The 54989-nt window shown below is 65.0% G+C and carries 60 protein-coding genes (2 of these 60 only partly in view); 32 read left to right on the top strand and 28 right to left on the bottom strand.

All coding sequences use genetic code 11. The features are described 5' to 3' along the window. On the bottom strand, positions 1-481 hold the 5' portion of the coding sequence (locus CO675_RS16235) for a DsbA family protein (RefSeq protein ID WP_092124558.1). It extends 176 nt beyond the left edge of the window; 481 of the gene's 657 nt are visible here — the first part of the coding sequence; it begins with the start codon at positions 479-481; its stop codon lies beyond the left edge, outside the window. 122 nt (positions 482-603) lie between these two features. Continuing rightward, positions 604-1083, bottom strand: a complete 480-nt coding sequence (locus CO675_RS16230) for a DUF721 domain-containing protein (protein ID WP_097672894.1) — start codon at positions 1081-1083, stop codon at positions 604-606. 141 nt (positions 1084-1224) lie between these two features. Between CO675_RS16230 and mutY the strand changes: the two genes are divergently transcribed. Together mutY and CO675_RS16220 are read left to right on the top strand one after the other, a co-directional pair. Continuing rightward, complete coding sequence (mutY, locus tag CO675_RS16225) at positions 1225-2337, top strand: A/G-specific adenine glycosylase (RefSeq protein ID WP_097672893.1); 1113 nt, start codon at positions 1225-1227, stop codon at positions 2335-2337. Positions 2338-2351: 14 nt separating this feature from the next. Continuing rightward, positions 2352-2819: a PaaI family thioesterase gene (locus CO675_RS16220; RefSeq protein WP_349644024.1), complete on the top strand. Its 468-nt coding sequence runs from the start codon at positions 2352-2354 to the stop codon at positions 2817-2819. 161 nt (positions 2820-2980) lie between these two features. Here CO675_RS16220 and CO675_RS16215 read toward each other — a convergent pair whose 3' ends face one another. Next, positions 2981-4249, bottom strand: a complete 1269-nt coding sequence (locus CO675_RS16215) for a flavin-dependent oxidoreductase (protein ID WP_097672891.1) — start codon at positions 4247-4249, stop codon at positions 2981-2983. A 172-nt stretch (positions 4250-4421) separates the two neighbouring features. Between CO675_RS16215 and CO675_RS16210 the strand changes: the two genes are divergently transcribed. Further along, positions 4422-5042 (top strand): glutathione S-transferase family protein, encoded by a 621-nt coding sequence (locus CO675_RS16210; protein WP_097672890.1) that lies wholly within the window; start codon positions 4422-4424, stop codon positions 5040-5042. Between the two features lie 167 nt (positions 5043-5209). Here CO675_RS16210 and CO675_RS16205 read toward each other — a convergent pair whose 3' ends face one another. Next, a complete protein-coding gene (locus tag CO675_RS16205) occupies positions 5210-6124 on the bottom strand; it encodes a LysR family transcriptional regulator (RefSeq protein ID WP_097672889.1) in 915 nt (304 codons plus the stop codon). 151 nt (positions 6125-6275) lie between these two features. On the opposite strand from CO675_RS16205, the gene CO675_RS16200 reads away from it, so the two are divergent. Next, positions 6276-6719 (top strand): nuclear transport factor 2 family protein, encoded by a 444-nt coding sequence (locus CO675_RS16200; RefSeq protein WP_097672888.1) that lies wholly within the window; start codon positions 6276-6278, stop codon positions 6717-6719. Positions 6720-6738: 19 nt separating this feature from the next. Continuing rightward, positions 6739-6900 carry a DUF1127 domain-containing protein gene (locus CO675_RS41745; protein ID WP_143279023.1) on the top strand — a complete coding sequence of 54 codons (162 nt, stop codon included), beginning with the start codon at positions 6739-6741 and terminating at the stop codon, positions 6898-6900. Positions 6901-6970: 70 nt separating this feature from the next. On the opposite strand, the gene CO675_RS16190 is transcribed toward CO675_RS41745, so the two are convergent. From CO675_RS16190 to CO675_RS16180, 3 genes are all read right to left on the bottom strand, one after another. Next, positions 6971-7657, bottom strand: coding sequence for a glutathione S-transferase family protein (locus CO675_RS16190; protein WP_097672886.1), 687 nt, complete (start codon positions 7655-7657; stop codon positions 6971-6973). Positions 7658-7791: 134 nt separating this feature from the next. After that, positions 7792-8115, bottom strand: coding sequence for a hypothetical protein (locus tag CO675_RS16185; RefSeq protein WP_097672885.1), 324 nt, complete (start codon positions 8113-8115; stop codon positions 7792-7794). A gap of 173 nt (positions 8116-8288) precedes the next feature. Continuing rightward, on the bottom strand, positions 8289-9422 hold the full coding sequence (locus tag CO675_RS16180) for a site-specific DNA-methyltransferase (RefSeq protein WP_097672884.1): 1134 nt from the start codon (positions 9420-9422) through the stop codon (positions 8289-8291). Between the two features lie 381 nt (positions 9423-9803). Here CO675_RS16180 and ypfJ point away from each other — a divergent pair, with 381 nt between their 5' ends. Both ypfJ and moaB read left to right on the top strand, forming a co-directional pair. After that, on the top strand, positions 9804-10739 hold the full coding sequence (gene ypfJ / locus CO675_RS16175) for a KPN_02809 family neutral zinc metallopeptidase (RefSeq protein WP_097672883.1): 936 nt from the start codon (positions 9804-9806) through the stop codon (positions 10737-10739). Positions 10740-10910: 171 nt separating this feature from the next. Then, positions 10911-11474 (top strand): molybdenum cofactor biosynthesis protein B, encoded by a 564-nt coding sequence (moaB, locus tag CO675_RS16170; protein ID WP_097672882.1) that lies wholly within the window; start codon positions 10911-10913, stop codon positions 11472-11474. Positions 11475-11504: 30 nt separating this feature from the next. Here the strand turns inward: moaB and CO675_RS16165 are convergent, their stop codons facing one another. Beyond that, positions 11505-12446, bottom strand: a complete 942-nt coding sequence (locus tag CO675_RS16165) for a bifunctional helix-turn-helix transcriptional regulator/GNAT family N-acetyltransferase (protein WP_097672881.1) — start codon at positions 12444-12446, stop codon at positions 11505-11507. A 94-nt stretch (positions 12447-12540) separates the two neighbouring features. Beyond that, positions 12541-13110: a glycosyltransferase gene (locus CO675_RS16160; protein ID WP_097672880.1), complete on the bottom strand. Its 570-nt coding sequence runs from the start codon at positions 13108-13110 to the stop codon at positions 12541-12543. A 165-nt stretch (positions 13111-13275) separates the two neighbouring features. On the opposite strand from CO675_RS16160, the gene CO675_RS16155 reads away from it, so the two are divergent. From CO675_RS16155 to CO675_RS16135, 5 genes are all read left to right on the top strand, one after another. Then, the gene (locus CO675_RS16155; protein ID WP_097672879.1) at positions 13276-14454 is read left to right on the top strand and encodes a PA0069 family radical SAM protein; all 1179 of its coding nucleotides are present in this window, start codon (positions 13276-13278) and stop codon (positions 14452-14454) included. Positions 14455-14578: 124 nt separating this feature from the next. Continuing rightward, positions 14579-15025, top strand: coding sequence for a VOC family protein (locus tag CO675_RS16150; RefSeq protein WP_097672878.1), 447 nt, complete (start codon positions 14579-14581; stop codon positions 15023-15025). A gap of 78 nt (positions 15026-15103) precedes the next feature. Next, the gene (gene rnhB, locus CO675_RS16145; protein WP_097672877.1) at positions 15104-15880 is read left to right on the top strand and encodes a ribonuclease HII; all 777 of its coding nucleotides are present in this window, start codon (positions 15104-15106) and stop codon (positions 15878-15880) included. Between the two features lie 290 nt (positions 15881-16170). After that, positions 16171-17676 (top strand): glycosyltransferase family 39 protein, encoded by a 1506-nt coding sequence (locus CO675_RS16140; RefSeq protein ID WP_097672876.1) that lies wholly within the window; start codon positions 16171-16173, stop codon positions 17674-17676. Positions 17677-17706: 30 nt separating this feature from the next. After that, the gene (locus CO675_RS16135; RefSeq protein ID WP_097672875.1) at positions 17707-18309 is read left to right on the top strand and encodes a hypothetical protein; all 603 of its coding nucleotides are present in this window, start codon (positions 17707-17709) and stop codon (positions 18307-18309) included. Positions 18310-18329: 20 nt separating this feature from the next. Here CO675_RS16135 and CO675_RS16130 read toward each other — a convergent pair whose 3' ends face one another. Next, positions 18330-19148 carry a uracil-DNA glycosylase gene (locus CO675_RS16130; protein ID WP_097673005.1) on the bottom strand — a complete coding sequence of 273 codons (819 nt, stop codon included), beginning with the start codon at positions 19146-19148 and terminating at the stop codon, positions 18330-18332. A gap of 190 nt (positions 19149-19338) precedes the next feature. On the opposite strand from CO675_RS16130, the gene CO675_RS16125 reads away from it, so the two are divergent. The 6 genes from CO675_RS16125 (at position 19339) to CO675_RS16100 (ending at position 28367) form a co-directional block, all read left to right on the top strand. Next, positions 19339-20997, top strand: a complete 1659-nt coding sequence (locus CO675_RS16125; protein ID WP_097672874.1) for an electron transfer flavoprotein-ubiquinone oxidoreductase — start codon at positions 19339-19341, stop codon at positions 20995-20997. 450 nt (positions 20998-21447) lie between these two features. Then, positions 21448-23235: a tetratricopeptide repeat protein gene (locus CO675_RS16120; protein WP_097672873.1), complete on the top strand. Its 1788-nt coding sequence runs from the start codon at positions 21448-21450 to the stop codon at positions 23233-23235. Positions 23236-23512: 277 nt separating this feature from the next. After that, positions 23513-24400 (top strand): 4-(cytidine 5'-diphospho)-2-C-methyl-D-erythritol kinase, encoded by an 888-nt coding sequence (locus CO675_RS16115; protein WP_097672872.1) that lies wholly within the window; start codon positions 23513-23515, stop codon positions 24398-24400. Positions 24401-25031: 631 nt separating this feature from the next. Then, positions 25032-25958, top strand: coding sequence for an SMP-30/gluconolactonase/LRE family protein (locus CO675_RS16110; protein WP_097673004.1), 927 nt, complete (start codon positions 25032-25034; stop codon positions 25956-25958). Positions 25959-26101: 143 nt separating this feature from the next. Then, positions 26102-26695: a GNAT family N-acetyltransferase gene (locus CO675_RS16105; RefSeq protein WP_097672871.1), complete on the top strand. Its 594-nt coding sequence runs from the start codon at positions 26102-26104 to the stop codon at positions 26693-26695. A gap of 28 nt (positions 26696-26723) precedes the next feature. After that, positions 26724-28367, top strand: coding sequence for a GMC family oxidoreductase (locus CO675_RS16100; protein WP_097673003.1), 1644 nt, complete (start codon positions 26724-26726; stop codon positions 28365-28367). Positions 28368-28575: 208 nt separating this feature from the next. On the opposite strand, the gene CO675_RS16095 is transcribed toward CO675_RS16100, so the two are convergent. The 4 genes from CO675_RS16095 to CO675_RS16080 form a co-directional block, all read right to left on the bottom strand. After that, on the bottom strand, positions 28576-30078 hold the full coding sequence (locus CO675_RS16095) for a flavin-containing monooxygenase (protein ID WP_097672870.1): 1503 nt from the start codon (positions 30076-30078) through the stop codon (positions 28576-28578). A 72-nt stretch (positions 30079-30150) separates the two neighbouring features. Further along, complete coding sequence (locus CO675_RS16090; RefSeq protein WP_021076064.1) at positions 30151-30993, bottom strand: AAA family ATPase; 843 nt, start codon at positions 30991-30993, stop codon at positions 30151-30153. A gap of 105 nt (positions 30994-31098) precedes the next feature. Beyond that, positions 31099-31344 (bottom strand): GlsB/YeaQ/YmgE family stress response membrane protein, encoded by a 246-nt coding sequence (locus CO675_RS16085; RefSeq protein WP_097672869.1) that lies wholly within the window; start codon positions 31342-31344, stop codon positions 31099-31101. 133 nt (positions 31345-31477) lie between these two features. After that, positions 31478-33376: a diguanylate cyclase gene (locus tag CO675_RS16080; RefSeq protein ID WP_245452776.1), complete on the bottom strand. Its 1899-nt coding sequence runs from the start codon at positions 33374-33376 to the stop codon at positions 31478-31480. A 182-nt stretch (positions 33377-33558) separates the two neighbouring features. Between CO675_RS16080 and CO675_RS16075 the strand changes: the two genes are divergently transcribed. The 3 genes from CO675_RS16075 (at position 33559) to sseA (ending at position 36161) form a co-directional block, all read left to right on the top strand. Further along, positions 33559-34734: a vWA domain-containing protein gene (locus CO675_RS16075; protein WP_097672867.1), complete on the top strand. Its 1176-nt coding sequence runs from the start codon at positions 33559-33561 to the stop codon at positions 34732-34734. A 56-nt stretch (positions 34735-34790) separates the two neighbouring features. Further along, positions 34791-35204 (top strand): rhodanese-like domain-containing protein, encoded by a 414-nt coding sequence (locus CO675_RS16070; RefSeq protein WP_097672866.1) that lies wholly within the window; start codon positions 34791-34793, stop codon positions 35202-35204. Positions 35205-35303: 99 nt separating this feature from the next. Beyond that, on the top strand, positions 35304-36161 hold the full coding sequence (gene sseA / locus CO675_RS16065; protein ID WP_097673002.1) for a 3-mercaptopyruvate sulfurtransferase: 858 nt from the start codon (positions 35304-35306) through the stop codon (positions 36159-36161). Positions 36162-36170: 9 nt separating this feature from the next. On the opposite strand, the gene CO675_RS16060 is transcribed toward sseA, so the two are convergent. Continuing rightward, positions 36171-37007, bottom strand: coding sequence for a hypothetical protein (locus tag CO675_RS16060; protein ID WP_097672865.1), 837 nt, complete (start codon positions 37005-37007; stop codon positions 36171-36173). A gap of 328 nt (positions 37008-37335) precedes the next feature. Between CO675_RS16060 and CO675_RS16055 the strand changes: the two genes are divergently transcribed. Both CO675_RS16055 and CO675_RS16050 read left to right on the top strand, forming a co-directional pair. Continuing rightward, the gene (locus CO675_RS16055; protein WP_097672864.1) at positions 37336-38571 is read left to right on the top strand and encodes a L,D-transpeptidase family protein; all 1236 of its coding nucleotides are present in this window, start codon (positions 37336-37338) and stop codon (positions 38569-38571) included. Positions 38572-38671: 100 nt separating this feature from the next. Beyond that, entirely contained in the window at positions 38672-39415 is a 744-nt protein-coding gene (locus tag CO675_RS16050; RefSeq protein WP_097672863.1) for a DUF4336 domain-containing protein, read from the top strand. A gap of 38 nt (positions 39416-39453) precedes the next feature. On the opposite strand, the gene CO675_RS16045 is transcribed toward CO675_RS16050, so the two are convergent. Both CO675_RS16045 and CO675_RS16040 read right to left on the bottom strand, forming a co-directional pair. After that, complete coding sequence (locus CO675_RS16045; RefSeq protein WP_097672862.1) at positions 39454-40416, bottom strand: D-2-hydroxyacid dehydrogenase family protein; 963 nt, start codon at positions 40414-40416, stop codon at positions 39454-39456. A gap of 125 nt (positions 40417-40541) precedes the next feature. Beyond that, positions 40542-40784, bottom strand: coding sequence for a hypothetical protein (locus CO675_RS16040; protein WP_097672861.1), 243 nt, complete (start codon positions 40782-40784; stop codon positions 40542-40544). Positions 40785-41057: 273 nt separating this feature from the next. On the opposite strand from CO675_RS16040, the gene ettA reads away from it, so the two are divergent. Together ettA and CO675_RS16030 are read left to right on the top strand one after the other, a co-directional pair. Further along, complete coding sequence (ettA, locus tag CO675_RS16035; RefSeq protein WP_097673001.1) at positions 41058-42707, top strand: energy-dependent translational throttle protein EttA; 1650 nt, start codon at positions 41058-41060, stop codon at positions 42705-42707. Positions 42708-42872: 165 nt separating this feature from the next. Continuing rightward, on the top strand, positions 42873-43457 hold the full coding sequence (locus CO675_RS16030; RefSeq protein ID WP_097672860.1) for a TIGR00645 family protein: 585 nt from the start codon (positions 42873-42875) through the stop codon (positions 43455-43457). A 30-nt stretch (positions 43458-43487) separates the two neighbouring features. Here the strand turns inward: CO675_RS16030 and CO675_RS16025 are convergent, their stop codons facing one another. Then, positions 43488-44579: a toll/interleukin-1 receptor domain-containing protein gene (locus tag CO675_RS16025; protein WP_097672859.1), complete on the bottom strand. Its 1092-nt coding sequence runs from the start codon at positions 44577-44579 to the stop codon at positions 43488-43490. 82 nt (positions 44580-44661) lie between these two features. Here CO675_RS16025 and CO675_RS16020 point away from each other — a divergent pair, with 82 nt between their 5' ends. Further along, positions 44662-45894: a lytic murein transglycosylase gene (locus CO675_RS16020; protein WP_097672858.1), complete on the top strand. Its 1233-nt coding sequence runs from the start codon at positions 44662-44664 to the stop codon at positions 45892-45894. Between the two features lie 85 nt (positions 45895-45979). Here the strand turns inward: CO675_RS16020 and CO675_RS16015 are convergent, their stop codons facing one another. Then, positions 45980-46264, bottom strand: coding sequence for a hypothetical protein (locus CO675_RS16015; protein ID WP_021076076.1), 285 nt, complete (start codon positions 46262-46264; stop codon positions 45980-45982). Positions 46265-46501: 237 nt separating this feature from the next. Continuing rightward, positions 46502-46807 (bottom strand): hypothetical protein, encoded by a 306-nt coding sequence (locus CO675_RS16010; protein WP_050422015.1) that lies wholly within the window; start codon positions 46805-46807, stop codon positions 46502-46504. Positions 46808-47180: 373 nt separating this feature from the next. Between CO675_RS16010 and CO675_RS16005 the strand changes: the two genes are divergently transcribed. Together CO675_RS16005 and bfr are read left to right on the top strand one after the other, a co-directional pair. Further along, complete coding sequence (locus CO675_RS16005; RefSeq protein WP_016843730.1) at positions 47181-47453, top strand: (2Fe-2S)-binding protein; 273 nt, start codon at positions 47181-47183, stop codon at positions 47451-47453. 228 nt (positions 47454-47681) lie between these two features. Further along, entirely contained in the window at positions 47682-48170 is a 489-nt protein-coding gene (gene bfr / locus CO675_RS16000) for a bacterioferritin (protein WP_029084046.1), read from the top strand. Positions 48171-48267: 97 nt separating this feature from the next. Here the strand turns inward: bfr and CO675_RS15995 are convergent, their stop codons facing one another. From CO675_RS15995 to CO675_RS15975, 5 genes are all read right to left on the bottom strand, one after another. Then, positions 48268-48693, bottom strand: coding sequence for a hypothetical protein (locus CO675_RS15995; RefSeq protein WP_097672857.1), 426 nt, complete (start codon positions 48691-48693; stop codon positions 48268-48270). Between the two features lie 167 nt (positions 48694-48860). Then, positions 48861-49214 (bottom strand): hypothetical protein, encoded by a 354-nt coding sequence (locus tag CO675_RS15990; RefSeq protein WP_097672856.1) that lies wholly within the window; start codon positions 49212-49214, stop codon positions 48861-48863. A 157-nt stretch (positions 49215-49371) separates the two neighbouring features. Continuing rightward, positions 49372-49719, bottom strand: coding sequence for an MmcQ/YjbR family DNA-binding protein (locus CO675_RS15985; RefSeq protein WP_097672855.1), 348 nt, complete (start codon positions 49717-49719; stop codon positions 49372-49374). A gap of 17 nt (positions 49720-49736) precedes the next feature. After that, complete coding sequence (locus tag CO675_RS15980) at positions 49737-50798, bottom strand: alpha/beta fold hydrolase (protein WP_097672854.1); 1062 nt, start codon at positions 50796-50798, stop codon at positions 49737-49739. A gap of 108 nt (positions 50799-50906) precedes the next feature. Then, positions 50907-51308 carry a nuclear transport factor 2 family protein gene (locus CO675_RS15975; protein ID WP_245452775.1) on the bottom strand — a complete coding sequence of 134 codons (402 nt, stop codon included), beginning with the start codon at positions 51306-51308 and terminating at the stop codon, positions 50907-50909. Positions 51309-51446: 138 nt separating this feature from the next. Between CO675_RS15975 and CO675_RS15970 the strand changes: the two genes are divergently transcribed. Beyond that, positions 51447-52136 (top strand): ArsR/SmtB family transcription factor, encoded by a 690-nt coding sequence (locus CO675_RS15970; protein WP_245452774.1) that lies wholly within the window; start codon positions 51447-51449, stop codon positions 52134-52136. 116 nt (positions 52137-52252) lie between these two features. Here the strand turns inward: CO675_RS15970 and CO675_RS15965 are convergent, their stop codons facing one another. Continuing rightward, entirely contained in the window at positions 52253-52498 is a 246-nt protein-coding gene (locus CO675_RS15965; RefSeq protein WP_097672852.1) for a DUF2188 domain-containing protein, read from the bottom strand. A gap of 119 nt (positions 52499-52617) precedes the next feature. Here CO675_RS15965 and CO675_RS15960 point away from each other — a divergent pair, with 119 nt between their 5' ends. Together CO675_RS15960 and CO675_RS15955 are read left to right on the top strand one after the other, a co-directional pair. Further along, on the top strand, positions 52618-52884 hold the full coding sequence (locus CO675_RS15960; RefSeq protein ID WP_097673000.1) for a DUF2277 domain-containing protein: 267 nt from the start codon (positions 52618-52620) through the stop codon (positions 52882-52884). 88 nt (positions 52885-52972) lie between these two features. Next, entirely contained in the window at positions 52973-53200 is a 228-nt protein-coding gene (locus CO675_RS15955; RefSeq protein WP_097672851.1) for a hypothetical protein, read from the top strand. Positions 53201-53256: 56 nt separating this feature from the next. Here the strand turns inward: CO675_RS15955 and CO675_RS15950 are convergent, their stop codons facing one another. Beyond that, the gene (locus CO675_RS15950; RefSeq protein ID WP_097672850.1) at positions 53257-53775 is read right to left on the bottom strand and encodes a collagen-like protein; all 519 of its coding nucleotides are present in this window, start codon (positions 53773-53775) and stop codon (positions 53257-53259) included. 129 nt (positions 53776-53904) lie between these two features. Between CO675_RS15950 and CO675_RS15945 the strand changes: the two genes are divergently transcribed. Beyond that, positions 53905-54876, top strand: a complete 972-nt coding sequence (locus tag CO675_RS15945) for a hypothetical protein (RefSeq protein ID WP_245452773.1) — start codon at positions 53905-53907, stop codon at positions 54874-54876. A 7-nt stretch (positions 54877-54883) separates the two neighbouring features. Here the strand turns inward: CO675_RS15945 and CO675_RS15940 are convergent, their stop codons facing one another. Then, positions 54884-54989, bottom strand: partial view of a helix-turn-helix domain-containing protein gene (locus CO675_RS15940; RefSeq protein ID WP_097672849.1) — the final stretch only. It continues 155 nt past the right edge of the window; the window shows 106 of its 261 coding nt (coding positions 156-261); its start codon lies beyond the right edge, outside the window; it ends in the stop codon at positions 54884-54886.

The following is a 54989-nucleotide window of genomic DNA, read 5'->3' as shown; positions in this document are numbered from 1 at the left end:
CGACCTGCTGCTGGCTGAGGCCGGCCTGCTTGCCGATCCGCGTCAGCGTCTCGGTGGTGTTCTTGACCACCCAGTCGTTCTGCTGGCGGAACAGCAGGTCGATCACGGCAAAGAACTTCGGCGCGTCGTCCTTGGCGATGCAGCGCGCCAGCATCGAACCGGCGGCGGCCTTGATGTCGAGCGGGAATTCGCGGAACACGTAGCGGACCTTGCCCGAGTCGATGTAGGTCGACTTGATCTTCGGGAACACGGTCTCGTTGAAATTGGCGCAGTGCGGGCAGGTCATCGAGGCGTATTCGATGATCGTCACCTTGGCGTCCGCCGGACCGAGGCCCATGTCCGGCAGCGACTGCGGCTTGGCGACCTCGGCGGCGGTCTGCGCGAACGCGTCCGTGATCAGGCGCAGCGGCGACAGCCCGGCGAGGGCGGCAAGCCCGGTCAGCGAGAGAGCGGTGGTGAAGGCGCGGCGCGTGATGATCAAGGTCAGCTCCCGGATTGGCGCATTCACGCCAGAATGAAGGGGGTCCCGAAAAGAAGCCTTCGCTAGCTTGAAACGACCATTGTGGCAATGCCGGGGTCTTGCGGCCGTGCCTGCGAAAAGCGTCAATTTCGCTTGATCGAGGCACCCAGCCGGGCCAGCGCCGCGCGCAGATCGTCGTCCTCGACGGCCGCAAGATTTGCCGCCTCCCGGGCCACGGCTTTGGCGTCGGGCTGGCGCGGCCGGGTCCGGGGCGCGCGGCGCGAAAGTGGCGCCTGCCGGATCGTCAGGCGGCCGACCGCGTGCCAGCCGAAGAAACGGTTCACCCGTTCCAGGATGACGTCGGAGGAATGCTGGATCTCCAGCGCCATCGGCCCCTCGACCCGCAGCACCAGCGTGGCCGGCTCCTGCGGCTGCCCCTCCACCGGCCGGGGCCACTGGATCTTCATCGGCTCGCAATAGGCCGCGATCCGCTCGCCGGCGATCTCGGTCCAGCGCGTCACCAGTTCGCGCGCGGCAAAGCCCTGCTTGGCATAGGCGTCGGTGAAGACGTCGCTGAGCAGGATCGACAAGGGCTTTGCGCTGATCGGGCCGGGTCTGGGCATGGGAGGATTATAGCAGCGGTCGCGATGGGGCCGAAACCGTGTTCATCAATGTGGCTGCGCTTGCACCACAGGATAAGAAAGGCGTGGATGCCCGGGTCAAGCCCGGGCATGACGGGGCGAGATTTGCCTTAAGATACGTCCATGAGCTCTCGCGCGGCCGCTAAGACCAAATCGACCGACCAGCAAACCGACCGCCCGGCGCGGCTGCTGGCCTGGTATGACCGGCATCGCCGGCGGCTGCCGTGGCGTGCGGAGGCGGGGGAGCGGGCCGATCCGTACCGCGTGTGGCTGTCGGAGATCATGCTGCAGCAGACCACGGTCAGGGCGGTCGGCCCCTATTTCGAGAAATTCCTGGCGCGCTGGCCCGACGTGTCCGCGCTTGGCCGCGCCTCGCTCGACGATGTCCTCAGGATGTGGGCCGGGCTCGGCTATTATTCGCGTGCGCGCAACCTGCATGCCTGCGCGGTTGCGGTGCTGAGCGAGCATGGCGGGGCCTTTCCGGACACCGAGGAGGAGCTGCGCGCGCTGCCGGGCGTCGGGCCGTACACCGCGGCGGCGATCGCCGCGATCGCGTTCGACCGCCGCACCATGCCGGTCGACGGCAATATCGAGCGCGTGGTCAGCCGGCTCTACGCCATCGAAGCGGCGTTGCCGCAGGCCAAGCCGCTGATCAAGGAGATGGCCGCGACATTGCTCGGCTCGTCCCGCGCCGGCAACGAGAACTCTCGCGCCGGGGACAGTGCCCAAGCCCTGATGGACCTCGGCGCCACCATCTGCACGCCGAAGAAACCGGCCTGCGCATTGTGTCCGCTGAATGACGATTGCGCAGGCCGCATCCGCGGCGATCAGGAGACCTTCCCGCGGAAGGCGCCGAAGAAGACCGGCACGTTGCGACGCGGCGCCGCCTTCGTGGTGACGCGGGGCGGCGAGCTCCTGGTGCGCTCGCGCCCGGAAAAGGGCCTGCTCGGCGGCATGACCGAGGTGCCGGGATCGCAGTGGCTTGCCGGGCAGGCGGATGCCGCCGCTTTGGCGCAGGCGCCGGAGCTCAAGGGCGTCACGCGCTGGCACCGCAGGACCGGCGTGGTCACCCATGTGTTCACGCACTTTCCGCTCGAGCTTGTGGTCTATACGGCCAGCGTGCCGCCGCGGACCCGCGCGCCGGACGGCATGCGCTGGGTGCCGGTAGCGACGCTGGACGGCGAGGCGTTTCCCAACGTGATGCGCAAGGCCATCGCGCACGGGCTGGATCTTTAGGGGGAGACGACCTGCTGACACCATGCTGGCAGCAGGTCCCGGCTACGACTTCCAAAACGGAGGCCGCCATGATCGCAACCGCACTCGACCGCATCCCGATGCCGCCCGTCGCAAGGCTGCTGGGTTGGCGCGTGGCTGATGCACGTCCGCAGGACGGCTGGATCAGGATCGTGTTCGAGGAGGATTTCTGCAATCCGGCCGGCTTCATCCAGGGCGGCATGCTGTCGTCGATGCTCGACGACACGATGGGGCCGGCGGTGTTCATCATGACCGAGGGCAGGCTGTTCACCACGACGATCACGATGACCGTCAACTTCCTCGCGCCCGCGAAACCCGGACCGATCACCGGTGAAGCGACCGTGACGCAGCTCGGCAAGACCATCGCCTTCGTCGAGGGCCGGCTGACCGCCGCGGACGGCACATTGCTCGCCACGGCGAGCAGCAGCATCCGCCTGGTGGAAGCGGCGCGGGCGCTGCGGTAGGACCGCGCGCTTTAGCAGTTCCGTCACCCTGAGGTGCGAGCCTTGCGGTGCACTCGCACCGCTGGGCGAGCCTCGAAGGGTCGACGGCCACCGGCCGGGCCGTGCATCCTTCGAGACGCCGCTTCGCGGCTCCTCAGCGACTGCTTCAAGTCACGCAGCGCTTACGCTCCCGCCCGCTGCACGATCGGCGGTTTGGCGTTCAGCCCGTCGACCTGGAAGCCGGCGACGCGCTTGTAGTTGGCGGCGATGTCTTCCAGTTCCTGCTGCGACAGCACCTCGGTGACGACGCCAAAGCCATTGGGCGCGCGCTCCTCGACCAGCTGCATCACCTGCTCCGGGCCGTTGCGGCGGTTCAGCATCACGAGGTCGGTCGTCGCCGGGCGCCGTTCGGCCTCATAGGCCAACAGCGCCGCCTGCGTTGCACCGTGCGCCAAAATCTCGCGCGTCAGCGTGCGCGCATCCAAAATCGCCTGCGAGGCGCCGTTGGAGCCGATCGGGTACATCGGGTGCGCCGCGTCGCCCATCAGCGTGACGCGGCCGAAGGTCCATTGCGGGATCGGATCGCGATCGACCAGCGGATATTCGTAAGCGTGCGGACAGTTGCGGATCAGGCCGGGCACGTCGAGCCAGTCGAAATTCCAGCTCTCGAACCACGGCAGGAACTCGTCGAGCTTTGCGGTGCGGTTATAGTCCTCGCGGCGCCACTGATAGGTCGGCGGCATATGCCGCTCGGCGACCCAGTTGATGTCGAACTTGCCGTCGGCGCCGGCCTCTTTCGAGATCGGATAGCAGACGAATTTCAGGGTCTCGTGGCCGGCCATGATCATGGTGCGGCCGGTCAGGAAGGCATTGCCGCGGGTGATGCCGCGCCACAGGATGCGGCCGTTCCAGATCGGTGGCCCTTCCTGCGGATAGAGTTTTTCGCGCACCGCCGAATGGATTCCGTCGGCGGCGATCAGCACCGCGCCGTCATAGCTGCCGGCGGGCTTGGCAGTCGCCTTGTCGATGAATTCGGCGCGAACGCCGTCGGCCGTCTCGGTCCAGCCGGTGAGATGATGGCTGGTCAGGATGTTCGCGGCTCCCAGCCGTTCGGTCGCGGCGTCGAGCAGCAGCTGCTGCAACCGGCCGCGATGGATCGAGAACTGAGGCCATTTATAGCCGGCCTCGAGCCCGCGCGGCTCGCTCCAGATCGGCTTGCCGTGCTTGGAGAAATAGGCGAGCTCGCGGGTGCGCACCGCCGATGCGTCGAGCACATCGTGCAGCCCGAGCTCGATCAATTCGCGCACCGCATGCGGCAGCACGTTGATGCCGACGCCGAGCGGCCGCAATTCGGGCACGCTCTCGAAGATGCGGCAGGGCACGCCGATCTGGTGCAGGCTGAGCGCCAGTGTCAGCCCGCCAATTCCGCCACCTGCAATCAGCACAGTCATGAAAAGCCCTCTCGGTTGGCCATCGTCATCGCATGGCGGCCCCGCTGCGGGCAAGGTCCGCGGCACCGCGCGGGGTGGACGGCAAGGGGTGCTGCAGCTAACGTCCGCCGCATCTCATAACAAGCCAGGCCGGGTTCGCAACGAACCGACAAGGCCCGCAGAGGACAACGACATGCTCAAGCTCTATACCGCCCCTGGCACCTGCGCGCTCGCGTCCCACATCGCACTGGCCGAAGCCGGTGCGTCCTATTCGGTCGAGCGGCTCGATTTCAAGGTCAACCAGCAGAACAGCCCGGAGTACCTGAAGATTAACCCGAAGGGCCGGGTGCCGTCGCTGGTGACCGACCACGGCGTGCTGACCGAGACGCCGGCGATGCTGGCCTACATCGCACAGACCTATCCGCAGGCGAAGCTCGCGCCGCTCGACGACGCCTTCGCATTCGCGAAGCTGCAGGCCTTCAATTCCTACCTGTGCTCGACGGTGCATGTCTGCCACGCTCACAAGATGCGCGGCGCGCGCTGGGCGACGCAGGAGACCTCGTTCGCCGACATGAAGTCGATGGTCCCGAAGACCATGGGCGCCTGCTTCAACCTGATCGAGCGCGACATGCTGAAGGGCCCGTGGGTGATGGGCGACAGTTACACGGTCGGCGATGCCTATCTCTACACGCTGACCCTCTGGCTCGACGGCGACGGCGTCGACATCGCGACCTTGCCCAAGGTAAAGGCGCATCGCGCGGCGATGGAGCAGCGGCCGGCGGTGCAGAAGGTGCTGGCCGAGCAGAGGGCGTAGGGCAGAGAGCGAAGCGGAAGCCAAGAATGCGATGTCGTCCCGGCGAAAGCCGGGACCCATAACCCCAAACCTCAATTGTGGCGCGACGCTGGGGCCACAGCCCTTCATTCCCAATTCACGGCTGTGGTTATGGGTCCCGGCTTTCGCCGGGACGACGAAAGTGTGTGTTACGCCTTCCCCTTCTCCAGCTCCCGTCCGGTCTCCAGCATCAGCTTGCGCAGCCAGATCGAGCCCGGATCCATCTGCGCCCGTGTCGGATAGAACATGTGCTGCTCGTCGATCCCTGGATCGAGCGGCGGCGTCACCGTCACCAGCGATAGTTGTTTCGACAGCGCAGAGATCAGCCGGCGCGGCACGAATGCGACGAGGTCGGTGCGCGCGGTGACGTGCAGTGCCTCGATATAGCCCGGCACCACCAGCGCGATCCGCCGCTGGATCCCCTTGGCGCGCAGCCAGGTGTCGATCAGATCCTCGTTATGGCCGCGGATGATCACGGCGACATGGCGCGCAGCGAGGAACGCTTCGCGCTTCCGGAGCTTGACGCCGGCGGGATGGCCGCGCCGCACCGCGAGCGCATCGATGTCGGTGTAGAGCCGCTGGCGGTGAAAGCCCTTGAAGGAATTGCCGATCGAGATCACGAGATCGATGGTGCGGGCAAAGTCGGGCGTGAAGATCGTCGAGCTCCGCCACGGCACGACGTCGATGGTGACGTTCGGCGCCAGCTGCGTCACCTTCTCCATCAGCGGCGGCATCAACAGCTCGACCGCGAGGTCGGGCATCATCAGACGGAAATGCCGCTCGCTGCGCGCCGGGTCGAAATCATCGGAGGCGAACAGCGTGCGCACCTGGTCGAGCGCCTGCGCCAACGGTGAACGCAGCGCCTGAGCCCGCGGCGTCAGCTCCATCCGCGCGCCGTTGCGCACCAGCAGCGGATCTCCGATCAAATCGCGCAGCCGCTGCAAGGCGTGGCTGGTCGCCGGCTGCGACAGGTTGAGCCGCATCGCGGCGCGGCTAACATTGGCATCGCGCAGCAGGGCGTCGAGCGCGACCAACAGATTGAGGTCAAGCGAATTCAAATTCATCAGGTGAATATATATCATACCACCTATCGATTGGAAGAATGTGCGTCGACGCCGCATGATTGGGAGGCAAGGCGTTCTCACGCGAAGCGAACGGCTCATCGCGCGAGGAAATGCCTCAAATCAGAGCCAATCCATCGCAAGGAGACGCGCCATGAGCGCAGCCGACAACAAGAAACTGGTGCAGGAGATATTCGCGATCGCAGGCGATCCCGACCCCGCGGTGCGCGAGAAATCGCTGCTGGTCGCCAATCTCGCCGACGACGCGGTCTGGACTGTGACCGGGCAATATTCCTGGTCGCGCACCTTCACCGGCAAGCAATCGATCATGAACGACCTGCACGGCCATGTCCGCTCCCGGTTGGTGGAGCGCGGTCGCACCATCGCCCATCGCTTCATCGCCGACGGCGACATCGTCGCGGTCGAGGCCAAGGGCAACAACCTCACCAAGGAAGGCCAGCGCTACGACAACGACTATTGCCTGGTGTTTCGCTTCGACGGCGGCCGGATCAAGGAAATCCGGGAATATTGCGACTCGGTGCTGACCGAGAAGGCGCTCGGTCCGTTTCCGGCGGCCGCGGTTCGCGCGGCGGGTTGAGACACTGACGGCCGCAGTCGTGGCAGGGCGGGCCTGGATCCGGCAGTGGCGTGACAACCGGCGCGCGTGGCGGCAGCTTGCTGTCATGAGTGAACGCGAGCTGCAGGACATCAGCGTCTGCCGCGTCGACATCGCCCATCATGGCCGGTGCGACAACGGCCGCCTCTACTGGCCGCCGTGAGATGCGATGCGAAATGCGCAGGGTGCGCAACGCGTCAGCGCGCCCACCCTGTGCAGCGTTGTGGGATAGCTTACGCCACCTTGGACTTGAGGTGGCCGAACATGATGTCGCGGGCTGCGTCGTCCATCTCGGTCTTGAAGGTGTGCCTGTCCTTCAGCGCGATCGCGCGCGCCGCCGCCGGCCGCGCCGAGATCTCGTCGACCAGCCGCTTCACGTTCGGATATTTGGCGTAGCCTTCCTCGCCGAGGATGAACGGCGCCATCCGCGCCCAGCCCCAGAACGCCATGTCGACGATCGTGTAGCTGTCGCCGACCATGTAGCGCGACTTCGCCAGGTGATCGTCGAGGATCTTGTAGTGGCGATGCGCCTCATACTGGTAACGGTTGTTGGCGTAGTCGAGATCCTTCGGCGCGAAATGCTTGAAATGCACCGCCTGGCCGGAATACGGGCCGAGGCCGGTTGCGATGAACATCAGCCAGGACAGCGTCGCGGCGCGGTTGGCCGGCGTGTTGGCGGGCAGGAATTTGCCGTTCTCCTCGGCGAGGTAGAGCAGGATGGCGTTGCTGTCGAACACCAGCACCCCGTCATCGTCGATCGCCGGCACCTTGCCGTTCGGATTGACCTTGAGGAATTCCGGCGAGAACTGCTCGCCCTTGCGGGTGTCGACCGGAATCGCCTCGAACGGCAGGCCGGATTCTTCCAGGAACAGGGCAACCTTGTTCGGGTTCGGCGCACCATTGAAATAGAATTTGATCATGAAGGGACTCCCTTGGTTCTTGTGACCGGCGAGATCGGGACGCGGCGGGCGAGGGCCGCTTGGCCCCTCATGCGCAAAATTCGCTGCAATGCGCAAGCGACGAGTTTGTGAATCAGGGCCGCGTGGCGCGCTGGTCAGCGCCAGAGGAAGCCCAGGATACCCGCGACGATCAACGCAACGCCGGCGACGTCCAGCACGGCGGCGGAGCGGATCGCGGCGTGCAGGTTGGAAAGCTGTGTCGCGCGCTCGGAGCCGCGGGCATAGCCGTGCACGATGATCTCTTCATTGAACTCGCCATGGGCCTCGAGGGCGAGCGTCAGGCCGACGCAGACCAGCAGGATGCCGAAGATGATCAGGCCGAAGAATCCGAGCAGGCCGATCAGCAGCATCGGAAACATGCCGAGCAGGAAGACCGGCAGCAGCGGCACCAGCAGCAAGGTCTCGGATTGTCTTCGCATCGGGCGACCCAATCGAAACGGCAAGTGACTGACGCCAATGTAGGCCCGCCGCCGCGGTGCAACAAGGCGGCCCGCGTTCAAGACGGCGTCATCTTTCCCGACGCATCATTCCCCGATGCGCAATTGCGCATCGGGGAATGACGAGAGTTGATGACGAGAATTGCGGCGGGACTTCAGCCCACTGCCATGCCGGAGCGGATCTCGGCGCGCAGCTCGTCGATCAGCCGCAGGCCGGTCTTGGTCTCGACGTGCCAGAAGGTCCAGCCGTTGCAGGCGCCGGAGCCTTGCGCGACGGCGCCGATGCGGTGGATCGAGCCGACCTTGTCGCCGAGCATGATGGCGCCGTCGGCGCGCACCAGGGCGCCATGACGCTTCTTGGCATCGACGAGTTTCGCGCCGGGGACGATCATGCCGCGTTCGATCAACTCGGAGAATGCCACCCGCGGCGCCTCGCGCGCGGTCATGAACGGGGCCAAGGTCTCGGCCGGCAGCGGCTCGATGGCGGCGATGCGGGCTTCGGCGGCGGCCGCATAGGTTCGGTCGCGCTCGAAGCCGATATAGTTGCGGCCGAGCCGTTTGGCGACGGCGCCTGTCGTTCCGGTGCCGTTGAACGGATCGATCACGAGATCGCCGGGCTTCGACGACGACAGCAGCACGCGGGCGAGCAGCTGCTCGGGCTTCTGCGTCGGATGGACCTTCTTGCCGTCGTCGCCCTTGAGGCGTTCCTCGCCGGTGCACAGCGGGATCAGCCAGTCGGAGCGCGCCTGCACGTCTTCATTGGACGCCTTCAGCGCTTCGTAATTGAAGGTGTAGCCCTTGGCCTTCTCGTCGCGCGCGGCCCAGATCATGGTCTCGTGCGCGTTGGTGAAGCGGCGGCCGCGGAAATTCGGCATCGGGTTGGACTTGCGCCACACGATGTCGTTCAGGAGCCAGAAGCCGAGGTCCTGCATGATCGCGCCGACGCGGAAGATATTGTGATAGGAGCCGATCACCCACAGCGTTGCCGACGGCTTCATCACGCGGCGGCAGGCGAGCAGCCAGGCGCGGGTGAAATCGTCATAGGCAGCGAACGACGAGAACTTGTCCCAGTCGTCGTTGACGGCATCGACATGCGACTCGTCGGGGCGCTTGAGATCGCCCTTGAGCTGCAGATTGTAGGGAGGATCCGCGAAGACCAGGTCGACCGAGCCGGCCTGAAGCTTCGACAACTCGGCCACGCAATCGCCAATGACGATGTGGCTCGACGGGGCACTCTCAAATTTAGTGCGGGGCGCCCTTGCAGACGCCCCGCGACGCGACACTACCATGACTCAAGAACTCTGACTCAGGCGACGCTGTCGGCGACGCGGGACTAAACAACCGACTGGCGTCACATTGACCCGGCAAAGTAAAAATCGACTTAATTGGAAATGTTCATGCGAAAGATTGCAGCATCTTTTGCGCGGCATGGCGCGGTGTCGTTGGCGTTGTGCTGCAACATCAGCGCGTTCGACGAAAAATTTTGCGGATCATCAAACCGGCACGATTCGGCCGGTAAATTGCCCGCTGCCTGCAGTGGTCCGCAGCGCGAAGGATGCGCGTCTAACGACTAGGCAATTTTTGCCGGGCAGGATATTGATTAACAGAATGGAAATTTTAGGTTGGTGTGTCCCGCATTGGGGCGCCGACTGGAATGAAGGGAAACCGCCATGCGCTATGATGATTTCCGCCGCAGCGACGACATCGAAGACCGTCGCGACGACAGCGGAGGCGGCGGCGGTGGTGGCGGCTTCGGGATCCCGATGGGCGGCGGTGGCGGGCTCGGCATCGGCACGGTCATCGTGCTCGGCCTGCTCGGCTATGCCTTCGGCATCGATCCGCGCATCCTGATCGGCGGCGCCGAAATTCTCACCGGCGGCGGCCAGGCGCCGACCTACCAGACCGATCGGCAGTCGTCGGGCGGGCAGGCCAAGCGCGGCGCGCCGACCGACGAGATGGGCAGCATGATCGCCGGCATCCTGGGTGAAATCGACGATCGCTGGAGCGAGATATTCCAAGCCAGCGGCCAGTCTTACCAGGGTCCGAAGATCGTGCTGTTCCGCAACGCCACCAATGGCGGCCGCTGCGGCATGGCGCAGTCGGCGATGGGACCGTTCTACTGCCCGCCGGACAAGACCATCTTCCTCGACACCGGATTCTTCCGCGAGGTCGAGACGCGCTTCCGCGGCTGCTCGGGCAACGCCTGCAAGTTCACCGCGGCCTATATCATCGCGCATGAGGCCGGCCATCATATCCAGAACCTGCTCGGCATCATCCCGCGCGTGAACCGGCTGCAGCAGCAGGCCGGCAGCAAGGCCGAGGCCAACGCGCTTCAGGTCAAGGTCGAGTTGCAGGCCGATTGTCTCTCCGGCGTCTGGGTCAACCGCGAGGAGAAGAAGCGGCCGGGCTTCCTCGAGGCCGGCGACATCGACGCCGCGCTGACCACGGCGAATGCGATCGGTGATGACACGCTGCAACGGCAGGCGACGGGCAGGGTGGTGCCTGATTCCTTCACCCACGGCTCGGCCGCGCAGCGCAAGCAATGGTTCATGACCGGCTACCAGCAGGGCACGGTGCAGGCCTGCAACACGTTCGGCGGGGGGTAGCCGCGTTGATTGATCGCCGGGCGTAGCCGCGGTCTCGATCCCGCTTGCGGGGAAGGTGGCATCGCATCGTCAGATGCGATGCGGGTGGGGGCTCTCTCCACTATATGACTTGCGGTGACACCCTCACCCAGCCCTCCCCCGCAAGCGGGAGAGGGAGCGAGAGAGCAGGCCATGTCTTCGATCGACGAATCCAAAACCTTCATCCCGCTCAACATCGCGGTGCTGACGATTTCCGACACCCGCACGCTGGCGGATGACAAATCGGGCACCACGCTGGCCGACCGTCTCACCGCGGCCGGTCACAAGCTCGCGGCGCGCGAGATCGTCACCGACGACGTCGAGGCGATCCGCGCGGTGATCCGGCGCTGGATCGCGGACGCGGGCGTCGATGCCGTGATCACCACCGGCGGCACCGGCTTTACCGGCCGCGACGTGACGCCGGAGGCGGTCGAGCCGCTGTTCGAGAAGCGGATGGACGGCTTTTCGATCGCCTTCCACATGCTGAGCCACGCCAAGATCGGGGCATCGACGATCCAGAGCCGCGCCACCGCGGGTGTGGCGGGCGCCACCTTCATCTTCTGCCTGCCCGGTTCGCCCGGCGCCTGCCGCGACGGCTGGGACGGCATTTTGGCCGCGCAGCTCGACTACCGGACGCGGCCCTGCAATTTCGTCGAGATCATGCCGCGGCTCGATGAACATTTGCGCCGCCCGAAGGCCAAGGGCGCGAGCGCTTAGCCGTCATCCCACGTCATTTCGGGGGGACGCCTAAAGCTCCAACTCCCAGGTCTCCCCCACCAGGTCGACGCCAAAACTGTGGTGCTTCTCTTCCTTGACCCGCTCGAAGCCGGCGCGCGCATAGATGCCGCGCGCGGCGACCAAAATGCTCTGTGTCCACAGCGTCATCTTCTTGTAGCCCATCTCGCGTGCGGAACGGATGCACTGCTCGACCAAAGCGCGGCCGACGCCGAGCCCGCGCGCCTTCTCCTCTACCGCCAGCAGCCGCAGCTTGGCGATCCCGTTGCCGCCGTTGACCAGGAAGACCGAGCCGACCGGCTCGCCGTCGACCTCGGCGATCCAGCAATGCTCACAGGCCGGATCGAACGATCGCAGAAACTGCGCGCAGATCTCGGCGACCAATGCCTCGTAGCTGATGTCCCAGCCATATTCCTCCGCGTAGGCCCGTCCCTGTTGCGAGATCACCCAGCCGATGTCGCCGACGCGGTGACTGCGCAGCAGGACGGCCGCCGGCTTCTCGGCAGACGGCTCCAGCGACTGCTCGATCGTACCCATCGCGCGCACCACGGCCGCACGCCGGTTGCCGTCCATCTGCTTCAGCAGCGCCCCGACCTCGCTGCGCGAGCGGCGGTCGAGGTCGGCGGCAGCAGTGCGGCCCTTGGCGGTGAGCGCCACCTCGTTGACGCGCTTGTCGACCTTTGACGGTTTGCGCGTCACGATCTGGCGGCGCTGCAGTGCCTGTAGCGTGCGGCTGACGAAGCCTGCATCGAGGTCGAGATCGCGCACCAGGTCCGTCGCAGTGCAGTTCTCGCGATTCGCGAGCTCGTAGATGATCCGGGCTTCCTGCAGCGTGAATGTCGAGTGCAAGAGCTTCGGCTCGATGATGCCGAGCTTGCGGGTGTAGAACCGGCTGAAGCCGCGCACCGCGGCGACCTGGCTCTCGAGGGCGGTGTCATGGGAATTTGATTTCATCAAACATATTATTTGACGGAATCAAATAAATCGCAAGCGCTTTCTCGCGGGTCTTCTTCGCGCGAACCGGTGTCTGATTTGCTTGAATTATGCCTTACGCCACCATGATCCGGCTGCGCAGCATGGTGCGGGAGGAGCGGCCGAGCCGGCGCAGCAGGCGCGCCTCGGAGCGGCGGGCGTCCGGGCGGTAGCCGCCGATCCGCTCGTAATGCTCGCGCGCAATCAGAAGGCCCTGTTCGGCCGAGGGTCCGGTGATCATCCGGGCGACGAATTTGAGGCCGTCGCGCAAACCGGGGTCGGTGTAGGGCGCGCGGGCGTAGCGGAAGATGCCGGCGCGGTCTTTGCCGCTCGCCGCCACTATCTGGATGAACTGGGTGGTCTCCTCGATCCAGCCGGCATCGAGCACCGCGCCCGGATGCAGGAACATCAGCCAGGGCGAACGCGCCTGCCGTGCGCCCGCCGCGAGCGCCGCGGCGCGCGTGCCCTCGAAACGCAGGAAGTGACAGCCGGCGACGTCGGCGACGCGCTCGATCACGTCGGTATCGGTGCGGTCGACCAGCAGCACCTCACGGACCACGCCGGCGGCTGCGCCCGGCACCAGCGCGGCCAGCGTTGCGACCGCGGTGCGTTCGACTCCGTCGGTGGGAATGATCACGCTCAGCATGAACTTTGAGGCTTCGATGGCTCAAACAATGGAGAAACTCAGGCCGTGTTATCACCTTGTCATATTCAAAGCAGCCTTTTCGCCTGCAGATTTTTACGCCATCACTTTGTGGATTTTCTCAGTTCATGTTCTTGATTTGTTCTCAAGCTGTGTTAGCTTCAAAACATGAGCCGAGCATCCTCTCATGCCCTCAAGCACCCGCCGGTAACGGCGCCCTCCGATAACCCGGCGGGTGCACCTTCACCTGTTCCTGCCCCTTTTCCCGAGCTTGCGGTTGCGATCGAACGCGAGCGGCGGCGCGGTCGCGGCGCGCAGTCCAACGCCAGTGGCCGCTACGAGGCCGAGGCGAGGGTTGCCTTCGACGACGGCTGGCAGAGCCTCGAAGACCTGCCGCCGTTTTCGACCAGCGTGGCGCTCGACACCTCGCGCAAGGTGATCACCCGCAACGACTCGCCCGACATCGGCTTCGACCGCTCGATCAATCCCTATCGCGGCTGCGAGCATGGCTGCGTCTATTGCTTCGCGCGGCCGACCCACGCCTATCTCGGCCTGTCGCCGGGGCTCGACTTCGAATCGAAGCTGCTCGCCAAGCCGGATGCGCCGGCGCTGCTCGAGAAGGAGCTGGCGGCGCCCGATTACGAGGCGCGGATGATCGCGATCGGCACCAACACCGATCCCTATCAGCCGATCGAGCGCGACCGCAAAATCATGCGCGGCATCCTCGAGGTGCTGGAGCGCGCCGGCCATCCGGTCGGCATCGTCACCAAGTCGGCGCTGGTGACCCGCGACATCGACATCCTGGCGCGGATGGCCAAGCGCAATCTCGCCAAGGTCGCGCTCTCGGTGACGACGCTCGATCCGAAGCTTGGCCGCACCATGGAGCCGCGCGCCTCGACCCCGTCGAAGCGGCTCGAGGCGATCAAGCGGCTCGCGGATGCCGGCATCCCGACCACGGTGATGGTCGCGCCCGTTATTCCGGCGCTGAACGATTCCGAGATCGAGCGCATCCTCGATGCCGCAGCCCATGCCGGCGCCAGGGAGGCGAGTTACGTGCTGCTGCGGCTGCCGCTCGAGGTGCGCGATCTGTTCCGCGAATGGTTGATGGCGAACTATCCCGACCGCTACCGCCATGTCTTCACGCTGATCCGCGACATGCGCGGCGGCCGCGACTACGACTCGCAATGGGGCACAAGGATGAAGGGCACCGGCCCGATGGCCTGGATGATCGGCCGCCGCTTCGAGATCGCCTGCGAGAAGCTCGGCCTCAACAAGCGCCGTACCAAGCTGACCACGGATCACTTCGCCAAGCCGAAGCGCAGCGGGGAGCAACTCAGTCTGTTCTAGGTGAGGCCCGTAGCCCGGATGAAGCGCAGCGAAATCCGGGACCTGCGTCAACGGTCAGAGTTTCCCGGATTACGCTTCGCTCTATCCGGGCTACGAAGAAGAAGTCAAAACAGCGAGTGCCACCATGAGTAACGCCCCGACTGCCCGCTTCACCGTCCTCACGCTCGGCGTCAGCGACATGCGCGCCAGCATCGCCTTCTATGAATCGCTCGGCTTCACCAGAAAGATGCGCGCGACCGGCGAGGAGGTTGCCTTCTTCGACACCGGCGGCAGCGTGCTCGGGCTGTTCCCGTGGCATTTGCTCGCCGACGACGCTGGGCTGCCGGATCAGCCGCGGCCTTCAGCATTCCATGGCGTTGCGATTGCCTGGAACTGCAACGACGATGACGAGGTCAATCGCGTGATGGCATTCGCGCTGTCGAAAGGCGCCAAACTGCTCAAGGCCGCGCAGCCGACCAGCTATGGCGGTTATTGCGGCTATTTCGGCGATCCCGACGGCCACGCCTGGGAAGTGGTGCGTGCGCCGGGCTTCGAGGTTCTCGAGAGCGGGCGGGTGTCCATCCCGGATTAGAGCGAGCCGAATTGAATAACGGGGAAGGGCGCCGGGTTCCCGGTTGCGCCGCGGAGCCGGCTTGATCACCATCCCCGCATGATTCGGGACAAGTCCAAAAGCGCGTCAAAGACCACCTCGAAGAAGGCGCCGGCCAAATCAGCCAGGCCGGGCAAGCGCGTGATCGCCGTGACGCGGCCGAGCTTTCGGCGTGAGCGCGCGCTGATCAAGCGTGGGATCTGGCCGGTCGCCGGCTGCGACGAGGCCGGGCGCGGTCCGCTGGCAGGTCCGGTGGTTGCCGCCGCGGTGGTGCTCGACCCCAACCGCGTTCCCAAGGGGCTCGATGACTCCAAGCGGTTGACCGCCGAGCGGCGCGAGGAACTGTTCGAGGAGATCTGCGCCACCGCAGCGTTCTCGGTCGCGGTGGCTTCGCCGGCGCGAATCGACCGCGACAATATATTGCGCGCCTCGCTGTGGGCGCTGGCGCGCGCCGTGCATGCGCTGCCGGAAATGCCGCAGCACGTCTTCGTCGATGGCCGCGACAAGCTCGCCACGCCCTGCGACTGCGACGCCGTCATCGGCGGCGACGGCATCGTGGCCTCGATCGCGGCGGCCTCGATCATCGCCAAGGTGACGCGTGACCGCCTGATGTGCGCGCTGGCGCTGGATTGCCCCGGCTACGGTTTCGAGCAGCACAAGGGTTATGGTGTCCCCGAGCACCTCGAGGCGCTGGACCGGCTCGGCCCCAGCACCCACCACCGCAGCTTCTTCGCCCCCGTCGTCGCCGCGCGACTGAAGCATTTCCCGGTCGCGGCCGAGCCCGATCTGTTCACGGTGGACAACGAAAGCGAGACTACTGCATCCGAAGCGGCGTAGCGCGCACCGCCTCCAACCCACCCAACACTGTCGTCGCCCGGCTTGACCGGGCGATCCCAGTATTCCAGAGACGGCCGTGCCTAACTCCATGGCCGCAGCGTACTGGATGTCCCGCCGGAGCCTGTCATCGGGCGCGCGTTCGCGCGACCCGGTGGCGGGGCATGACCTCTGTATTTGACTTTGCACCGTGGACCCATCCGCCCCGGTTGCCTCCACCGCCGCCGCCGTTTATCAAAACCCTCGGGATCAGATGACGCCGCTACGGGTGGCTGGGGCATTTCGGGCGTTTCATGCGGTTTACCTCCCTGGTTGTCGAACTGATCCGCGCCCGGCCGCGCCTCGTGGTGTGGGTCGTGGTGCTGGTGCAGGCGGCGATCTGGCTGTTGCTGCCGCTGATCTTCTACGGCAGCCCGCCCGGTAATCTCGCCACCGTCCTCGCCTTCGGCCGCGAATATCAGGTCGGCACCGACATGGGGCCGCCGCTTTCGTTCTGGCTCGCCGACATCGCCTTCCGCGCCGCCGGCAATCACGTGTTCGGCGTCTATCTGCTGGCGCAGGTCTGCGAGATCGCAACCTTTATCGCCTTCTACCAATTGGCACGGGCCATCGTTGGCGGCCCGCAGGGCGTGCTGGCGGTGCTGTTGTCGATGACAGTCGTGGTGTTCTCCTCGCCAAGCGTCGAGTTCGGCCCGCTGATCCTGGCGCGTCCGCTGTGGGCGCTGTTGCTGCTGCATTCCTGGCAATTGATCGGGCAGGACCGTCGCGCCGCCTGGTTCGCCTGGTCGATCGATTGCGGCCTCCTGCTGCTGACGACGCCGGCGGCGCTCGGCATGATCCTGCTCGTGGTCGGCTTTGCGGTCGCAACCGAGCGCGGGCGCCGCACGCTGCGCGCGGTCGATCCGCTCTATGCGCTGCTGGTCATCATCGTGCTGGCACTGCCCTATCTGATCTGGCTGGTCCGCGCCGACGTGCTGGCGTTGCCGGCCTTGCCCGCGCTCGCCGATCTCAAGGCGCGGGCGCTGCGCTGGGGCGTTGTGCTCGGCGGGCTGATCGTGGCGACGGGTGCGATCGCGCTGCTCGCGATCCTCAATTCGCGCTGGTTCGCCCGCGACCGAGACGATTCCCCGATCATCTACCGTCCGCCGGTCAGTCCGCTGGCGCAGCACTTCGTCTATTTTTTCGCGTTCGCGCCGGCGATCGTGAGCAGCTTCGTCTCCGGGCTGTTCGATCTGGATCGCGCCTTCGGCGGCGCCGGCGTGGCGCTGTTGATGTCGGGGCTCGCGGTCGTCGTCGCGACCGGCGATCTGATCCATCTCAGGCGGCAGCGGCTGTTGCGCTCGGTGTGGGCCTTCGCCGTCGGCGCGCCCGCCGCGGTCGCGCTGGCGGCGGCGCTGTTCCTGCCCTGGACCAGCACCACCGAGGTGCCGACCTCGCTGCCGGCAGCCGCGATGGGACGCTTCTTCGACGACAGCTATGAACGTCGTACCAACCAGCGCCTGCGCGCGGTTGCCGGCGATCCCGAGCTCGCCAGCCTGATCGCGATGAACGGGCGCCGTCCGCATCTTTTGCTCGACGCCGCGCCGCAACGGACGCCCTGGCTGTCGGTGGCGAAATTCAACGAGACCGGCGGCGTCGTGGTCTGGCGCGCGCAGGACACCGCCGGCACGCCGCCGCCCGAACTCGCGCAGCGCTTCCCCGGCCTCGTGCCGGAAGTGCCGCGATCGTTCGACCGGCTGGTCAATGGAAGGCAGCCGGTGCTGCGGATCGGCTGGGCGATCGTGCGGCCGAAGGGGTAATCGCCCGAGACATTCTGAGAGAGGCGTCGCATGGACTTGAATCCGCCGGCCGGCTCCGAGATCTCGATCAGTCATGATGGTATCGAGCCGACCATCATCATCCGCGCGAAGCGCAATGCCTCGCGCTATTTCGGCGGCGCGTTCCTGGTGTGCTGGCTGGGCCTCTGGGCAATGGGCTTCAAGTCAGCCGCGTCCGAGTTGATGGCAGGGAAGGCCGCGCCATTCCTGATCTTTTGGCTGGCCGCCTGGACCATCGGCGGCTTCTTTGCGGCGTTGACGGCCTATCGGATCTTCCGCCCTTCGGCACCGGAAACACTGCAGCTGAAGCGCGGCAGCATCGCCTACGACTCCGGAACGCCGCCGCCCGAATTCAATACCTACGGGCGGAACAAGAGCAGGCAGGATGCTTGGAAGTCGCTATTTGCCAGGCGAACGCGGGCCGATCTCGATCGGCAGGAATTGCAGACGCTGCGTCTGCGCGAGACCGACACCGGCAATCGCCTGACCATCGATATGGGCGCCAACCGCCTCGAACTCGCCTCGCAGGCTAGCGAGGTCGAGCGCGAATGGCTGGCACGGCTGCTGGCGAAGCGCTATGGGTTGACGCAGGTGCTTTCGGACAATGCCTCGTAGGGCAGGCGAGCCAAGCAGCGCTACGCCATCGCCGCTTGCAGCACCTTCGCGATCGCGCGCAAATCTTGCCACGACAATCTCTTGTACGACGGCGAGCGCAACAGATAGGCCGGATGGAAGGTGGCGACGGCGCGGATCGTGCGCGTGCCGGTGTCGTAGTCGATCCATTTGCCGCGAGTGCGCATGATGCCCTCGCGCGTGCCGAGCAGCGCCTGGGTCGAAGGATTGCCGAGCGTGACCAGCACGTCGGGATCCACCAGCTCGATATGGCGCTGGATGAAGGGCAGGCACACCTGCGTCTCCTGCGGCGTCGGCGTGCGGTTGCCCGGCGGCCGCCACGGGATGACGTTGGCGATATAGGCTTTGCTGCGATCGAGCCCGATCGCCGCGATCATGCGGTCGAGCAGCTTGCCGGAGCGGCCGACGAACGGCAGTCCCTCGATGTCCTCGTCGCGGCCCGGCGCCTCGCCGACGAACATCACACGCGCCTGCGGATTGCCGTCGGCGAACACCAGCCGGGTCGCGGTGTGCTTCAGCGCGCAGCCGTCGAACGTCTCCATCAGCGTGCGCAAGGCTTCAAGCGTCGGCGCGGTGCGCGCCGCTTCGCGCGCGGAGGCGATGGCGGCGTCCGGCGCGATGGTGATTTCGCTGCGCGGAACGGCCGGCATCGGTGGCGGGCGCAGCGGATTGAGCGCGGCTGGACGCGGCGCGGCCGGGGCCGGAACTGGCTCGGGCTCTTCCAGCCGGTTGATCGGCTCGTCGCCAAGCGCACAATCGACCCCGGCCTCGAGGTAAAAGGCCAGCAATTGCTGCAGTGTAGGGGTGGGCTCGGGCATCAGGGCCATCGGCGCAATCTAGAGCATGGCGGAGAAAAGTGGAGGCTCGATTTCGGAAAAGATTATTCTCTCTGGGTATCCGGGCCGTGCAAAGCCATGGGAGCGCAATTCCATGGTTGTCCTTCCGCCAAAAATCGGAAACAACGACTTTTGAAAAGCTTAGAAGCGTTCTCAATGGGCTGAGATCAAGATCATGAGTGCTGAAGACCTTCCCCCGCGCGAGTCTATGGAATTCGATGTCGTCATCGTCGGCGCCGGCCCGTCGGGCCTGTCGGCCGCGATCCGGCTGAAGCAGCTCAATCCCGAGCTCTCGATCGTCGTGGTGGAGAAGGGCTCCGAGGTCGGCGCGCACATCCTGTCCGGTGCGGTGATCGATCCGGTCGGGCTCGACAAGCTCGTTCCGGACTGGCGCGAGGACGCCGACTGTCCGCTGAAGACCCAGGTCAAGGAAGATCGGTTCTACTGGACCACGTCGCAAGGCTGGTTCCGCATTCCGAACTTCATCATGCCGCCGTTGATGCACAATCATCACAACTACATCGGCTCGCTCGGCAATGTCTGCCGCTGGCTGGCGCCGAAGGCGGAAGCGCTCGGCGTCGAGATCTATCCGGGCTTTGCGGCCGCCGAAGTTCTCTATGACGACAAGGGCGCGGTGCGCGGCATCGCGACCGGCGACATGGGCATCGCCAAGGACGGCAGCCACAAGGATTCCTACACCCGCGGCATGGAGCTGCTCGGCAAGTACACGCTGTTCGCCGAAGGCGCGCGCGGCTCGCTCACCAAGCAGCTGATCGCGAATTACAAGCTCGACGCCAACTCGGAGCCGCCGAAATTCGGCATCGGGCTGAAGGAGGTCTGGCAGATCGATCCGGCCAAGCACCGCAAGGGACGGGTCCAGCATACGCTTGGGTGGCCGCTGAACGACAAGACCGGCGGCGGCTCGTTCCTCTATCACTACGACGACAACCGCGTCGCGGTCGGCTTCGTCGTGCATCTGAACTACACCGACCCGTACCTGTCGCCGTTCGACGAATTCCAGCGGATGAAGACGCATCCCGATATCCGCGAGCTGTTCGAGGGCGGCAAGCGGCTCGCCTATGGTGCGCGTGCCATCACCGAGGGCGGCTATCAGTCGGTGCCGCGGCTCTCCTTCCCGGGCGGCGCGCTGATCGGCTGCGCCGCCGGCTTCGTCAACGTGCCGCGCATCAAGGGCGTCCACAATGCGATGGGCTCCGGCATGCTCGCCGCCGAGCATGTCGCGGCCGCGCTCGGCGCCGGCCGCGCCAATGACGAGCTCGTCGAGTATGAGAATGCCTGGCGCTCGTCCGCGATCGGCAAGGACCTGTTCAAGGTCCGCAATGCCAAGCCGCTGCTGTCGAAGTTCGGCAATTTGCTCGGAATGGCGCTCTCCGGCTTCGACATGTGGTGCAACACGCTCGGCTTCTCGCTGTTCGGCACCCAGTCGCACGCCAAGCCGGACCGCAAGACGCTCGATCCGTCGAAGCAGCACCAGCCGATCGCCTATCCGAAGCCGGACGGCAAGATCTCGTTCGACAAGCTGTCGTCGGTGTTCCTGTCCAACACCAACCATGAGGAGGATCAGCCGGTCCATCTCAAGGTCGCCGACATGAACCTGCAGAAGACGTCGGAGCACGACGTGTTCGCCGGTCCCTCCAACCGCTATTGCCCGGCCGGCGTCTATGAGTGGGTCGAGGAGGGCGCCGCCCCGCGCTTCCAGATCAACGCCCAGAACTGCGTCCACTGCAAAACCTGCGACGTTAAGGACCCCAACGGCAACATCACCTGGGTTCCTCCGGAGGGCGGCGGCGGGCCGAACTACGAGGCGATGTAAGGCCCGGAGGCGATTGAAGGGTAAGGCTGATGCGGCCGACCACATTTGCGTGAGGCCGCCGCCAACCTGCCGCAGCCTCCGCTCGGGCTTTCCTCGTTAGGAGCGGCCGGATTGCACCGCCGGAGACGCGGAACAGGGGGTTGCGGCGCCAGTATCCGGCGCATTTTGCTTCCGCACGCGAATATGCCGGGGCCGGTCACGATACCGCCATAGTGCGAGGGTCTTGCGGTGGGCTGGCTGGATCGGCAGGCCTAACGGCCTAATCTGCCAATCGATTCGGCATGGGTTACCTCTGGGCGATCCTTGCGGATAAACGCCAAAAGCGGCATTGTCGCTCGCCGGGATGCCGCCGCTTGGGTTCGCATTTTGAGACTGATCGCAGGATCTTGTCGCGAAGATCTTGGCCGTAAATCCTTCGTGGCCTTAAACCCCTGGAGCAAGGCGACCGTGATGCTGTCCACCCGATTCAACCGCCTGACGATTGCCGTTCTTGCTGCCGCGGCGCTTGCCGTGCCTGCGCAGCTTGCGGCGCAGACGCCCGACCATCCGACCGACAATGCCGCGCAATTCCCGAGCAAGACCGACCTGAAGTCGCTGACCACCGCCGGCAGCTATCTGGCCGCCCGCCACGCCAGTGTCGAGCGCGATGCGGCCTCGGCCGCGGCGTTCTACCGCTCGGCGCTGCGCACCGATCCGAAGAATTCCGAGCTGCTCGACCGCGCCTTCATCTCCTCGCTCGCCGACGGCGACATCGACGAGGCGGTGAAACTCGCCGACCGCATCCTGACCCAGGACAAGGCCAACCGCGTCGCCCGCCTCGTGGTCGGCGTGCGCGACCTCAAGCTGAAGAAATACGCCGCAGCGCAGTCCAACATCAACCAGTCGGTCCGCGGCCCGATCACCGACCTGGTGGCGACGCTGCTGTCGGCCTGGGCCGCCTATGGCGCCGGCGACAGCAAGGGCGCGGTCGCCTCGATCGACAAGCTGACCGGCCCCGAATGGTATCCGATCTTCAAGGATCTGCACGCCGGCATGATCTACGAGCTGTCCGGCAAGGAGAAGGACGCCGGCGCCCGCTTCGAGAAGGTCTACAAGCTCGACGATTCGATGCTGCGCACGGTCGACGAATATGCGCGCTGGACTTCGCGCAACAAGGATGCCGCCGCCGCGACCGCGATGTACGAGGCGTTCGACAAGAAGCTGCCGCGTCATCCGCTGGTGCTGGAGGGCATCAAGGAGACCAAGGCCGGCAAGAAGCTTCCGCCGCTGATCGATTCACCGCAGGCCGGCGCCGCCGAGGCGCTGTACGGCATCGGCGCGACGCTGACCCGCCGCGGCGGTGAGGACCTCGCGCTGGTCTATCTGCAGCTTGCTCTCTATCTGCAGCCGAACCATCCGCTGGCGCTGCTGTCGCTCGCCGATCTCTATGAATCGGTGAAGAAGCCGCAGATGGCGATCAAGGTCTATGAGCGGATGCCGGCGTCCTCGCCGCTGAAGCGCAACGCGCAGATCCAGCTCGCGACCAATCTCGACGCCGCCGACCGCAGCGACGAGGCGATCAAGATCCTCAAGGAAGTCACCGCGGATCAGCCGAAGGACATCGAGGCGATCCTGGCGCTCGGCAATATCGAGCGCGGCCGCAAGAAGTTCGCCGACTGCGCCACCACCTATTCGCAGGCGATCGACGCGCTGCCGGCCTCCAGCGGCGACAAGAATGCCTGGGTCACCTACTACTACCGCGGCATCTGCGAGGAGCGCTCCAAGCAGTGGAACAAGGCCGAGGCCGACATGCGCAAGGCCCTCGAGCTGCAGCCCGAGCAGCCGCATGTGCTGAACTATCTCGGCTATTCCTGGATCGACCAGGGCATCAACCTCGACGAAGGCATGAAGATGATCAAGCGTGCCGTCGATCAGCGTCCTGACGACGGCTACATCGTCGACTCGCTCGGTTGGGCCTATTACCGGATCGGCAATTACGACGAGGCGGTGAAGAACCTCGAGCGCGCGATCGACCTCAAGCCGGAAGATCCGACCATCAACGACCATCTCGGCGACGCCTACTGGCGCGTCGGCCGCACGCTGGAAGCCAAGTTCCAGTGGGCGCATGCGCGCGACCTCAAGCCCGAGCCGGAAGAGCTGCCGAAGATCCAGGCCAAGATCGACAACGGCCTGCCGGACGACACCTCGAACGCCGCCTCCGCCGACAAGAAGAAGGACGACGACGGCAAGGGCGGCTAGGCCTGCGGGTCCGCTTGCTGAGCTCCCTCCGTTCCCTCTCCCGCTTGCGGGGGAGGGTTAGGGTGGGGGTGTCTCCGCAAAGAGATTCCCTCCGTGGGTAGAGCCCCCACCCGGATCGCATCGTTCGATGCGATCCGACCTCCCCCGCAAGCGGGAGAGGTGAAGGCAGGCTGATGCGGCACCCGAAATCCCGGAATTTCCGTGCAAACAAAGGGATAGGATCGTGAGGCGATTTACGCTAATCGCAGCACATGTTTGTTTTTAGGGGTTTATCGCCGTGCCGGCGCTGATTGAAGAAGGGCGTGCCAAGGTCAACCTGACGCTGAAGGTTGTCGGGCGGCGCGTCGATGGGTTTCACGACCTGGAGAGCGTCGTCGCGTTTGCCGATTGCGCCGATCGTCTCACGCTCGAGCCGGGGCCCGAGCTGTCGCTCTCGATGCTGGGGCCGCTGGCCGATGCCTGCGGCGATACCTCGGATAATCTGGTGCTCAAGGCCGCGCGCCTGCTCGGCGAGCGCGTCGCGGACCTCGAGGTCGGCCACTTCACGCTGGAGAAGGTGCTGCCCGTTGCGGCCGGTATCGGCGGCGGCTCGGCGGATGCCGCGGCGGCGCTCCGGCTGCTGGCGCGGCTCAACGAGCTCTCGCTCGACGACAGCAGGATCATGGAGGTCGCGCTGCAGACCGGCGCCGACGTGCCGGTGTGCGTCGCCTCGCGCGCCTGCGACATGACCGGCGTCGGCGAGGGTCTGCTGCCGCTCGACCTGCCGACAATGCCGTGCGTGCTGGTCAATCCGCGGGTGCCGGTTGCGACCAAGGATGTCTTCAATGCGCTCGGCCTGCGCCATGGCGAGCTCTTGATCGGCGCCACCGATGTCGTGATGCAGGCGTCGTCCTGGCCGGACGCCGGCCGCGCGGTCGACGACTGGATCGCGGCGCTGTCGCGCAGCACCAACGATCTCGAAGCCCCCGCCGCGCGCATCGAGCCCGCCATCAGCGATGTCTTGTCCGCGCTGCGCGCGACCAAGGATGTGCGCCTGGCCCGCATGTCGGGCTCCGGCGCGACCTGCTTTGCGGTGTTCGGAACCGATGCTGATGCCCAGGCCGCCGGGGAAAAGCTCCGCGCCGCGCATCCCGGCTGGTGGGTGCATGCGGGCACGCTGAGCTAGCGCACGTCCATTCTCTCTCTACGTCATTCCCCGGTGCGCATTGCGCACCAGGGGATGATGACGGAGAGGGGTGCGACAAAACAACCCGACGGGCAATTCAGCAAAGCTCGGGCAATTCATGTCGCGAGAATGCGGATTTATGACTCGACGGCCGCGCAACAAATTCAGGTGTCGTCCCGGCGAAGGCCGGGACCTATAACCACAAATGGCAATTGTTGCGCGACGCTGGGGCCGCAGCCCTCTTCAACAACACAACCCTGTGGTCATGGGTCCCTGCTCCCGTGCGCAGTTGCGCATTAGGCAGGGACGACGGTTGTGGATGCGGGTCGTGCCAAACAATTAGTGTCGTCCTGGCGAAAGCCGGACCCATTACCCCAAATGAGCATTGTTGTGCGATGCTGGGGCAACGATCCCATTCATCACCAACTGCGGTGGTTACGGGTCCTGGCCTTCGCCAGGACGACGTTGTGGACGTGGCCATGGTGCTGCCCACCACCTCAACGCCGGGCAGCGTTGCGCCCCGGATTGCTTGGCAAGCCAAACCCCGTTTGCCATAACAGGATGAAACAACAACGTTGCGCGTGCGGGACCGTTCGAAATCCGCCTGCAGCCAATGAGCCGGGAGGATGCCATGGCCAATATCCGAGTTCTCGCCACCGATCTCGAGTTTCCCGAAGGCCCCGTGGTCATGCCCGACGGTTCGGTCGTGCTGGTCGAAATCCGCGGCCAGCGGCTGACCCGGGTCTATCCCGACGGGCGCAAGGAGATCGTCGCCAAGGTGCCGGGCGGCCCGAACGGCGCGGCGCTCGGCCCCGACGGCAAGATGTACGTCTGCAACAATGGCGGCTTCTCCTGGATTCCGACCCGCAACATGATCATGCCGGGACCGCAGCCGGAGGACTACCTCGGCGGCTCGATCCAGCGCGTCGACCTGCAATCCGGCAAGGTCGAGACTGTCGTCACCAAGTGCGGCGAGCATGAGCTGCGCGGCCCGAACGACCTGGTGTTCGACAAGCACGGCGGCCTGTGGTTCTCCGACCTCGGCAAGCGCCGCGCCCGCGAGATGGATGTCGGCGCATTCTATTATCTGAAGCCCGGCATGAACGAGATCGTCGAGGCCGTGCACGGCATCCTTCCGGCCAACGGCATCGGCCTGTCGCCGGACGAAAAGACCGTCTACATCGCCGAGACGCCGACCGCGCGGCTGTGGGCTTATGAGGTGTCCGAGCCCGGCACCATCAAGCCGCGCGACGTGATCTATCGCGGCGAGCGCGGCAAGCCGATCGCGGGCCTCGGTGGCTACCAGATGTTCGACTCGCTGGCGGTGGAAGCGAGCGGCAATGTCTGCGTCGCGACGCTGATCTCGGGCTGCATCTCGGTGATCGCACCCGACGGCACATTGGTCGAGCAGGTGCCGACCGGCGACCGCGTCACCACCAACATCGCGTTCGGTGGCCCCGACCTGAAGACCGCCTACATCACGCTGTCCGGCAAGGGCGAGCTGATCGCGATGGACTGGTCGCGGCCGGGATTGCCGCTGAATTTCTTGAACAAGTGACGTAAGAACGTCATTGCGAGCCACCCGGTCGGCTGAAGCGCCGCCGGATGACAGGCTCCGCGAAGCAATCCATGCAGCTGCGGATACGTAGGCAATGGATTGCTTCGTCGCTTCGCTCCTCGCAATGACGGAAAGGAATAAAAATGCCCTGGCTTGAACCGGTCACCCTTCGCGGCGCGCATGCGCGGCTCGAACCACTTTCGCACGATCATCGCGACGGGCTCGTCGAGGCGGTGAAAGACGGCGGTCTGTCGAACCTCTGGTACACCGCCATCCCGCAGCCGGAGAACATGGCGAAGGAAATCGACCGCCGGCTCGGCCTGCAAGCGGCCGGATCGATGCTGCCGTTCACGGTGTTCGACGCCGACGGCAGGATTTCGGGCATGACGACCTACATGAACGTCGACACGCCGAACCGCCGCGTCGAGATCGGCTCGACCTGGTACGCCAAGCGTGTGCAGCGCAGCGCGGTCAACACGCAGTGCAAACTGCTGCTGCTGCAACATGCCTTCGAGAAGCTCGATTGCATCGCGGTCGAGTTCCGCACGCATTTCTTCAATCACCAGAGCCGGCGCGGTATCGAGCGTCTGGGTGCCAAGCAGGACGGCATCCTGCGCAGCCATCAGATCGCGCCCAACGGTACGTTGCGCGACACCGTGGTTTACAGCATCATCGCCAGCGAATGGCCGACGGTGAAGGCGCATCTCAACTATCAACTCAACGAAAAGCCGCGCTGACACTTTGGTCGGCGCCAGAAGCGAGACGATGGAAACGTTCGACTATGTGATCATCGGCGCGGGCTCCGCCGGGAGCGTGCTGACCAACCGGTTGAGTGAAGACGCGGGCACGCGGGTGTGCGTGCTCGAGGCGGGGCCGAGCGACTGGCATCCCTACATCCATCTGCCGGCCGGCTTCATCAAGACCTTCCACATGAAGAGCGTGAACTGGGCCTACCAGCAGGAGGTGGGTCCCTACACCGGCGGGCGCAGCATCTACGCGCCGCGCGGCAAGACGCTCGGCGGCTCATCCTCGATCAACGGCCACATCTACAACCGCGGGCAACGCCAGGATTTCGACACCTGGGCGCAGCTCGGCAATCGCGGCTGGGGCTATCCCGACGTGCTGCCGTACTTCCGGCGCATGGAGCGCCGCATCGGCGAGGGCGACGACACCTATCGCGGCCGCGACGGCAATCTCACCGTCACCACGATGGACTGGCAGGACCCGCTCTGCGAGGCCTTCATGGCGGGCGCGGTCAGCCTCGGCATTCCGCGCAATCCTGACTACAACGGCCAGATCCAGGAGGGCGTGTCATACTGCCAGCGCACCATCCTGAACGGCCGCCGCGTCAGCGCCGCGACCGCGTTCCTGCATCCGGCGCGAAAGCGCCCGAATGTCGATGTGCGCACCCATGCCCATGTCACCGGCATCATCTTCGAGGGCAAGCGCGCGGTCGGCGTGCGCTACAACCGCGGCGGCAAGCACGGCGATCCGCTCGAGATCCGCGCCACCAAGGAGGTCATCCTCTCCGGCGGCGCCTACAACTCGCCGCAGCTGTTGCAGCTCTCCGGCGTCGGTTCGCCCGACCTGTTGCGGTCGCACGGCATCGAGGTGCGCCATGCGCTGCCGGGTGTCGGTGAAGGCTTGCAGGATCACTACGCGCCGCGCTCGGTGGCGCGCGTCAAGAACATCCGGACCATCAACGAGCTGCGCCGCGGCTTCAGCCTGTGGGGCGAGGCGATCAAATGGGCGACGACGCGGCGCGGGCTGCTCTCGCTGTCGCCGACCATGGTCTACTGCTTCTGGCATTCCGGCGAGACCACCGAGAGCTCCGACCTGCAGCTTACCTTCACGCCGGCGAGCTACAAGGAAGGCGTGCAGGGCCAGCTCGAGGACGAGCCCGGCATGACCGTGGCCTCATGGCAGCAGCGGCCGGAGAGCCGCGGCTATGTCCGCATTCGTTCAGCCGATCCGTTTGCGCCGCCCATCATCCAGACCAACTATCTCGCCGAGGAAATCGACCGCCGCGTCGTCGTCGCCGGCATGAAGCTGGCGCGCCGGCTGCTCGCCTCCGAGCCGCTCAAGCCGTACTTCGCCTATGAGGATTTTCCGGGTCCGAAGGTCATGAGTGACGAGGAGCTGCTCGCCGCCGCGACCCAGCGCGGCACCACCACCTTCCATCCCGGCTGCACTTGCCGGATGGGCCCGGCCGACGCGCCCTGGGCCGTGGTCGACGACCAGCTTCGGGTCCATGGCATGGAGGGCCTGCGCGTGATCGACGCCTCGATCATGCCGCGGATGATCTCAGCCAATCTCAACGCCTCGACCCTGATGATCGCCGACAAGGCCTCCGACATGATCCGCGGCAAGACGCCCGAGGCGGCTGCGAAGCTGCCGGAGTACGCGTGAGAGAGTTGATGCGTAAGACGCTAGCCGTTCAGCGTCGTCCCGGCGAAGGCCGGGACCCATAACCACCGATGGTTATTGTTATGTGCCGGTGGAATGACGAATCCCGTCGGCAATATCCGCCGCGGAGTATGGGTCCCGGCCTTCGCCGGGACGACAGCGGAGAGTGTGTGACCGTTAGCAGCTCAGGATGACGGGAAACTGAAGGGACTCAGCCGTAGACGAACGCCTTGTCCTTGAGGTCGATCGCCGGGAATTCGTCCTTCTCGGCCCAATAGTCCTGGTTGTGCTGCCATTCCGGCTTGTCGCCGCGCTTCGGCAGCAGATGCATGCCGCGCATCATGTAGCCGGGGTTGAAGTTCTCCGGATCGATCCACGGCAGCAGCGGCATGTTGTGGTCTTCGGGGCGCAGCGCCGGCGTCACTTTCTTCGCGCCCGTCTCCTTCATGTGCTTGAGCATGCGGCAGACGAAGTCGGCGACGAGATCGACGCGCAAGGTCCAGCTGGCGCGGAAGTAGCCGAACACCCAGACGAGGTTCGGCACGCCGGTGAACATCATGCCGCGATAGGTCACGGTGTCCTTGAAGTCGAGCGGCTTGCCGTCGATCGCGAAGTCGATGCCGCCATTGGCGGAGAGGTGGAAACCGGTCGCGGTGATGATGATGTCGGCCTCGAGTTCCTTGCCGGACTTGAGCAGGATGCCCTTCTCGGTGAAGCGCTCGATCTCGTCGGTGACGACGGAGGCCTTGCCGCCCTTGATGGCGTGGAACAGGTCGGCATCCGGAATGAAGGCGATGCGCTGTCGCCACGGCCGATAGCGCGGCGTGAAGTGGGTGGCGATGTCGTAGTCCTTGCCGAGGACGGCCTCGACCGCCGCCAGCAGGTCCTTCTTGGCGCCCTCGGGCTCGGCGAAGGTCCGGCGGGTGAAGGCGTCTTGCTCGAACAGGATCTTGCGGCGGGTGATCTCGTGGATCCAGGCCTCGTCGACCTGCAGCCTGCGCAGTTCCTCGGCGATCTCGATCGCGTTGCGGCCGGTGCGGAAATAGGTTGGCGAACGCTGCAGCATGGTGACATGGCCGGCGTCCTTGGCCATCGCGGGGATCAGGGTCGCAGCCGTTGCGCCGGAGCCGATCACGACCACGCGCTTGCCCTTGTAGTCGAGGTCGTCGGGCCAGGTCTGCGGATGCACGACCGTGCCCTTGAACTTCGCCATGTCGGTCCATTCGGGCGTATAGCCCGCGTCGTGGCGGTAGTAGCCCTGGCACATCCAGAAGAAGTTCGTCGTGAAGCGCAGCTGCTCGCCGGTGTCGACGCGGACAGCATCGATGGTCCAGAGATTGGTCTCGTTCGACCACTCCGCCGCGGTGATGGTGTGGCGATAGCGGATGTGGCGGGCGAGATCGTTCTCGTCGATCACCTCGCCCATGTATTTCAGGATCTCGGCTGCGCTCGCAATCGGCGCGCTGGTCCACGGCTTGAAGCGATAGCCGAAGGTGTGCAGGTCGCTGTCGGAGCGGATGCCGGGATAGCGGTGGGTCGACCAGGTGCCGCCGAAGGTCTTCTGCGTCTCCAGCACCACGAAGCTGGTGCCCGGGCATTGCGTGGTGAGGTGGTAGGCGGCGCCGACGCCGGAGATGCCGGCGCCTGCGATCAGGACGTCGAAATGCTCTGTCGTGACGGGCTCGGCGGCGCGGATTTGGGTCTGGACGTTCATCTTCCCTGGTCTTCTTCTTGGTTGGAGCGGTTCAGCAAAACGCCGGAGCGAATGCCCCGGCGTTGGCGTGAACTAGACTTCGCGGCGGCTGAGGAACGCCAGCCGCTCGAACAGGTGCACGTCCTGCTCGTTCTTGAGCAGCGCGCCGTGCAGCGGCGGGATCAGCTTGCGCGGATCGCGCTCGCGCAACATCTCGGGCGTGATGTCCTCGTTCAGCAGCAGCTTGAGCCAGTCGAGCAGCTCCGAGGTCGAGGGCTTCTTCTTCAGGCCCGGCACCTCGCGGACTTCGAAGAAGATCCGCAGCGCCTCTTCCACCAGCCGCTTCTTGATGCCCGGGAAGTGCACGTCGACGATCTGGCTCATCGTGTCGGCGTCGGGGAACTTGATGTAGTGGAAGAAGCAGCGGCGCAGGAACGCGTCTGGCAGTTCCTTCTCGTTGTTCGACGTGATCATCACGATCGGGCGCAGCTTCGCCTTGATGGTCTCGCCGGTCTCGTAGACGTGGAACTCCATGCGGTCGAGTTCGAGCAAGAGGTCGTTGGGGAATTCGATGTCGGCCTTGTCGATCTCGTCGATCAGGAGCACCGGGCGCTTCTCGTGGGTGAAGGCCTCCCACAGCTTGCCGCGCTTGATGTAGTTCTTGATGTCGGACACGCGCGCGTCGCCGAGCTGGCTGTCGCGCAGGCGCGACACCGCGTCGTATTCGTAGAGGCCCTGCTGCGCCTTGGTGGTCGACTTGATGTGCCAGGTCAAAAGCGGCGCGTCGATCGCCTTGGCGACTTCCTCGGCCAGCACGGTCTTGCCGGTGCCGGGCTCGCCCTTCACCAGCAACGGGCGCTCGAGCACGATGGCGGCATTGACGGCGACCTTGAGGTCATCGGTGGCGACGTAGTCCTTGGTACCCGTGAATTTCATCTATCTCTTTGCCTTGCTTCGTTCGTTGGCCGCGTGGTTCTCAACTTCGGCCTCAACATGAAACGACCGCTCTCGCAGCGGCCATCGGAAATGCAAATTGTTCGATCATGCGCGCCTGATCAGCGACAGGATCACCAGCACGACAACGGCACCGATGGTCGCGTTGACGATGTCGCGGATCGCGCTGCTGCCGAGGCCGACGCCAAGGCGCGGCAACAGCCAGCTTGCGACCAGCGCGCCGATGATGCCGACAACCATGTTGCCGATCAGCCCGAAACCGGCGCCGCGCACGATCAACCCAGCGAGCCAGCCGGCAATCGCACCGATCACCAGTGCCGCAATGATGCCCATTCAAACGTCCTGCCCAATGTCTTGTCAGGCGCAATTGTAATTGAAAAAGCCGGGCGGTCTAGGGCGGATTCCGCAGCGCAGCGGTACCCTGAACGGCACTTGGCGCATAGAACGGCAATTGGCGCATAGTATGTCAGGCGTACTGTTTCCGCCCTGCGGAATGATCGTCACCAGCGAGCGACGAGGCCAGCACCGTGCGGTCGCGTCCCGAGCGTTTCGCCTCGTAGAGCGCAAGGTCGGCCTGGCCGAGCAATTCGCTCTCGCTCGCGGTCGCAGCCGACCGGCTGGCGATCCCGAGGCTGATCGAGACCACGCCGCGCCGCGCGGCCGGATTGGCGATTGCCAGCGATCGCACCGTGAGGCGCATGGCTTCGGCGACCTTCAGTGCATCCTGTTCGCCTACACCGGGCAGGATGATCGCGAATTCCTCGCCGCCGTACCGCGCCGCCATGGCCGTGGTGTTGATGGTCGCATCCGCGATCACGCGGGCAACGCGCCTCAGGCATTCGTCGCCGGCCTGATGGCCCTGCGTGTCGTTGAAACCCTTGAAGTGATCGATATCGAGCATGATGAGGGAGATCTGCTCGCGATCGCGGAATTCGCGCGGCAGTGCGCTGTCGAAGCTGCGGCGGTTGGCGAGCGCGGTCAGGCCATCGGTCGTCGCAAGCTCCGACAGACGGATGTTCAGCGCGTTGAGCTCGTCCTCCATCTTGCGGCGTTCGGTCACGTCGCGCAGCACGCCGACGACCTCGACGGCATGATGGTCCTCAGCGAGCCCGGCAAGCTTGAAGTTGATCTCGACCCAGACCTCGGTCCCGTCGGCGCGGAAGGTCTTGAAGTCCACGGTCTTGGTGGTCGTCCAGTTGGTCAATTCCGATGTCGCCCTGGCGACGTCGGCGAGGTGATCGGGATGCACGAACTCGAAGCAGGATTTGCCGATCAGGTCGTCCGGCTTGCGGCCGAGGATGGTCTCGACCGACTGCGACACGAACAGGAAGCGGCCGTTGCGGTCCAGGAGGATCACGACATCGGCGATGTTGTCGGCGAGCAGCCGGTAGCGCGCCTCGCGTTCCCTGAGCATCCGCGCGACCCTGGTCCGCTTGGCGAACTCCTTGCCGAGCAGGATGGCGAACAGGATCACGCTTCCCATCAGGATCACGGCGACGAACAGGTCGTTGCGCAGATCCTCATGCCACGCGGCGAGCACCTGGGCTTCCGGCAGCGCGACGGTGACCACGATCGGATATTGCGACGCGCGCTCGAAGCCGAGATATTTGACGCGGCCGTCGAATGGCGACGTGGTCTTGGTATAGCCGGTACGGTCCTGCTCGATCTGCGCCTTGAAGGCCGCAGAGACCTCCTTGTTCCACTTGCCCGCCGGCCAATGCGCCAGAACGATGCCGTCGAGGCGAAGCAGGGTAATTCCGGCGTACGGACCGAATTTGAAGGCCTGGTAGAAATTGTCGAAGTAGCTGCTTTCGATGGTCGCGAACAGCACGCCGCCGAAGCTGCCGTCTTCCCTGGTGACGCGCCGCGACAGCACGATGGTCTGTTGCCCGGTCAGCCGCGACTGCAACGGCTCGCTGATATGCAACGTCGCATCCGGAGAGTCGCGATGGGCAATGAAGTAGCTGCGGTCGGCATTGTTGTGGGCCGGCAGCTCCGCGGCCGACGAGTAGATCCGGTTGCCGTCGGGATCGATGACGCCGATTTCCCGGATCTGCGGCAGCGCATCCGCGGTCTTGCGCAGGGCCGCGTTGAAGCGGTCGACGCGCGGCTTCTGGTATTTCAGCAGGTCGACCATGGCGTTCATGGCCACATCGATCGCCTGGACCGAATGCGAGGCGTGTTCTGCCAGCGAATGGGTGAGGTTGCGGATGTCGCGCTCGCCCTGGGCAAGCGCCATGGTGCGCGCCTCGACCGCCTTCCAGATCAACAGACCGAGCACGAATATGCTCATCGCCGTCACCACGGCGGCGACGATCGCCGTCGGCGAGAACAGTTTCGGCAGCTTGGCAGGGCTGTTGGGCAAGTCGATCGGGTCCACGGGCGGCGTGCTACCTCCAGTGATCAACGTCCCATCTTAACGTCACGTTTCGCCGCTGGGAGCCGAAGCTGGCCGGGGTGGTTAAGTGAAAGTGAATGGCTGATCCGCAGCCGCAACCGGGGCAGGGGCCCTTGACGGCACCGGCAGGGCGGGCGATTTAAGTAAATATGTTCCTGCAGTTCTTCACATCGCTGCGCGACGCCCAGGTCCCCGTGACGCTACGGGAATATCTGACCTTGATGGAAGCGCTTGACGCCGATCTCGCCGAACAGTCCGTCGAGAACTTCTACTATTTGTCGCGCGCCGCCCTGGTGAAGGACGAGCGCAATCTCGACAAGTTCGATCGGGTGTTCGGCACCGTGTTCAAGGGGCTCGAGAGCCTGCTCGACGCCATGGGCAAGGCCGAGATCCCCGAGGAGTGGCTGAAGAAGCTCGCCGAGAAATATCTCACCGAGGAAGAGAAGAAGCAGATCGAGGCCATGGGCTGGGACAAGCTCATGGAGACCTTGAAGAAGCGTCTCGAGGAACAGAAGGGCCGTCACCAGGGCGGCAGCAAGTGGATCGGCACCGCCGGCACCTCGCCGTTCGGCGCCCACGGCTATAATCCCGAGGGCGTGCGGATCGGCCAGGAGAAGAACCGCAACAACCGCGCCGTGAAGGTGTGGGACAAGCGCGAGTTCAAGGATCTCGACGGCAATGTCGAGCTCGGCATCCGCAACATCAAGGTCGCGCTGCGGCGGCTGCGCAAGTTCGCGCGCACCGGCGCGCCCGACGAACTCGATCTCGACACCACGATCAAGGAGACCGCCAACCACGGCTATCTCGACGTGCACATGCGGCCCGAGCGGCGCAACGCGGTCAAGGTGCTGGTGTTCTTCGATATCGGCGGCTCGATGGATTCGCATATCGAGCAGGTCGAGGAGCTGTTCTCGGCCGCCAAGAGCGAATTCAAGCACATGGAATATTTCTACTTCCACAACTGCCTCTATGAAGGCGTCTGGAAGCAGAACAAGCGGCGCTTCACCGATCGCACGCCGACCTGGGACGTGCTGCACAAGTACCCGCACGACTACAAGGTGGTGTTCGTCGGCGACGCCTCGATGTCGCCCTACGAGATCATGGTGCCCGGCGGCTCGGTCGAGCATGTCAACGAAGAGGCCGGCTCGGTCTGGCTCGACCGCATCACCCGCACCTATCCGCATGCGGTGTGGCTCAATCCGGTGGCGCAGAAGCACTGGGACTATTCGGAATCGACCACGATCATCCGCCGCCTGTTCTCCGAGCGCATGTATCCGATCACGATCGAAGGTCTGGAGAACGCGATGCGGGAGTTGGTGCGCTAAAACGCACAAGGCGTCGCGCGCCGATGGGCGCGCCAACAACATCCAGGGAGAGCCCCATGCCCCAGAACATCCACCGCGGCATCAAGGTGATGATCGACGAGGCCAATGCCGAGATCGAGACCATCAGCGCCGCCGATGCGATCACGCTGATCGGCAAGAACGACGTCGTCATCGTCGACATCCGCGATCCTCGCGAGATCGAGCGCGACGGCAAGATCCCCGGCGCATTCTCCTGCACCCGCGGCATGCTCGAGTTCTGGATCGATCCGAACAGCCCCTACGCCAAGCCGATCTTCCAGGAAGACAAGAAGTTCATCTTCCACTGCGCCGGCGGCCTGCGCTCGGCGCTCGCGGCCAAGACCGCGAAGGACATGGGCCTGAAGCCGGTCGCCCATATGGGCGGCGGCTTCGCCGCCTGGCGCGAGGCCGGCGGTCCGATCGAGGCGTGGGAGCCGAAGAAGATGGGCTGAGCAGGATGTCACACGCGGGTTTGATCCGCGTGTCCATCGTTTCGAAGCAAGATGGATTGCCGGATCAAGTCCGGCAATGACGATGGAGAGACAGGTAAGATGACGACCACCGACGATCCGCTCGTTTCGACCGAATGGCTGGCTGCGCATCTCGGCGATGCCAACGTCAAGGTGCTCGACGCGACCTTCAAGCTGCCCGGCGTGCTGCCGCTGCCGAAGGACGACTACCTCGCCGCGCATCTGCCCGGCGCCGTGTTCTTCGACGTCGACGCGGTGTCCGATCATTCCAATCCGCTGCCGCACATGTTTCCGAGCGCCGAGCAGTTCGGCCGCGACATCGGCAGTCTCGGCGTCGGCAATGCCGACACGGTGGTGATCTATGATTCCGGCGGCTGGGTCGCGGCGCCGCGCGCCTGGTGGATGTTCCTGTCCTACGGCCATCGCAACGTGCGGATTCTCAACGGCGGCCTGAAGAAGTGGCGCGCCGAGGGCAGGGCGGTCGAGAGCGGCGAGGTGAAGCCGAAGCCCGCGACGTTCACGGCGAGCTACGATCCGAAGCGGGTGCGCAGCATCGAGCAGATGATCGCCAATGTCGAAAGCCGCGCCGAGCAGGTGATCGATGCGCGCGCCGCCGAACGCTTCGAGGGCCGCGCGCCGGAGCCGCGGCCGGGCATTCGCGCGGGCCACATCCCGGGCGCCCGCAACGTGCCCTACAACCAATTGTTCGATGCCGCGACCGGCGAGATGAAGCCGCTCGACGATCTGCGCAAATCGTTCAGCAGTGCCGGCGTCAAGCTCGACGCGCCTGTTGTCACCAGCTGCGGCTCGGGCGTCTCGGCCGGCGTGCTGACGCTCGCGCTCTACCGGCTCGGCGTCACCGACACCGCGCTCTATGACGGCTCGTGGTCGGAATGGGGACAGGCGAGCGGCCCGCCGATCGCGACGGGACCAGCCTAGGCTGCGGGATCAACGCCGCGTGAGTGGCACCAGGGTGGGGTTGCCGAACGGATCGAGCTGAACCGCCTGCCGCACCGGCGGCGTGCGCACGATCCGCCGGCGCTGCTTGCGATGCGCCGGCTTGCTGGTCGCGTTGCGCTCCGGCTTCTTCGCTTCAGTGGCCTTCGGCGCGGCGGGCGGTGCTTCGACGACAACGTCAGGTCCACCCAGCGTCGCGATCCTGCTCGCGGCCGCGATGGCCTCGGGTGACGGAGGCGGTGCGGGCTCCGGCGCAGCCACCGCGGGGGCCGGTGCGACGGGCACGACTTCGCCGGATGCGGCAGGCGGATCGGCCACGGCCACGACCTTGGCCTCGGCTGGCGCCGGTGCTGCTTCCGTGGCAACCGGCGCGGGCTGCGATGCCGGCGACGGATCCGCGGCCGGAGGCTGCGGAGCGACCTCAGCGGACTGAGCTGGTGCAGGCGTTTCGACCGTCTGGGCTTCCAGCTTCGGCGCTGGTGGCGGCGCGTCATCCGCCTTCACGGCGGCGACCTTCTCCGGTTCGGCGGGAGGCGAGGCTTCGGCAGGCGCGGCCGGCACGGATGCCGCGGGCTCGGACGGGGTCGAAGGCGCGGGGCTGTCGGCCGTCGCCTTGTCCGCGGCTGATGGCTCGACCCGCACCATGGCGAGCACCGGCGGCGTTTCGGGTTGCTGCGCGAATTGCGGCTCGGGCGGGGCCCGGCGGGCCGGAATGCTGGCGAATTCCTCATGCGCCGCGCGAAACAGCGCGGCTGCTCCTAACCCGAACACCAGAAGCGACGTCGCCAGCACGATCGCGGCGAACAGGAAACGAAGGCCGGGGAGCATGGGCGCGGGTTCCCCCTTCTGCGGGAGGGTCCTTGATGTCGAGGGAACGCGGTGACCACACAAGAGAGCCGGCGTCGCGAGAGCGAATCAGGCCGATTCGAAGATATCGCAACCCCTGGAGACTGTTTGTTACAAAATGCGGGTGATTGATGACTTCGGGCAGGTGGACAAACATTCCCGACCCATGAGACATCTTTGCCGCAGCGTTGACGGCAAATCACAAATGCCCGAAATGGCCCGGATTTCGCGGATTTGTCTTGAATGCGCCGCTATCTTCCTGCATTGGGCCGTTAACAGTCCGGTGTGGCTTGGGGACTATAATAGAGCAATGATGATCAACCGCATTCTGACGATTTGCGCTGCCGCGGCTCTCGGCCTGGCGGGAACCTCGCTTGCGCGTGCGCAGCAGGGATATCCGGTTCCCCAAGGTCCGGCCTATTCGGCCGCGCCGCAGCCCTACTCGCAGGGCAACATGCCGGATTTCGACTCGCTCGACGATGAAGATGCGCCGCGTAATTCGGCCGCGCTGCCGCCGCCCGGCCCGGTGATGTCGCCGGATGACCCGCGCTATGGCCGCCCGACGAACGCGCCGGTCTATTCCGATCGTGGTGCGCCGTCGGGTCCCGTGATGTCGCCGGACGATCCGCGCTATGGCCGTCCGATGAATTCCCAGCCGGTCTATTCCGACCGCGGTGCGCCGACCGGTCCGGTGATGTCGCCGGACGATCCGCGTTATGGCCGGCCGATGGGGCCGCCGCCGGTGATCTATGGCGATCGTCCGGGCGCGCAGCAGGCCAATCGCGACAACGGCGTTCCGGCTGCCGGCGTGTCCTATGGCGACGACCGCGGCGGCATGCGTCCGCCCGAGGGCGTAACCGGAGCGGTGCCGCAGCAGCAGGCGCCGGTCGATGCCAATGGCAAGCCGCTGCAGATCGCAGCGCTGCCGGCGGACGAGCAGCCGGAAGACGGCCCGGCGCAACTGGCACCGAATCTGCGGCGCCAGGAAGTGGCGTTCGCGACCAAGGAGCCGGCTGGCACCATCGTCGTCGATACGCCGAACACCTACCTCTATTACATTCTGGGCAATGGCCGGGCGATCCGCTACGGCGTCCGCGTCGGCCGCGACGGCTTCACCTGGACCGGGGTGCAGAAGATCACCCGCAAGGCCGAGTGGCCGGATTGGCATCCGCCGACGGAGATGATCGAACGCCAGCCCTATCTGCCGCGCTTCATGGCCGGCGGACCCGGCAACCCGCTCGGCGCCCGCGCGATGTATCTCGGCTCGACCGTGTACCGTATTCACGGCACCAACCAGCCGTCGACCATCGGCAAGTTCGTCTCGTCGGGCTGTATCGGCATGCTGAACGAGGACGTCTCGGATCTGTTTGAACGCGCCAAGGTCGGCACCCGCGTGGTTGTGCTGCCCGGCGGCGCAGCCCCGGGCACGACGACGGCGTCCGCCGCGCCGCCGCCCAACCCGATGGCCCCTGCTCAGGCCGCGCCGCTGCCCGGCACGCAGCCGACCTCGGTGCAGCCGTTGCCCGCGCCGGTCACGGTGCGCTAGGCCAGCCGGCAAATTGATCATTGAAAAAGGCGCGCGAACAGCGCGCCTTTTTTGTTGCAATAGAAGGCTGGTCTTGACGTTGCCGCCGTGAGGCAATGCGATGCAGGAATCCCGCCTGACCTATCCGCCGCTGAACACGCCGAAGCCGGTTGCGGACGACGTGTGGATCGTCGATGGGCCCGTGATCAGGTTTGGCCCGCGCTGGCTCAGGATGCCGTTCCCGACGCGCGCAACGATCCTTCGCCTGCCGGGGGCGCGGCTCTTCATCCACTCGCCGACCCCGCTGGTGGATGAACTCAAGGCCGAGATCGCGGGCCTCGGCGAGCCGAGCTGGATCATCGGGCCGAACCGCCTGCACTATTGGTGGATCCCGGACTGGCATGCGGCCTATCCCGGCGCGCGCGTGTTTCTCGCGCGCGAGATCGCGCAGCAGGCCGGCGACCGGCCCGTTCCAGGCGGCGACCCGCTCGATCAGCGATCGGGCTATCCTTGGGACGAATGGATCGCGACGCTTCCGGTTGCCGGCAGCTACATGACGGAAACCGTGTTCTTCCATCTGAAGTCACGCACGTTGCTGTTGACGGACCTGATCGAGAACTTTGAAGCGGACCGGATTCGTTCGCCGTTGATGCGGTTGCTGACCTGGATCGGCGGCGTGCGCGATCCGGACGGCAGCACGCCGCGCGACATGCGGTTGACGTTCTCGCGCGACCGTGCCGCGTTGCGGGCCGCCGTCGCCTGCATGATCGAATGGGACCCGGAGCGGATCATCCTTGCCCATGGGCGCTGGTACGATCGGAACGGCCGCGCTGAGCTCGAACGCGCATTCCGCTGGCTCGGATAAGGCGTTTTCGAGCGAAGTGCCGCAAGCCAATGCTGCGGTCAGGCGAGCCGTCGCGGTGGCTCGCTGCCCTGGGTGAAGGCGTCGATGCACGCGACCATCTGCTGATAGTGCGCCTGCAGGCTCTCGCGTGTCGCATAGCCGAGATGCGGCGTGATCACGACGTTGTCGAGCTCGCGCAGCGGATGATCCGACGGCAGCGGCTCGACCGAGAACACGTCGATGCCGGCGCCGGCGATCTTCTTCTCGCGCAGTGCCGCAAGCAGGGCATCCTCGTCGACGATCGGCCCGCGCGCGGTGTTGACGAGATAGGCCGATGGCTTCATGCGGGCGAGATCGGCGGCGCCGACCAGCCCGCGTGAGCGCGGGCTCAGCACGACATGGATAGTGATGATGTCCGATGTCGCAAACAGCTCGTCCTTGCTGGCGTAGCCGACGCCGGCTTCCTTGCATTTCTCAGGCGTCAGGTTGGGGCTCCAGGCGATCACGTTCATGCCGAACGCCTTGGCCATGCCGGCGACCTTGCTGCCGAGCTTGCCGAGGCCGATGACGCCGAGCGTCTTGCCCTCGATCTCGGTGCCGGCAAAGCTCTGCCAGGCCTCGCCGGCGTGCATGCGCGCATTCTCGCGGCCGATGCCGCGGGTCAATTCCAGGATCAGGCCCATGGTCAGCGGCGCGGTGGGATCGCGGCTATATTGGGTGCCGCACAGCACCACGTTGCGCTCCTTGGCGGCTTCCATGTCGATCGCGGCGTTGCGCATGCCCGACGTGATCAGGAGCTTCAGCTTCGGCAACGCGTCGAACAGGCTGCGCGGGAACGGCGTGCGCTCGCGCATCGCGCAGATGATCTCGAAATCCTTCAGCTTGGCCGCCGCTTCCGCCTCGCTCGCGAACGGCTGGTCGAACACGGTGACCTCGACGCGATCCTCGATCGCCGGCCAATCGGCCAGCGAAAGCGCGATGTTGAAATAGTCGTCGAGGATTGCACAGCGGAGCCGCGTCATCGGAAAGGTCCATTCAGGGTGAGGCGACGGCGGACAATCGACCGTCGGGGAGCCCCGGATGGTCGCGCGCAATCGGCAGGCGCGCAAGCGGCCGCGGTTTCAAAAAGCGGCGATTGTCGGATGGCTCAGGATGGCTTGCGCGTCTTCGCGGTGCGGATGTCGGCGAGCATCGAGCGGACCGCCGGCGACAGCGCCATCTGCTTGGCACGGCAGGCCGGACCGGGGCCGCGCATATAGTGCAGTTCCGGGCGGTAGGGATTGAAAGCCTTGGCAACGAAGGCCCGCCAGAAGGCGCTGACTTCGGCGAGCAGTGTCGCCTCGCGTTTGGTCGTGGAGCGCGAAAGAGGTGCTGAAATGATGGTAGCCATGACGTGGCCTCAACTGTTTGGTCGCGGTTCTGCCGCGAAAATCGCCGTTTTTCGGCGTTGGAGACGAGTTTTGGCCTGATTTATTAAAAGATAGTTTCAATTGTCGTGATTCGGCGCGCACATGGTGTCGAACCCGTAGTCACCCGTGGCGAATGGACGGAACGTGGTGAACGGATGGAAAACGACCGCCCCGCGGTTGCGCTTTCGGGGGCCGGCCGTTACATCGGCGGCAGCAAAATTTCCTTCAAATCGGATCAATTCCAGGGACAGCGGATGGCTCGCCAGATCATCTATTTCATGCAGGGTCTGACCAAGGCGTACCCGACCCGCAAGGTGCTCGATAACATCCATCTGAGCTTCTATCCGGATGCCAAGATCGGCGTGCTCGGCGTCAACGGCTCGGGCAAGTCGACGCTGCTCAAGATCATGGCCGGCCTCGACAAGGAGTATAACGGCGAGGCCTGGGTCGCCGAGGGCGCCCGCGTCGGCTATCTCGAGCAGGAACCGCAGCTCGATGCCACGCTCTCGGTCCGCGAGAACGTCATGCAGGGCGTCGCCAAGCAGAAGGCGATCCTCGACCGCTACAATGAGTTGGCCGTCAACTACTCGGACGAGACCGCCGACGAGATGACCAAGCTGCAGGACGAGATCGAGGCGCAGGGCCTGTGGGATCTCGACAGCAAGGTCGACCAGGCGATGGACGCGCTGCGCTGCCCGCCCGACGAAGCCGATGTCACGAAACTGTCGGGCGGTGAACGTCGCCGCGTCGCGCTGTGCCGCCTGCTGCTCGACCAGCCGGAATTGCTGCTGCTGGACGAACCGACCAACCATCTCGACGCCGAGTCGGTGTCATGGCTGGAAGGCCATCTGCGCAACTATCCCGGCGCGATCCTGATCGTGACCCACGACCGCTACTTCCTCGACAACGTCACGAGCTGGATCCTCGAGCTCGACCGCGGCCGCGGCATTCCCTACGAGGGCAACTACTCGTCCTGGCTGGTGCAGAAGCAGAAGCGGCTCGAGCAGGAGGGCCGCGAAGACGCCGCGCACCAGAAGACGCTGGCCCGCGAGCAGGAATGGGTGGCGTCCTCGCCGAAGGCCCGCCAGGCCAAGTCGAAGGCGCGCTACCAGCGTTACGAGGATCTGCTCAAGAAGGCGAGCGAGAAGCAGACCCAGACCGCGCAGATCATCATCCCGGTGGCCGAGCGGCTCGGCGCCAACGTCGTCGACTTCGAGGGCCTCAGCAAAGGCTTTGCCGATCGCTTGTTGATCGACGATCTCACCTTCAAGCTGCCGCCCGGCGGCATCGTCGGCGTGATCGGCGCGAACGGCGCCGGCAAGACCACGCTGTTCAAGATGATCACCAAGCAGGAGGAGCCTGACAAGGGCGTCATCACGGTCGGCGAGACCGTGCATCTCGGCTATGTCGACCAGTCGCGTGACGCGCTCGAAGGCAACAAGACCGTGTGGGAGGAGATCTCCGGCGGCAACGAGCTGATCCTGCTCGGCAAGAAGGAAGTCAACTCGCGCGGCTATTGCTCGTCGTTCAACTTCAAGGGCGCCGACCAGCAGAAGAAGGTCGGCGCGCTGTCGGGCGGTGAACGCAACCGCGTGCATCTCGCCAAGATGCTGAAGTCGGGCGCCAACGTGCTGCTGCTCGACGAGCCGACCAACGACCTCGACGTCGACACGCTGCGTGCGCTGGAAGAGGCGCTGGAGGATTTTGCCGGTTGCGCCGTCATCATCAGCCATGATCGCTGGTTCCTCGACCGCATCGCGACCCACATCCTGGCCTTCGAGGGCGACAGCCATGTCGAATGGTTCGAGGGCAACTTCCAGGATTACGAAAAGGACAAGATGCGCCGGCTCGGCCAGGACAGCATCATTCCGCATCGCGTGAAGTACAAGAAGCTGACGCGCTGATCGGTCAAATCAGCCGAACGCGGCCATCGCGCCGCGTTCGGCTGTTCCTCTTTGCAAGATGATGACGGCATCGCGGCGCAATCTGCGGCCAGTTGTCGCTTTTCAAGCGCGCGGGATTGCGTAGATAGAGCGCTCCGCAATTCTCAATTCCGCGAGCACCCCGACATGTCCGCACTATCAGACGCGCCCGCCCGCTCCAAGGGCCGGTCGCTGCGTCCCGTTCCCATGCTGATCTTCGGATCGCGCTGGCTGCAATTGCCGCTCTATGTCGGCCTGATCATCGCCCAGGGCGTCTATGTCGTGCTGTTCCTGAAGGAACTGTGGCACCTGTTCGCCCATGCCTTCGATTTCAGCGAGCAGCAGATCATGCTGGCGGTGCTCGGCCTGATCGACGTCGTGATGATCTCGAACCTCCTGGTGATGGTGATCGTCGGCGGCTACGAGACCTTCGTGTCGCGGCTCAATCTGCAGGGACATCCGGACGAGCCGGAATGGCTCAGCCACGTCAATGCCAGCGTGCTGAAGATCAAGCTGGCGATGGCGATCATCGGCATCTCCTCGATCCACCTGCTGCGTACCTTCATCGAGGCCGGTGCGTTGTCTTCCGGCAAGGGCACCTACACCGAGACCGGCGTGATGTGGCAGACCATCATCCACTGCGTGTTCATCCTGTCGGCGATCGGCATCGCCATCGTCGACAAGCTGTCGAACGACTCGATCGAGGGCGCCAAGCAGCAGGGTGGGCACTAGCCGGAACAACTGATAATGGCTGGCGCGGCGTCACCGCGCCGCGCGCTGGCCGAACAATGCCGGCGCGGATCTGCCGAGCCATTCGGGGATCTGCGCCGCGCCACGCGGAAATCCGCGGGCCATGGCAAGGATGAATGCGGACTGCCAGACGCCGAACAGCACCAGCCAGCCGAGCAAGGTCGGCAGCCTGACGATTGCACCGTAAATGGTTCCGGCGGCGATGGCTGCGATCCAGGTCACCACGACGCTGTCGATCCGCCTGAACGCGGGGTTGGTCAGGAGCACGCCAAGAATGGTGATCGCTCCGCCGACCGCGCCGCCGATGCCGCCGATCAGATAACCCATCAACGGATTGTTGCCGAGCGTCTCGGTGATCTGGGCCGGGCTTGCGGCGTTGCCGTCGACCGGGACGGTCTTCGCGTACTGGCCGAGCGCCTGAAGCGTGACGGCGCTGGCATCATAGGCCGCGATCCATGCCGCCGTCGTGATTGCAACCACCAGCGCCAGCTGGAACCGGTCCTTGGCGCCGAACACGACATTGCAGGCGGCGATCGCCGCGCCGAATATCACCCCTGGCAGGATCGTGATCCCGCCCGCGTCTGAGACGACGAACGAATATTGCAGGACGTTGAGCGCATAGGTCGTAACCAGGCTGCACGTGATGGCGGACGCAAGTGCCAGCACGACGAAGGGCAAACTGGATCGGCCGCCCGACTGCGCGCGCTCGGCCGCGAGCATGCGGTCCACCGCGGCCCGCGTCTCGGCGGCGGCACTGCCCTGCGGCTCCAGGATCGTGACTGCCTTCAAATAGGCCGGGACCCGGTCGAGCGGGGTCGGCGCCATCATCACCGGCAGCACACGATTGCTCGGGTTCGGCCACCTGGCTCGGGCAAAGGCGAGCTCGCTCAAGGTGTAGCGTCCCTTGGTCACGGATTCCGGGCTGATCAGGAACACCATAAAATCGCTGCTTTCGATGGCTTTTTCGACACGCGCATCGAAGCTGTCGCCCGGCGGGAGATCGTCGTGCGAAAAGAAAACGTCATGGTCGCAATTGCGCAGCGACTGAGCGATGTTGTCAGCCTGCGATTCCAATTCGGAGGGAAATGACAAAAATATGCGCATGGCAAAACTTACCACCCAGAATTGAATTCTGACATTGCCGAATCCACGTTGCAATGCCTGTTTCCGCTAGGTGAGATCGATCATGAAATGGCCAGCCACCATCGTCGCATGCGCGGTGCTGCTGTGTGCGCCGCTGCAGCGGCCCGCATACGCCGCCGACGCCGCGTTCACCCGGTTCATCGCCTCGCTGTGGCCGGAGGCCGAGGCGGCCGGGGTGTCGCGCGAAACCTTCGATCGCGAGACACGCGGCCTCGAGCCCGATTACAAGCTGCCCGATCTGATCCTGCCCGGACGTCCCAAGACCGGCGCGCCGGCGCAGGCAGAGTTCGTGCAGGTGCCGGCCGACTACATCAAGGAGGCCTCGATCGCACGGCTCGCTGCGGAGGGGCAGCGGCTGCTGCAGAAGTATCGTCCGTCGCTCGATGCGATCGAGAAGCGGTTCGGCGTTCCTCCCACCATCGTGCTAGCGATCTGGGGCCGCGAGACCGACTACGGCCGCTATTCGCTGCCCTACGACACGCTGCGCGTGGTGGCGACGCAGGCCTATGTCGGCCGCCGCAAGGATCAGTACCGCACCGAGTTCATCCTCGCGCTGAAGATCCTCAGTGAGGGCGCCGTGACGCGCAAGGAGCTGCGCTCATCCTGGGCCGGAGCGACCGGCTACACCCAGTTTCTGCCGTCGGAATATTACAAGCACGGCGTCGACCTCGACGGCGACGGCAAGGTGGACATCTGGCACTCGGTGCCGGACGCGCTCGCCTCCGCCGCGCAGCAACTCGTCAACAAGGGCTGGCAGCCGGGCGTGCGCTGGGCCTACGAGGTCACGGCACCCGCCAATGCCGATTGCACGATGGGCGTGCCCGAAGTGACAAAACCGATCAGCCAGTGGCTGCGCGCGGGCTTCGTGCCGGTGCGCGGCGCGAGGCTCAGCGCCACCGAGCAGGCGCAATCGGCCTCGCTGCTGCAGCCTGAAGGCATCTACGGCCCGGCCTTCCTGACCACGCCGAACTACTTCGTGATCAAGGAGTACAATTTCTCCGACCTCTACGTGTTGTTCGTCGGCCATCTCGCCGACCGCATGACGAGCCCGCAGCCGTTCGCGACGCCATGGTCGGCGTCGAAGCAGCTGCGCTCTGCCGACGTCGAGGCGATGCAGCAGCAGCTCACGAAGATCGGTCTTTACAAGGACAAGCTCGACGGCAAGGCCGGGATGCAGACCCGTGCCGCGCTCGGCGCCTATCAGAAGCAGGCCGGGCTGAAGGTCGATTGCTGGCCGAGCGAGGCCGTGCTGCGCGCGATGAACGGGCAGCGCTGACCGCCAAGCCTGATTGGGCGGAGGCAAACAAAAACCCGGCCGTGAGGCCGGGTTTTTCGAGTGTGATGCCGACAGCGTCGATCGATCAGTCGCAAACCTGGACGCGGCGGAAGCGCCAGCCGTAGCCGTCCCAGAAGCGCTCACGAACCCAGCGGCACGGAGCTTCTTCGACGTAAACCGGGGCCGGTGCAACATAGACCGGGGCCGGACGGGCGCCTGCGATCGCGCCGCCGAGCAGGGCGCCGCCGATCAGGCCACCGGCAACGCCGGCCGCGATGGCCCCGCCGTCACCTGCCTTGGCAGCCGGAGCAACCGCCAGCGAACCGGCAAGCGTGGTAACGGCGACAAGGGCAGCTAAAGTCTTCTTCATGTCTTTGGCTCTCCTGGAAGGTGGTGGCGCCGTGGCTCGGCGCCGGGTTTTAGGTGACTCACACGCTGATCTCGAACTGCTGTCTTGCTAAACAGCGCAGAACAGTCAACCGAAAGTAAACGTCCGCAGGCTCATCGCGCAGAAAAGCGGTTTTTTCTGGCCTTCTACAGCAGACGTCCCGGAGAAACAGTCGGTTTTCCGGGACATCTGGTTCGAATTAATCGAGATGAACGGCGATCAATCGCAAACGCGGACTCGGCGAACGCGCCAGGTGTAGCCGTCCCAGAACCGCTGGCGCTGCCAGAAGCAATCGGGACCGTAACCGGGCTCGGCGACATAAGCCGGACCGGGCGCGTAGTAGCCATAGCCCGGACCATAGTAGCCGTTCTGCGAAGCGATCGCGCCACCGACGATGGCGCCACCGATCAATCCCGCAGCGACGCCAGCGGCGACACCGCGTTGTGCCTGGGCGGGGGCGGGCACCGCCACAGCCGAAACCGCCAGAGTGGCGGCGGCGCAAAGCGCCAGCAATGTCTTCTTCATGACCTCACCTTTCTCACGGGAGCAGGGACAGCGTGCGTGGGCGATCTGTCTCGCCCTTAAGGGTTCCATATTCCGCTTGAATGATCAATGAACGACGCTGCCGTATTCGCGTCCAAATGCTTGCAGCTTTTGGCATATCTTGCAACGCACAAGCTCGTAGCCGCAGTGAACCCGTGCTTGCGGCGGTGGAAGCCGGGATTGGCCCAGATGGGTCTCTTATTCCCGAACGCGGGGCCAATCGATTTAGATTCATTCCAATATGAATCCCGCATCAGTTTGGAATTGCTACAAGAACAGCTTTTTCCTTTTGCATCCGGCGGGAGCCGACAATATCCATATTGGCGAGCATCACCCGTTGGACCCGCCTCTTCTGATGATTGTCTGTTCCTGTAACGTCCTCAGCGACCACGATGTCCGCAATGCCGTCAATGGCGGCGGGTCCGTGACTCGAAATGCCAAGCAGGTGTATGGCTGCCTCGGCTGCAGTGCCGAATGCGGCCGCTGCGCGCGCACCATCAAGGCGATCATCGACGAGGCGCTCGGCCCCTGCGCCAAGGCCTGCTGCTCCGGCTGCCCCCACAGCGGCCATCCGCACGCCGCCAACGAAGACGCCGAGCCGGCCGAATTCGCGCTCGCGGCCTGCTAGGCCATTTTCGGTTCTGATCGACGCAGAACCGAAGCTTTCCCGTTTCTACGCGCTTTCTTCACGCGATCCGGCAGCCGCGCCGCTGGAAGCGCTCTGCCTCCGCCAAATCCCTCAAATTCGGTTATCCACGCGCTGCTTCCGCGAAGGGTTGCTCTCTCCGGTAATCTGATTTAGAAGCATTCTAAATTTAGTGCTGGCCGGTTTTGGCCACGACAGGTGGAGTGGATCATGCAAGGCGACCCGAAGGTCATCGATTATCTGAACAAGGGGCTGCGCAGCGAACTGACCGCCATCAATCAGTACTGGCTGCACTACCGGATGCTCAACAATTGGGGCCTCCTGGAGATGGCCAAGGTCTGGCGCAAGGAATCCATCGAGGAGATGGAGCACGCCGACAAATTCGTCGACCGCATCCTGTTTCTCGACGGCTTCCCGAACCTGCAGGTGCTCGATCCGCTGAAGATCGGCCAGGACGTCAAGGAGATCATCGAGTGTGACCTGGCCGCCGAGATCGGCGCCCGCACGCTCTACCAGGAAGCGGCGACTTACTGCCACGGCGTCAAGGACTATGTCAGCCGCGACCTGTTCGAGAAGCTGATGAAGGACGAGGAAGACCACATCGACTTCCTGGAGACCCAGCTCGACCTGATCAAGCGCATCGGTCTTGAGCTCTACACCCAGAAGCACGTCGGTCATCTGAAGGGCGAGGAGTCCTGATCGGCGTCGCGCGGATCGAAGCGCGTCTTAAAAAAATGCGAGAGGCCGTCCTTGCGGGCGGCCTCTTTCGTTTTCGCGATCAGGCGCGATCGATCGGTCAGTAGCAGCGGATGATGTTGATGGTGCGATCGCCATCGCGGCCGGGTACCGTCACGCTCTCGGTGGGGCAGCTCGACACGTAGGGCCGATCCGACGGCACCACGGCCGGCGGATAGCGATGCGCCCAATCCCATGGCACGTCCTGGGTGTAGGTGTAGCGAACGTCGTTCGACGCCGGCGCCGGAACCTCGGCGGCGAAGGGAACGCCGGCGACGGCGTCGTCGTAATATCCGCTTGTCCCCGGCAATACGATGCCGGGCACGCGCACATGATGACGGAAGGCCGGATGGTGCGCGGAAAACGTGCCGCGCGGCGCCGTTCCGGATCTCGCATTGGTCGCGGTGGAGGAAGCGAGCAGCAGCGCTGCAACGCCAAGGGAAGCGATCAGGGACGCCGTCAGCGCCCCATATGTTCGATACGCCATCCTTCGAAGGCTCATGGCACGCACCAATCGATTACGGAGCATTGTGCGGACGCTAGGCTGCTCATTGGGGCGTCCGCAAACTCATCCTTAATTATTGGTTAAGAAGTAAGGTTAACAGAAGGTATCTGTTTCAAATTGGCGCGACTGCGCGACTGCGCGGCTGCGCCTCAGACCGCGTCCGCCGGAACGAAGCAGCTGATGATGATGTTGCCGCGGTGGTGGACGTACCACACCACGGCCTCGCCGACGGGATTGCCGCGATCGCGGATGATCGCGCGCTCCGGCACCATCATCCATTCGCCCTCGATCGGCACCCAATAGGCGCCGCCCCGAACGTCATAGCTCGTGCGATGGCCGTCGGAGATATCGCAGCACGGCACGCCGTTCGGCGCGATCACGCTCTTGAACCAGGCGCGGATATCTGGCGGCACGTTGTCGTATTGGCCGTTGTCGAACGCCAGCGCTGCGCCCGCCGTCATGGCGAGCCACGCAAGCACTGCGCCATGCGTGAGCCTTCGCATCGCACCCTCCGCGACAACCTTGTGCGTGACGCGCGCGCATCGTCTCGCGCGAATCCGATGTTGGTGCAATTAGGCACGAACCGCGCACGAGATGCATGCCCAAAGAATCAGCGAGACAGCGCCGTCGTCCGTGATGCAGTGCGGGATCGCCAGCGCTTCAGGCTGGCTTCTTCGCGCGCGCCTTCGTTGCAGGCTTGGCTGCGATATTGTCCCGGGCCATCGTGAGCGCGCTGCGCAACGTCAGCTGATCGGCTTTGGCGAGGCGGACATTGGTGCTGCCGCTCTTGCCCCAGCCGCCCGGCACCGGCCGGAAGATGTCGGGCTCGGCCTCGACCACGACAGCCTGTTGCTCCGGCGTCAGCTTCACCATGCCCCAATCCTTATCGGGATAGCCGAGCGTTGCGAAGATGCGCTTGCCGACGCGGAAGTCGGTGGTGCCGTGATGCGCGCCCTCGATCACCTCGGGCAGGCTCAGCGCGACCTTGCGGAAGCGATTTGCGGACATCGCCCAGCTCTCGATCGCTACATCGTCCGTTGCGGCGCGCTCTGCAGCAGCTCCTGCAATTGCCTGGCATAGAATTTGGCATCGCCGGTCGTGAGATGGCCGCGGGTCTCGCTGCTCGCCGGGATCAGGTCAATCCTGCCGTTCTTGATCCGCTTCACTGCCGCCTCGGTGACGCCGGTCTCCGGCGGATTGCGCTCATCGTCGGCCGCGTTGATCGCAAGCAGGGTGGCCTCGATCTTCTCCAGTCCCGCCGACGGATCGTAGTCGTGCGAGGCCTCCCATTGATAGATGTAGTCATTGGCGTCTGCGGTGACCGGCAATGCCAGCTGGTCATCGACCATCTTGTCAGCCTGCGGCGCTGACGGCGCCAGCGCCTGGTAACCGAGCGTGCCGCCGGCGCTGGCGAAGCGATAGGCGGCGATGGCGTATTTCATCATTCGCGGCTGGCTGGTGTAGTTGCCGCCATTGTAATCGGGATCGTTGCGGATCGTGTCCAGCATCGTCCGCCGCAGGATCCAGTTGCGCGCCGCCATCGCCGTCGGCTGCGAGGCCATCGGCACCAGGGCGTCCATCATTTGCGGATAGCGCACGCCCCAGATCCAGGTGTGCATGCCGCCCATCGAATTGCCGATCACGAGCCGCAGATGCTTGATGCCGAGCCCTTCGGTGACCAGCCGGTACTGCGCGTCGACCATGTCGTTGTAGTCGTATTTCGGAAAGCTCGTCCGCATCGCATCGGACGGCTTCGACGATTTGCCGTGCCCGATGCCGTCGGGAATGATGATGTAGTATTTCGCAGCGTCGAGTGGCTGGCCCGGGCCGAACAGCTGGCCGGCAAAGGTCGGCGTCAGCATGCTTGCAGCCGAGCCGCCGGAGCCGTGCAGCACCAGCACCGGCTGTCCGGTCGGCGCGCCGACCGTGGTGTAGTGCAGCCGCAGTTCCGGCATCACCTCGCCGCTGTGGAACTTGAAGTCCTTTGCGATCCACTCGCCATCCTGCGGCGCGGGATAATCTGCAGCCATGGCCGGTACCGACATCGAGACGAGAGCGGCCAGAAGCGCCGCGCACAAACGGATCATGGTGCTTCTCCCCACGCGCGGCGCATTTGTCCAGCCGCTTCGACGCAAGCCTAGCATGACGGAAAGGCGTTGTCCGAGCGCTGCGCCGCGCAACTGGCGAAGATGTGTTCAGCTCGCTCTCAGCACGTTGAGCGCATACCATCCCCAATAGACCCGGTGACGTTGGATCAGGCCGTCCTTGATCTCCATGACCTCGACGAGATCCATCTGATCGCCATCCGGAGACTGGCGCGGATATTCCCAGGTCAGAATCCGGCCGTCGCTGAAGAAACCCTGCTTGAAGCGTCGCCGCTGCGGCGGGTTGGTGCGGAACACGCGCGTGATGAACTCGCGCAATGCGTCGCGGCCGTGGACGATCCCGTCTTTGGTCTGCATCAAATGCTGGACCAGCGGGCTTTCGATCGAGGCATCGGGTGCGTAAAGCGCCAACGCCGCCTCGAGGTCCTTGTTGCCGAGGGCCTCGTCCCAGAGTTTGTAGATGCGTTCCGCGTCGGTATTGTGGGCTGCCATGATTGTTCCCTTGTGTTCGTCTGACGGCACCGATTTGATCGGGACAGGCTGTCGCGACGTTTCAGGAAAAACTGAAATGAGTTTCACGGCACGATGAATGCGGATAGGACGTTCTTGCGTGATCTGGAGGACGATGCGTTGAGATCATCCCAATCCGTGCAGACGGGATTTTCGCGGATCGCCGAGGCATTGGGCGATCCGGTGCGCGAGGCCATGGTCAGCGCGCTGGCCGACGGCAAGGCGCTGCCGGCGGGCGAGCTTGCCGCGGTGGCCGGCATTTCGCCGCAAGGCGCCAGTGCGCATCTGCAGAAGCTGGTGGATGCGCGCGTGCTGTCGGTGTGGGCGCAGGGCAGGTTCAGATATTACCGGATCAGGGACGACGACGTCGCGGCGCTGATCGAGAACCTGGTCGATCTTGCGGCGAAGGCCGCTGCCGGGCGCAAGCGGGCGATGCCTGCTGAGCAGCTCAGGCAATCGCGCACCTGCTACCATCATCTGGCGGGTCAGCTCGGCGTGCTGCTGTCGAATGCGCTGGTGCGCCGCCGGTTCGTCATCATCGACGGCCGCGATGGTCGGGTGACCGAGCAGGGGCTGGCCTGGTGTCGCGCCGAAGGGATTGAATTCGATCCGGCACGACTGTCGCATCTGCGGCTCTGCAATGACTGGACCGAGCGCGTGCCGCATCTCGCCGGTCCGTTCGCCAATGCCGTGCTGGCGCGGCTGGTCGCGATGCGCGGCGTTGCGCCGCATCGGATTCCGCGCGCGTTGCGGATTACCGACCGGGGAAGAGCGTTCTTCGATCGGCTCGGCGTGCAGGTTCCGTTTTGAAAGTGCGAGCGTGAAACTGGAGCGTCAGTTCTGATTGAATCAGAACCGAAGCTCTAGATTCTTGTTTTGACGCGTTTTCTTCACGCGAACCGGTGTCCACTTCGCTCGAAAACGCTCTAGCGGCCGTCCTCGACCTCGGTCTCCGGGCGGTCGTTGCCGGAGGCGGTTTCGGTCAGCCATTTGCCGTCCGACGTCTCGTACTGGATCGCCTCGGTGCGCCCGGGAACGCGCTGCTCGTTGGCGGCGCGCCGGGCGGCGGCAAGCGCCGCAGCATGGCTTGGAAACGGTTCCGAGAACACTCCGTTGACGGTATAGGCCCAGCCGCCATCGTGCTGGACGACCTTGTAGATCACGTGGCTCATCCGGAACCTCGTTTCCATCGTGGATGATGAGGCTGCCAGAATAGACCACGATGTCGTATTTTGCAGCAGCCGATCGTCTTTGAGACACAAGCCCCGAAATGCGGGCGAGGGAGACCGACATGTGCCGCAATATCAAGACGCTGTTCAACTTCGAGCCGCCCGCTACCGAGGACGAGATCCACGCTTCGGCGCTGCAATTCGTGCGCAAATTGTCCGGCTTCAACAAGCCGTCGCAGGCCAATGAGGCCGCCTTCAACCTCGCCGTGACCGAGGTCTCGGACGCCGCGCGCAGGCTCCTGGTCTCGTTGCAGACCACGTCGCCGGCGCGCGATCGCGAGGTCGAGGCGGAGAAGGCGAGGGAGCGTTCGCGGCTGCGGTTCGGCTGAGGCCGGGCGCATTCCGTGACGCAGGTCACGGTAGGGCGCCGCGCCCACGGGCATCGTGGCCGTTCACCCCGGTCCCGGAGCAAACGCCATGAAGCCTGCCGCCCTGCTCACACTCTGTTCGATTGCGTTCGCCGTGCTCTGGACCTGCGGCATGCTGTGGTCGAGCGGCACGATCGACCTCGCCAACGTGATCATTCTGTCGGCCTGCGGGGCGTTCGCGGGTGTTGCCTGGTACTACGCGATGCGCTGGGTCTTCCAGCTCATGCAGCTCGCCCGTCCGTCCGACCCTCCGGCCAATCCGGGCGCGGAGCGGTAAGCATCGACCACGACACGGATTTCGCCGGCCGTGTCGCTGCGTGATGACAAGAAGGGTTACTTCTTGTCCTTCTTGCGGTGCTTCTTCTTTTTCTTGTGATCGTCGTCCTCGTCGTCATCATCAGCGAAATCGATCGCATCGACGTCAAGGGCGATCGCCTCCGCTGCCGCGCGCTCGGCGGCATCGCGTTCGGCGAGCTCTGCGGCTTCACGCTCCTTGGTGCGCTTGTAGTCTTCCCAGGCGTCGAAGATCATGTGCAGCCACGGCATCACCTGCTCGATCGACGGCAATTGGCCGGGCGGGCCGGCTTCACCGCGCGGGCCGGCCGGACCCTGCGGGCCCTGTTGACCAGCTTCGCCGCGCGGACCCTGCACGCCAGCCTTGCCTTGCGCGCCCGGCTTGCCCTGGGGGCCGGCCTTTCCGACCACGCCGGCCTTGCCCTGCGGACCCGGCTTGCCACGCGCACCTTCCGGCCCCGGCCGCCCCGGATGTCCCTGCGGTCCGGGCTTTCCCGGCTCGCCCTGACGGCCCTGCGGCCCCTGCGCTCCTCGGCGGGAAGTTGTCTCGTCAGCCACTGATATGCTCCGTCGCGATGTGAAGCCGCTTGTAACAGAGGTTGGACGACGGCTTCAATTCTGCCTGAGGGCACCGACGCGAGCGATCAACAGTCATAATTCGATGCGAAGATTGTGACGGAGGATGTGTTGCAGGTTCTGGACGGCAGCTACGGCGAACGGGCCCAGCCGCTCGACATTGTCGTGACGCGACGCGATGTGCTCGACGAAGCGAGCTTTCGCGGCACCGGCGTGCTCGATCTCTATGCGGAGCTGTTCCCCGCGAGCGAGCGCGACAGTCCCGATGACATCGTGCGCTGGCTGTTGTCCGGCGATGTCGGCGCGCGGCGGCAATTCAGCGTCAGCGGCCAGGAGATGTCCTATCGTCTCGACTCGCGCTGCTTCATCCTGTGCGCCGCCGGGCGTGCGATCGGGCTCGGCTTCTTCACCTACGATCACGCCAGCGAGCTGATCTACTGCAACCACGTCGGCATCGCGAAGACGTGGCGCGGCGGCGGGCTGGCGCGCACGTTCTATCGCGAGATGGGCGGCATGCTGGATGCGCTGTTTCCGCGCAATATCGGCGTGGTGCTCGAGGTCGAGCCGTTCGATCGCGATCATCTGCAAGCGATCATCGCGGGTCTCGAGCGGACGGGCAGGCGGCAGCTGGCGGCGGATGAGCAAGCCACGATCGGCAGATTGCTCCGCGTCGGCTGGTACGACAAGCTCGGCTATTCGGTGTTCTGCGACGCGCACACGATGCAGCCGCTGCGGTGTCGCTCGCCATGTCTTGATCCGTCGCTGCCGTCATCGAGTTGGGGAGGCGGCGAAGAAGATTACTGGCTGATGTGGCAGGCGCGGCCCGGCGCGCCTTCGGTGGAGATGCGCGCAGGTCCGCTGTGGCACAAGGCCGTCTCCGCGATCTATGTCGAGATCCTCGCAAAATCCCTCGTCGCGGCGGACCCAAGCGGCCGGCGCGACTATTGGGACTATGCGACCGCACTGGTCGACCGGACGCTGCAACAGATAGCGACGAGCGACGCGTATCTGGCACCTTGCCTTGGTGACGATGACCGCCAGCTGTTGTCGCGCTGGCGGCGCCTTGCGATCGAACTGATCTAACGTCAGCTTAGGCCGCGGCGTGCTCGCTGTGCGGCACGTCGATGCCGTCGGCCGAATATTCGCGGATCTTGTTCCGCAACGTTCGCACCGACAGTCCCAGCACGCGCGCGGCG

It is taken from the genome of Bradyrhizobium sp. C9 (genome assembly GCF_002532045.1).
Lineage (GTDB): Bacteria > Pseudomonadota > Alphaproteobacteria > Rhizobiales > Xanthobacteraceae > Bradyrhizobium.
This window is presented reverse-complemented; position numbering and strand designations above follow the sequence as displayed.

Excerpts from the sequence above, each read along its gene's own strand:
- CO675_RS15975 (WP_245452775.1), bottom strand. The coding sequence starts at position 51,308 with ATGGCAGCCCACAATACCGACGCGGAACGCATCTACAAACTCTGGGAC.
- CO675_RS16005 (WP_016843730.1), top strand. The coding sequence starts at position 47,181 with ATGATTGTCTGTTCCTGTAACGTCCTCAGCGACCACGATGTCCGCAAT.
- CO675_RS16050 (WP_097672863.1), top strand. The coding sequence starts at position 38,672 with ATGCAGGAATCCCGCCTGACCTATCCGCCGCTGAACACGCCGAAGCCG.
- CO675_RS16100 (WP_097673003.1), top strand. The coding sequence starts at position 26,724 with ATGGAAACGTTCGACTATGTGATCATCGGCGCGGGCTCCGCCGGGAGC.
- rnhB (WP_097672877.1), top strand. The coding sequence starts at position 15,104 with ATGATTCGGGACAAGTCCAAAAGCGCGTCAAAGACCACCTCGAAGAAG.
- ettA (WP_097673001.1), top strand. The coding sequence starts at position 41,058 with ATGGCTCGCCAGATCATCTATTTCATGCAGGGTCTGACCAAGGCGTAC.
- CO675_RS15985 (WP_097672855.1), bottom strand. The coding sequence starts at position 49,719 with ATGTCCGCAAATCGCTTCCGCAAGGTCGCGCTGAGCCTGCCCGAGGTG.
- CO675_RS15955 (WP_097672851.1), top strand. The coding sequence starts at position 52,973 with ATGAAGCCTGCCGCCCTGCTCACACTCTGTTCGATTGCGTTCGCCGTG.
- CO675_RS15965 (WP_097672852.1), bottom strand. The coding sequence starts at position 52,498 with ATGAGCCACGTGATCTACAAGGTCGTCCAGCACGATGGCGGCTGGGCC.
- CO675_RS15960 (WP_097673000.1), top strand. The coding sequence starts at position 52,618 with ATGTGCCGCAATATCAAGACGCTGTTCAACTTCGAGCCGCCCGCTACC.
- CO675_RS16210 (WP_097672890.1), top strand. The coding sequence starts at position 4,422 with ATGCTCAAGCTCTATACCGCCCCTGGCACCTGCGCGCTCGCGTCCCAC.
- ypfJ (WP_097672883.1), top strand. The coding sequence starts at position 9,804 with ATGCGCTATGATGATTTCCGCCGCAGCGACGACATCGAAGACCGTCGC.
- CO675_RS16200 (WP_097672888.1), top strand. The coding sequence starts at position 6,276 with ATGAGCGCAGCCGACAACAAGAAACTGGTGCAGGAGATATTCGCGATC.
- CO675_RS16180 (WP_097672884.1), bottom strand. The coding sequence starts at position 9,422 with ATGGTAGTGTCGCGTCGCGGGGCGTCTGCAAGGGCGCCCCGCACTAAA.
- CO675_RS16015 (WP_021076076.1), bottom strand. The coding sequence starts at position 46,264 with ATGAAGAAGACTTTAGCTGCCCTTGTCGCCGTTACCACGCTTGCCGGT.
- CO675_RS16025 (WP_097672859.1), bottom strand. The coding sequence starts at position 44,579 with ATGCGCATATTTTTGTCATTTCCCTCCGAATTGGAATCGCAGGCTGAC.
- CO675_RS16075 (WP_097672867.1), top strand. The coding sequence starts at position 33,559 with ATGTTCCTGCAGTTCTTCACATCGCTGCGCGACGCCCAGGTCCCCGTG.
- CO675_RS16060 (WP_097672865.1), bottom strand. The coding sequence starts at position 37,007 with ATGCTCCCCGGCCTTCGTTTCCTGTTCGCCGCGATCGTGCTGGCGACG.
- CO675_RS16135 (WP_097672875.1), top strand. The coding sequence starts at position 17,707 with ATGGACTTGAATCCGCCGGCCGGCTCCGAGATCTCGATCAGTCATGAT.
- moaB (WP_097672882.1), top strand. The coding sequence starts at position 10,911 with ATGTCTTCGATCGACGAATCCAAAACCTTCATCCCGCTCAACATCGCG.
- CO675_RS16205 (WP_097672889.1), bottom strand. The coding sequence starts at position 6,124 with ATGAATTTGAATTCGCTTGACCTCAATCTGTTGGTCGCGCTCGACGCC.
- CO675_RS16150 (WP_097672878.1), top strand. The coding sequence starts at position 14,579 with ATGAGTAACGCCCCGACTGCCCGCTTCACCGTCCTCACGCTCGGCGTC.
- mutY (WP_097672893.1), top strand. The coding sequence starts at position 1,225 with ATGAGCTCTCGCGCGGCCGCTAAGACCAAATCGACCGACCAGCAAACC.
- CO675_RS16070 (WP_097672866.1), top strand. The coding sequence starts at position 34,791 with ATGCCCCAGAACATCCACCGCGGCATCAAGGTGATGATCGACGAGGCC.
- CO675_RS16190 (WP_097672886.1), bottom strand. The coding sequence starts at position 7,657 with ATGATCAAATTCTATTTCAATGGTGCGCCGAACCCGAACAAGGTTGCC.
- CO675_RS16105 (WP_097672871.1), top strand. The coding sequence starts at position 26,102 with ATGCCCTGGCTTGAACCGGTCACCCTTCGCGGCGCGCATGCGCGGCTC.
- CO675_RS16055 (WP_097672864.1), top strand. The coding sequence starts at position 37,336 with ATGATGATCAACCGCATTCTGACGATTTGCGCTGCCGCGGCTCTCGGC.
- CO675_RS16165 (WP_097672881.1), bottom strand. The coding sequence starts at position 12,446 with ATGAAATCAAATTCCCATGACACCGCCCTCGAGAGCCAGGTCGCCGCG.
- CO675_RS16125 (WP_097672874.1), top strand. The coding sequence starts at position 19,339 with ATGAGTGCTGAAGACCTTCCCCCGCGCGAGTCTATGGAATTCGATGTC.
- CO675_RS15980 (WP_097672854.1), bottom strand. The coding sequence starts at position 50,798 with ATGATCCGTTTGTGCGCGGCGCTTCTGGCCGCTCTCGTCTCGATGTCG.
- CO675_RS15995 (WP_097672857.1), bottom strand. The coding sequence starts at position 48,693 with ATGGCGTATCGAACATATGGGGCGCTGACGGCGTCCCTGATCGCTTCC.
- CO675_RS16045 (WP_097672862.1), bottom strand. The coding sequence starts at position 40,416 with ATGACGCGGCTCCGCTGTGCAATCCTCGACGACTATTTCAACATCGCG.
- sseA (WP_097673002.1), top strand. The coding sequence starts at position 35,304 with ATGACGACCACCGACGATCCGCTCGTTTCGACCGAATGGCTGGCTGCG.
- CO675_RS16155 (WP_097672879.1), top strand. The coding sequence starts at position 13,276 with ATGAGCCGAGCATCCTCTCATGCCCTCAAGCACCCGCCGGTAACGGCG.
- CO675_RS16230 (WP_097672894.1), bottom strand. The coding sequence starts at position 1,083 with ATGCCCAGACCCGGCCCGATCAGCGCAAAGCCCTTGTCGATCCTGCTC.
- CO675_RS16215 (WP_097672891.1), bottom strand. The coding sequence starts at position 4,249 with ATGACTGTGCTGATTGCAGGTGGCGGAATTGGCGGGCTGACACTGGCG.
- bfr (WP_029084046.1), top strand. The coding sequence starts at position 47,682 with ATGCAAGGCGACCCGAAGGTCATCGATTATCTGAACAAGGGGCTGCGC.
- CO675_RS16120 (WP_097672873.1), top strand. The coding sequence starts at position 21,448 with ATGCTGTCCACCCGATTCAACCGCCTGACGATTGCCGTTCTTGCTGCC.
- CO675_RS16095 (WP_097672870.1), bottom strand. The coding sequence starts at position 30,078 with ATGAACGTCCAGACCCAAATCCGCGCCGCCGAGCCCGTCACGACAGAG.
- CO675_RS16090 (WP_021076064.1), bottom strand. The coding sequence starts at position 30,993 with ATGAAATTCACGGGTACCAAGGACTACGTCGCCACCGATGACCTCAAG.
- CO675_RS16160 (WP_097672880.1), bottom strand. The coding sequence starts at position 13,110 with ATGCTGAGCGTGATCATTCCCACCGACGGAGTCGAACGCACCGCGGTC.
- CO675_RS16030 (WP_097672860.1), top strand. The coding sequence starts at position 42,873 with ATGTCCGCACTATCAGACGCGCCCGCCCGCTCCAAGGGCCGGTCGCTG.
- CO675_RS16085 (WP_097672869.1), bottom strand. The coding sequence starts at position 31,344 with ATGGGCATCATTGCGGCACTGGTGATCGGTGCGATTGCCGGCTGGCTC.
- CO675_RS15990 (WP_097672856.1), bottom strand. The coding sequence starts at position 49,214 with ATGCGAAGGCTCACGCATGGCGCAGTGCTTGCGTGGCTCGCCATGACG.
- CO675_RS16020 (WP_097672858.1), top strand. The coding sequence starts at position 44,662 with ATGAAATGGCCAGCCACCATCGTCGCATGCGCGGTGCTGCTGTGTGCG.
- CO675_RS16140 (WP_097672876.1), top strand. The coding sequence starts at position 16,171 with ATGCGGTTTACCTCCCTGGTTGTCGAACTGATCCGCGCCCGGCCGCGC.
- CO675_RS16185 (WP_097672885.1), bottom strand. The coding sequence starts at position 8,115 with ATGCGAAGACAATCCGAGACCTTGCTGCTGGTGCCGCTGCTGCCGGTC.
- CO675_RS16010 (WP_050422015.1), bottom strand. The coding sequence starts at position 46,807 with ATGAAGAAGACATTGCTGGCGCTTTGCGCCGCCGCCACTCTGGCGGTT.
- CO675_RS16110 (WP_097673004.1), top strand. The coding sequence starts at position 25,032 with ATGGCCAATATCCGAGTTCTCGCCACCGATCTCGAGTTTCCCGAAGGC.
- CO675_RS16040 (WP_097672861.1), bottom strand. The coding sequence starts at position 40,784 with ATGGCTACCATCATTTCAGCACCTCTTTCGCGCTCCACGACCAAACGC.